Annotated in this window: 51 protein-coding genes and 1 tRNA gene (2 of these 52 only partly in view); 39 read left to right on the plus strand and 13 right to left on the minus strand. The window is 57.6% G+C overall.

All coding sequences use genetic code 11. The annotated features are described in order from the left end of the window. Positions 1-209: the 5' end (the start) of an amino acid deaminase gene (locus tag ACYVIT_RS26020; protein WP_415807059.1), read on the minus strand. It extends 1,060 nt beyond the left edge of the window; 209 of the gene's 1,269 nt are visible here — the first part of the coding sequence; it begins with the start codon at positions 207-209; its stop codon lies beyond the left edge, outside the window. A gap of 183 nt (positions 210-392) precedes the next feature. Between ACYVIT_RS26020 and ACYVIT_RS26025 the strand changes: the two genes are divergently transcribed. The 4 genes from ACYVIT_RS26025 to ACYVIT_RS26040 all read left to right on the plus strand — a co-directional run bounded on the left by ACYVIT_RS26025 (position 393) and on the right by ACYVIT_RS26040 (position 5,016). Then, positions 393-1,730 carry a replication-associated recombination protein A gene (locus tag ACYVIT_RS26025; RefSeq protein WP_415807060.1) on the plus strand — a complete coding sequence of 446 codons (1,338 nt, stop codon included), beginning with the start codon at positions 393-395 and terminating at the stop codon, positions 1,728-1,730. A gap of 140 nt (positions 1,731-1,870) precedes the next feature. Then, positions 1,871-3,220, plus strand: coding sequence for a serine--tRNA ligase (serS, locus tag ACYVIT_RS26030; protein ID WP_415807061.1), 1,350 nt, complete (start codon positions 1,871-1,873; stop codon positions 3,218-3,220). A 195-nt stretch (positions 3,221-3,415) separates the two neighbouring features. Beyond that, positions 3,416-4,567 (plus strand): HPP family protein, encoded by a 1,152-nt coding sequence (locus ACYVIT_RS26035; protein WP_460478309.1) that lies wholly within the window; start codon positions 3,416-3,418, stop codon positions 4,565-4,567. 200 nt (positions 4,568-4,767) lie between these two features. Next, positions 4,768-5,016, plus strand: a complete 249-nt coding sequence (locus ACYVIT_RS26040; RefSeq protein WP_415807063.1) for a hypothetical protein — start codon at positions 4,768-4,770, stop codon at positions 5,014-5,016. Positions 5,017-5,230: 214 nt separating this feature from the next. On the opposite strand, the gene ACYVIT_RS26045 is transcribed toward ACYVIT_RS26040, so the two are convergent. Further along, on the minus strand, positions 5,231-5,554 hold the full coding sequence (locus ACYVIT_RS26045) for a virulence factor (protein ID WP_415807064.1): 324 nt from the start codon (positions 5,552-5,554) through the stop codon (positions 5,231-5,233). Between the two features lie 278 nt (positions 5,555-5,832). On the opposite strand from ACYVIT_RS26045, the gene ACYVIT_RS26050 reads away from it, so the two are divergent. After that, positions 5,833-6,030, plus strand: a complete 198-nt coding sequence (locus ACYVIT_RS26050) for a hypothetical protein (RefSeq protein WP_415807065.1) — start codon at positions 5,833-5,835, stop codon at positions 6,028-6,030. A 22-nt stretch (positions 6,031-6,052) separates the two neighbouring features. Here the strand turns inward: ACYVIT_RS26050 and ACYVIT_RS26055 are convergent, their stop codons facing one another. Genes ACYVIT_RS26055 through ACYVIT_RS26065 form a run of 3 tightly spaced genes read right to left on the minus strand, consistent with a single transcriptional unit; the run spans position 6,053 to position 8,897 of the window. Then, entirely contained in the window at positions 6,053-6,757 is a 705-nt protein-coding gene (locus ACYVIT_RS26055) for a MarC family NAAT transporter (protein ID WP_415807066.1), read from the minus strand. Next, positions 6,754-8,184 (minus strand): sensor histidine kinase, encoded by a 1,431-nt coding sequence (locus ACYVIT_RS26060; protein ID WP_415807067.1) that lies wholly within the window; start codon positions 8,182-8,184, stop codon positions 6,754-6,756. Before ACYVIT_RS26060 ends, ACYVIT_RS26055 begins: the two co-directional genes overlap by 4 nt. Then, positions 8,181-8,897: a response regulator transcription factor gene (locus ACYVIT_RS26065; protein ID WP_415807068.1), complete on the minus strand. Its 717-nt coding sequence runs from the start codon at positions 8,895-8,897 to the stop codon at positions 8,181-8,183. Before ACYVIT_RS26065 ends, ACYVIT_RS26060 begins: the two co-directional genes overlap by 4 nt. Positions 8,898-9,119: 222 nt before the next feature. Between ACYVIT_RS26065 and ACYVIT_RS26070 the strand changes: the two genes are divergently transcribed. Beyond that, positions 9,120-9,491: a MarR family winged helix-turn-helix transcriptional regulator gene (locus ACYVIT_RS26070; RefSeq protein ID WP_415807069.1), complete on the plus strand. Its 372-nt coding sequence runs from the start codon at positions 9,120-9,122 to the stop codon at positions 9,489-9,491. A 31-nt stretch (positions 9,492-9,522) separates the two neighbouring features. On the opposite strand, the gene ACYVIT_RS26075 is transcribed toward ACYVIT_RS26070, so the two are convergent. Further along, on the minus strand, positions 9,523-10,176 hold the full coding sequence (locus ACYVIT_RS26075; protein WP_415807070.1) for a YiiX/YebB-like N1pC/P60 family cysteine hydrolase: 654 nt from the start codon (positions 10,174-10,176) through the stop codon (positions 9,523-9,525). A 336-nt stretch (positions 10,177-10,512) separates the two neighbouring features. After that, positions 10,513-10,602: transfer RNA gene (locus ACYVIT_RS26080), tRNA-Ser, on the minus strand. 223 nt (positions 10,603-10,825) lie between these two features. On the opposite strand from ACYVIT_RS26080, the gene ACYVIT_RS26085 reads away from it, so the two are divergent. From ACYVIT_RS26085 to ACYVIT_RS26095, 3 genes are read left to right on the plus strand one after another with little or no spacing between them, the layout of a single operon-like run. Continuing rightward, the gene (locus ACYVIT_RS26085; protein ID WP_415807071.1) at positions 10,826-11,608 is read left to right on the plus strand and encodes a 3-hydroxybutyrate dehydrogenase; all 783 of its coding nucleotides are present in this window, start codon (positions 10,826-10,828) and stop codon (positions 11,606-11,608) included. 31 nt (positions 11,609-11,639) lie between these two features. Further along, positions 11,640-12,410, plus strand: a complete 771-nt coding sequence (gene yaaA, locus ACYVIT_RS26090) for a peroxide stress protein YaaA (RefSeq protein ID WP_415807072.1) — start codon at positions 11,640-11,642, stop codon at positions 12,408-12,410. Between the two features lie 14 nt (positions 12,411-12,424). After that, entirely contained in the window at positions 12,425-13,648 is a 1,224-nt protein-coding gene (locus ACYVIT_RS26095; RefSeq protein ID WP_415807073.1) for an MFS transporter, read from the plus strand. A gap of 123 nt (positions 13,649-13,771) precedes the next feature. On the opposite strand, the gene ACYVIT_RS26100 is transcribed toward ACYVIT_RS26095, so the two are convergent. Then, positions 13,772-15,997 (minus strand): FUSC family protein, encoded by a 2,226-nt coding sequence (locus tag ACYVIT_RS26100; protein ID WP_415807074.1) that lies wholly within the window; start codon positions 15,995-15,997, stop codon positions 13,772-13,774. 782 nt (positions 15,998-16,779) lie between these two features. On the opposite strand from ACYVIT_RS26100, the gene ACYVIT_RS26105 reads away from it, so the two are divergent. The 4 genes from ACYVIT_RS26105 (at position 16,780) to pssA (ending at position 21,084) form a co-directional block, all read left to right on the plus strand. Further along, positions 16,780-18,495 (plus strand): acetolactate synthase 3 catalytic subunit, encoded by a 1,716-nt coding sequence (locus ACYVIT_RS26105; RefSeq protein ID WP_415807075.1) that lies wholly within the window; start codon positions 16,780-16,782, stop codon positions 18,493-18,495. Between the two features lie 10 nt (positions 18,496-18,505). Continuing rightward, complete coding sequence (gene ilvN / locus ACYVIT_RS26110; protein ID WP_094820104.1) at positions 18,506-18,997, plus strand: acetolactate synthase small subunit; 492 nt, start codon at positions 18,506-18,508, stop codon at positions 18,995-18,997. 63 nt (positions 18,998-19,060) lie between these two features. Continuing rightward, entirely contained in the window at positions 19,061-20,077 is a 1,017-nt protein-coding gene (ilvC, locus tag ACYVIT_RS26115; protein WP_415807076.1) for a ketol-acid reductoisomerase, read from the plus strand. Positions 20,078-20,310: 233 nt separating this feature from the next. Beyond that, positions 20,311-21,084: a CDP-diacylglycerol--serine O-phosphatidyltransferase gene (gene pssA, locus ACYVIT_RS26120; RefSeq protein ID WP_415807077.1), complete on the plus strand. Its 774-nt coding sequence runs from the start codon at positions 20,311-20,313 to the stop codon at positions 21,082-21,084. An 86-nt stretch (positions 21,085-21,170) separates the two neighbouring features. On the opposite strand, the gene ACYVIT_RS26125 is transcribed toward pssA, so the two are convergent. Then, entirely contained in the window at positions 21,171-21,692 is a 522-nt protein-coding gene (locus tag ACYVIT_RS26125) for a hypothetical protein (protein ID WP_415807078.1), read from the minus strand. Between the two features lie 283 nt (positions 21,693-21,975). On the opposite strand from ACYVIT_RS26125, the gene rpsO reads away from it, so the two are divergent. The 4 genes from rpsO to ACYVIT_RS26145 all read left to right on the plus strand — a co-directional run bounded on the left by rpsO (position 21,976) and on the right by ACYVIT_RS26145 (position 26,708). Then, the gene (rpsO, locus tag ACYVIT_RS26130) at positions 21,976-22,245 is read left to right on the plus strand and encodes a 30S ribosomal protein S15 (protein ID WP_012248532.1); all 270 of its coding nucleotides are present in this window, start codon (positions 21,976-21,978) and stop codon (positions 22,243-22,245) included. Between the two features lie 90 nt (positions 22,246-22,335). After that, positions 22,336-24,495, plus strand: coding sequence for a polyribonucleotide nucleotidyltransferase (gene pnp, locus ACYVIT_RS26135; protein ID WP_415807079.1), 2,160 nt, complete (start codon positions 22,336-22,338; stop codon positions 24,493-24,495). A gap of 149 nt (positions 24,496-24,644) precedes the next feature. Then, positions 24,645-25,370 carry a hypothetical protein gene (locus ACYVIT_RS26140; protein ID WP_415807080.1) on the plus strand — a complete coding sequence of 242 codons (726 nt, stop codon included), beginning with the start codon at positions 24,645-24,647 and terminating at the stop codon, positions 25,368-25,370. 120 nt (positions 25,371-25,490) lie between these two features. Further along, entirely contained in the window at positions 25,491-26,708 is a 1,218-nt protein-coding gene (locus tag ACYVIT_RS26145) for a threonine ammonia-lyase (protein WP_415807081.1), read from the plus strand. A gap of 16 nt (positions 26,709-26,724) precedes the next feature. Here ACYVIT_RS26145 and ACYVIT_RS26150 read toward each other — a convergent pair whose 3' ends face one another. Next, positions 26,725-27,273 (minus strand): PIN domain-containing protein, encoded by a 549-nt coding sequence (locus ACYVIT_RS26150; RefSeq protein ID WP_415807185.1) that lies wholly within the window; start codon positions 27,271-27,273, stop codon positions 26,725-26,727. 378 nt (positions 27,274-27,651) lie between these two features. Here ACYVIT_RS26150 and ACYVIT_RS26155 point away from each other — a divergent pair, with 378 nt between their 5' ends. The 15 genes from ACYVIT_RS26155 (at position 27,652) to ACYVIT_RS26225 (ending at position 46,482) form a co-directional block, all read left to right on the plus strand. After that, positions 27,652-29,535: a type VI secretion system Vgr family protein gene (locus ACYVIT_RS26155; protein WP_415807082.1), complete on the plus strand. Its 1,884-nt coding sequence runs from the start codon at positions 27,652-27,654 to the stop codon at positions 29,533-29,535. A 19-nt stretch (positions 29,536-29,554) separates the two neighbouring features. Next, positions 29,555-30,397 (plus strand): hypothetical protein, encoded by an 843-nt coding sequence (locus ACYVIT_RS26160; RefSeq protein ID WP_415807083.1) that lies wholly within the window; start codon positions 29,555-29,557, stop codon positions 30,395-30,397. After that, positions 30,397-31,176, plus strand: coding sequence for a hypothetical protein (locus tag ACYVIT_RS26165; protein ID WP_415807085.1), 780 nt, complete (start codon positions 30,397-30,399; stop codon positions 31,174-31,176). The genes ACYVIT_RS26160 and ACYVIT_RS26165 overlap by 1 nt, the downstream gene beginning before the upstream one ends. A 107-nt stretch (positions 31,177-31,283) precedes the next feature. Next, positions 31,284-32,285, plus strand: a complete 1,002-nt coding sequence (locus ACYVIT_RS26170; protein ID WP_415807086.1) for a hypothetical protein — start codon at positions 31,284-31,286, stop codon at positions 32,283-32,285. 68 nt (positions 32,286-32,353) lie between these two features. Further along, positions 32,354-34,993 carry a DUF2169 family type VI secretion system accessory protein gene (locus ACYVIT_RS26175; protein ID WP_415807087.1) on the plus strand — a complete coding sequence of 880 codons (2,640 nt, stop codon included), beginning with the start codon at positions 32,354-32,356 and terminating at the stop codon, positions 34,991-34,993. Continuing rightward, entirely contained in the window at positions 34,990-36,033 is a 1,044-nt protein-coding gene (locus ACYVIT_RS26180; protein ID WP_415807088.1) for a pentapeptide repeat-containing protein, read from the plus strand. Before ACYVIT_RS26175 ends, ACYVIT_RS26180 begins: the two co-directional genes overlap by 4 nt. 17 nt (positions 36,034-36,050) lie before the next feature. Then, complete coding sequence (locus ACYVIT_RS26185) at positions 36,051-36,428, plus strand: PAAR domain-containing protein (protein WP_415807089.1); 378 nt, start codon at positions 36,051-36,053, stop codon at positions 36,426-36,428. Between the two features lie 16 nt (positions 36,429-36,444). After that, a complete protein-coding gene (locus tag ACYVIT_RS26190; protein ID WP_415807090.1) occupies positions 36,445-36,990 on the plus strand; it encodes a hypothetical protein in 546 nt (181 codons plus the stop codon). A gap of 497 nt (positions 36,991-37,487) precedes the next feature. Next, complete coding sequence (locus tag ACYVIT_RS26195; protein WP_415807091.1) at positions 37,488-38,270, plus strand: SDR family oxidoreductase; 783 nt, start codon at positions 37,488-37,490, stop codon at positions 38,268-38,270. Positions 38,271-38,296: 26 nt separating this feature from the next. Further along, complete coding sequence (locus ACYVIT_RS26200; RefSeq protein ID WP_415807092.1) at positions 38,297-39,430, plus strand: pyridoxal phosphate-dependent aminotransferase; 1,134 nt, start codon at positions 38,297-38,299, stop codon at positions 39,428-39,430. Between the two features lie 11 nt (positions 39,431-39,441). After that, a complete protein-coding gene (locus ACYVIT_RS26205; protein WP_415807093.1) occupies positions 39,442-40,323 on the plus strand; it encodes an alpha/beta fold hydrolase in 882 nt (293 codons plus the stop codon). Then, entirely contained in the window at positions 40,320-41,564 is a 1,245-nt protein-coding gene (locus tag ACYVIT_RS26210) for a M20 family metallo-hydrolase (protein ID WP_415807094.1), read from the plus strand. The genes ACYVIT_RS26205 and ACYVIT_RS26210 overlap by 4 nt, the downstream gene beginning before the upstream one ends. Positions 41,565-41,633: 69 nt before the next feature. Beyond that, positions 41,634-42,908, plus strand: a complete 1,275-nt coding sequence (locus ACYVIT_RS26215; protein ID WP_415807186.1) for an MFS transporter — start codon at positions 41,634-41,636, stop codon at positions 42,906-42,908. A gap of 250 nt (positions 42,909-43,158) precedes the next feature. After that, positions 43,159-45,372 carry a TonB-dependent receptor gene (locus ACYVIT_RS26220; RefSeq protein ID WP_415807095.1) on the plus strand — a complete coding sequence of 738 codons (2,214 nt, stop codon included), beginning with the start codon at positions 43,159-43,161 and terminating at the stop codon, positions 45,370-45,372. Next, entirely contained in the window at positions 45,373-46,482 is a 1,110-nt protein-coding gene (locus tag ACYVIT_RS26225; RefSeq protein ID WP_415807096.1) for a PepSY-associated TM helix domain-containing protein, read from the plus strand. It abuts the gene before it with no gap. An 81-nt stretch (positions 46,483-46,563) separates the two neighbouring features. Here the strand turns inward: ACYVIT_RS26225 and ACYVIT_RS26230 are convergent, their stop codons facing one another. Continuing rightward, positions 46,564-47,661, minus strand: coding sequence for a hypothetical protein (locus tag ACYVIT_RS26230; protein WP_415807097.1), 1,098 nt, complete (start codon positions 47,659-47,661; stop codon positions 46,564-46,566). A 209-nt stretch (positions 47,662-47,870) separates the two neighbouring features. On the opposite strand from ACYVIT_RS26230, the gene ACYVIT_RS26235 reads away from it, so the two are divergent. Then, complete coding sequence (locus ACYVIT_RS26235; protein WP_415807098.1) at positions 47,871-48,776, plus strand: MurR/RpiR family transcriptional regulator; 906 nt, start codon at positions 47,871-47,873, stop codon at positions 48,774-48,776. Here the strand turns inward: ACYVIT_RS26235 and ACYVIT_RS26240 are convergent. Further along, positions 48,770-49,618: an HAD-IIA family hydrolase gene (locus tag ACYVIT_RS26240; RefSeq protein ID WP_415807099.1), complete on the minus strand. Its 849-nt coding sequence runs from the start codon at positions 49,616-49,618 to the stop codon at positions 48,770-48,772. The genes ACYVIT_RS26235 and ACYVIT_RS26240 overlap by 7 nt on opposite strands. A gap of 245 nt (positions 49,619-49,863) precedes the next feature. On the opposite strand from ACYVIT_RS26240, the gene ACYVIT_RS26245 reads away from it, so the two are divergent. From ACYVIT_RS26245 to ACYVIT_RS26270, 6 genes are all read left to right on the plus strand, one after another. After that, positions 49,864-50,031: a hypothetical protein gene (locus ACYVIT_RS26245; RefSeq protein WP_415807100.1), complete on the plus strand. Its 168-nt coding sequence runs from the start codon at positions 49,864-49,866 to the stop codon at positions 50,029-50,031. A gap of 36 nt (positions 50,032-50,067) precedes the next feature. After that, on the plus strand, positions 50,068-52,323 hold the full coding sequence (locus ACYVIT_RS26250; protein ID WP_415807101.1) for a phosphocholine-specific phospholipase C: 2,256 nt from the start codon (positions 50,068-50,070) through the stop codon (positions 52,321-52,323). 107 nt (positions 52,324-52,430) lie between these two features. Continuing rightward, the gene (locus ACYVIT_RS26255; RefSeq protein ID WP_415807102.1) at positions 52,431-53,354 is read left to right on the plus strand and encodes a LysR family transcriptional regulator; all 924 of its coding nucleotides are present in this window, start codon (positions 52,431-52,433) and stop codon (positions 53,352-53,354) included. A 181-nt stretch (positions 53,355-53,535) separates the two neighbouring features. Next, complete coding sequence (locus ACYVIT_RS26260; RefSeq protein ID WP_415807103.1) at positions 53,536-54,744, plus strand: CaiB/BaiF CoA transferase family protein; 1,209 nt, start codon at positions 53,536-53,538, stop codon at positions 54,742-54,744. 131 nt (positions 54,745-54,875) lie between these two features. Next, on the plus strand, positions 54,876-55,832 hold the full coding sequence (locus ACYVIT_RS26265; protein ID WP_415807104.1) for a Bug family tripartite tricarboxylate transporter substrate binding protein: 957 nt from the start codon (positions 54,876-54,878) through the stop codon (positions 55,830-55,832). A gap of 10 nt (positions 55,833-55,842) precedes the next feature. Then, a complete protein-coding gene (locus ACYVIT_RS26270; protein WP_415807105.1) occupies positions 55,843-56,775 on the plus strand; it encodes a hydroxymethylglutaryl-CoA lyase in 933 nt (310 codons plus the stop codon). Between the two features lie 87 nt (positions 56,776-56,862). Here ACYVIT_RS26270 and ACYVIT_RS26275 read toward each other — a convergent pair whose 3' ends face one another. After that, positions 56,863-57,322, minus strand: partial view of a DedA family protein gene (locus tag ACYVIT_RS26275; RefSeq protein WP_415807106.1) — the 3' portion only. 179 nt of this gene lie beyond the right edge of the window; the window shows 460 of its 639 coding nt (coding positions 180-639); its start codon lies beyond the right edge, outside the window; the stop codon is at positions 56,863-56,865.

The raw sequence follows: 57,322 nt of genomic DNA on the forward strand, positions 1-57,322 counted from the left end.
TTGACCTGGTAGGCCTTCATGAAGCGTTGCATCCACGCCAGATTGTGCTGCATGCGTGCCTCGTACAGCACCGCCACCGGCAGGCTCACGTCCTCGCGCAACAAGTTCCAGTCCAGCGCTTTGACGCGATTGGCTGGCCAGTCAGGCGAAAAAGCGCCGAGGCCTTTGCCGTCGTTATCCAAGGATACGAGAGGGAGAGAAGAGGACATGGCGAGGAGTTATGAAAAAAATTACCAAAAAATGTTCTGTGAGAACATTATTATGAAAATAATTTACATAGGGCAGTTGGGAGTTTCCCGTAGCCATGGGCGAAACTGGCACTATCCGGCCTCAGGCGGCAGGCGTGGTGTAATGCTCGTTTTGGCCGCGTAGCGGCCTGTCGTGATTTCGTCATGAGCACCGATCTGTTCGCCACCGATCCCGCCCACAGACCCTATGTTCCGCTGGCCGAGCGGTTGCGGCCGCGTACGCTGTCCGACGTTGTCGGGCAGTCGCACCTGTTGGGGCCAGACAAGCCGCTGCGCGTGGCTTTCGAGTCCGGCCGCCCGCATTCCATGATTTTTTGGGGGCCGCCTGGAGTCGGCAAGACCACACTGGCGCGTTTGATGGCGGACGGCTTCGATGCCCAGTTCATCGCGATCTCCGCCGTATTGGGGGGCGTGAAAGACATCCGTGATGCAGTCGTCACCGCGCAGATTGCTCAAGGGCAGGGCCGCCGTACGATCTTGTTTGTCGATGAGGTCCACCGGTTTAACAAAGCTCAGCAGGATGCGTTTTTGCCCTATGTGGAAAGCGGTCTATTCACGTTCATCGGCGCGACAACGGAAAATCCTTCTTTCGAGGTGAACTCGGCCCTGTTATCGCGGGCACGTGTCTATGTGCTGCAATCGCTCAATGCCGAGGAGCTACAGCAGCTCATCGATCGCGCCATCGACGCCTTGAACGAGGGGCGCGATGACGCTGCCCGGATTCATATTCAGCCCGATGCCCGCGAGCAGCTCGCGGCGTGGGCCGATGGCGACGCGCGGCGGCTGATCAGCGCCGTAGAAGTGGTGGCGGAGTCCGCCCAGGCTGCGGGCCGCGACGAGATCGATGCGGCTTGGCTGGAAATTTCCCTATCGCAGAACTTGCGCCGCTTTGACAAGGGCGGCGATGCGTTCTACGACCAGATCAGCGCGCTGCATAAATCGGTGCGAGGATCAGACCCCGATGCAGCCCTGTACTGGTTGTCGCGCATGCTCGATGGCGGGGGCGATCCGCGCTATCTGTCCCGCCGGCTCGTGCGCATGGCGTGGGAGGACATCGGCCTGGCAGACCCGCGTGCGATGCAGATCGCCAATGACGCCGCATTGACCTACGAACGGCTGGGCAGCCCCGAGGGTGAACTGGCGCTCGGCCAGGCAGTGATTTATCTGGCCGTCGCGGCCAAGAGCAACGCGGGCTATAACGCCTACAACCAGGCCAGGGCCTTTGTAAAACAGGACAAGAGCCGCGAGGTGCCCGTGCATTTACGCAACGCACCGACCAAGCTCATGAAAGAACTCGGCTATGGCCACGCCTATCGCTACGCCCATGACGAGCCCAACGCCTATGCCGCCGGGGAAACGTATTTCCCCGAAGGGATCGGCGAGCCGCGCTGGTATCGGCCGGTGCCCCGAGGCCTGGAAATCAAAATTGCCGAAAAGCTGGCTTTCCTGAGAAAGCTGGATGAAGAAGCCGGCAAGAAATAAAAGGCTAAAATCCAGGGGTTTGCCGCGAATCGGCTTTAGCGCTTCGCCGCGAAATTGATATTTCTCATTCCAAAGCGCCTTTGGAACCGTATCGGTGGCCTTCATGCCACCGTATTTCATTAACCTGACTCCTGCCTCCCATGCTAGACCCGATCCTGCTGCGTAAAGACCTGCAAACCGTCGTAGACCGCCTCAAAACCCGTGGCGTCGAATTCGACACGCAACGGTTCAATGAGCTGGAGTCTCGCCGCAAGGCCGTCCAGACGGAAACGGAATCCTTGCAGGCACGCCGCAACGCCTTGGCCAAACAGATCGGTCAGCTCAAATCGCAAGGCCAGGATGCCTCGGCCGTGCTGGCAGAGTCGCAAGCGATTCCCGGTCAGTTAAAGCAACTCGAAGACGACCTCGCCACCGTGCAGCAGTCGCTCAACGAGTTGCTGATGTCGATTCCCAACTTGCCGCACGCGAGCGTGCCCACTGGGGCCTCGTCCGACGATAACGTCGAAGTGCGCCGTTGGCTGCCTGATCAGCCCGCTGCCGATGGTAATCCTCAGCCCCTGGCGTTCGAGCCTAAGGATCACGTTGCACTGGGCGAGCCGCTCGGCCTGGATTTCGATCTGGCGGCGAAACTTTCCGGCGCCCGTTTTTCGTTCATGCGTGGCCCGATCGCACGCCTGCATCGTGCCTTGGCCCAGTTCATGCTGGACCTCCAGACCGAGCAGCATGGCTACACCGAGTGCTATACCCCGTACATCGTGAATAGCTCCACGCTGTTTGGCACCGGCCAATTGCCCAAATTCAAGGATGACATGTTCTTTGTCTCCAAAGGCGGCGAAGACGATGATCCCAAGGTCCTGGACGATCGCGGCAATGAGGTCACCCGCGAAGACCAATACCTGATCTCTACCTCGGAAATCACGCTGACCAGCTCGGTGCGCGATACCATTGTCGCGGGCGCCGACCTGCCCATTCGCCTGACAGCCCATACGCCGTGTTTCCGTTCCGAGGCCGGCAGCGGCGGTCGCGATACACGCGGCATGATCCGCCAGCATCAGTTCGACAAAGTCGAAATGGTGCAGATCACGCATCCCGATATGTCTTACGAGGCCCTGGACGAGATGGTGGGGCATGCCGAGCATGTGCTGCAATTGCTCGAGCTGCCGTATCGCGTCGTGCTGTTGTGCACCGGTGACATGGGCTTTGGTGCGGCAAAGACCTTTGACCTCGAAGTCTGGCTGCCCGCTCAAAATACCTGGCGTGAAATTTCCTCGGTCTCGAATTGCGAAACCTTCCAGGCGCGTCGCATGCAAGCGCGTTTCCGCGTCGGCCAAGGCAAGCCCGAGTATCTGCACACGCTCAACGGCTCTGGGTTGGCGGTGGGCCGCGCCCTGGTGGCAGTACTGGAAAATCACCAGCAGGCCGATGGCAGCATCGTCGTGCCGAAAGTCCTGCAACCCTACATGGGTGGTTTGACGATTTTGCAACCTTGATATCGCCGATAGGGCCAGGGCTGCCATGGCGCGCAGCACCGGCCCTGTCACGCAGGTCCGGTCTGCATCCCAAATGAAAGTCGCGTCGTCCGGGCCCTCATGGCGTTCCTCGCGGCCGGCGCGCGCGAGCGTTCTTGTTCCTGTCTTCTCCCCGCCGTCATGGTCGCGATAAAAACTTCGCTTTATTCCTGGTTGATGCGTTTCTGGCCTCAACCATTACACGTCCATGGGCGAGAGCGTATCCGGGCCTGCGCAGGAGCTTTGTTGGGGCTGACCGTCACCGGCGTGCTGTCGAGTGCCTTCGGCCATTCAGGGCAGCATTTTCTCTTGATCGCGCCCATGGGGGCCTCGGCCGTCCTGTTGTTTGCCGTGCCATCCAGCCCCTTGGCGCAGCCTTGGTCTTTGATCGGCGGCAATCTGGTGGCGGCTCTGGTGGGTGTCACCGCCGCGAAATGGTTGCCAGATCCACTGATGGCGGCATCGGTGGCTGTCGCCGTGTCTATCGCATTCATGTTCTTGTTGCGTTGTGTGCATCCGCCGTCGGGCGCGGTCGCATTGACGGCGGTGCTGGGCGATAGTGCGGTGCATTCGGCCGGGTACGCCTTTGTGCTCGAACCAGTGCTGCTGAATTCGTGCATCATCCTGATCTGCGCGTTGTTCTATCACGGGATCACTCGCCATCATTACCCGCACGTGTTGTCTCGCAAGGACGATGAGGCTGCCGTAGAGGACGAGTGGGCGGGTTTCATGCGCCAGGATATCGAGGAAATCCTGGACGAGCGGGACGAGTTGCTCTCGGTCGATTCCGAGGACATCTACCTGGTGCTGCGCGAGGCAGTCGCTCGCGCTCACGAACGCCGTACCAAAAGCGTACGTTGCAGTGATGTGATGGTGCCTGCCGTGGCGACCTTGCGGCCAACCACCACTATGCGTCAAGCCTGGAAGGTACTGAAGCGTCTCGACGTTCCAGGACTGCCGGTGACCGACGGAGCAGGGCGTTATCAGGGAATGGTGACGCTAGTCGATCTGTTATTGAGGGCACGTTCGTCGGGCCGGGGTGGCTGGGCGCTTTGGCCTGGGGCTGCCGGACTGGGAACGCCGCTGCGTGAGGTGTTGTCCACCGACGCGCCGACGGTTACGCCCCAGACCCTTTTGTCTGTTGCCGCGCCGAAAGTCCTGGGCTCCTCTGCGCACTGCGTGCCAGTGATTGATGGCCTGGGCACGCTGCGCGGCGTGGTAACGCCAGCGCAGTTGGTTCATGATAGCTATCTGGACAACCTGGGCTTGCCGCTGAGCTCGCCCTCAGCGGAGTCTTCGGTCATCCGGCCCACTCACATCGCAATCTAGCTGCCAGCGTGTCGGCTGCACGAATTTCCCGGCCGGTTGCCATATTTCTGTCGTGTTGCCTCAGTATCCTTCCACTCATTCTCTGATCTTTGATGTCAGCAAATGTGTGTGCGTAAAATAGGGCCGCATCTTTGAGGCACAATATGCACCGCCCGTCCAAACGGGAAATTGCTGTCAACGATTGAAGGGGGTAAATAGAGATGAGTTCGAGGATGATCGGTGATTTTCGGGTGCGTTGTGATGTCGTCGAAGACGATGAACTAGGCTTCAAAGTGCGAGTCTGGACTCGCCGCGTTGGAGGCACTGCTCCCGAAAAAAGCTGGCCTGTACCGGGTCAGTCGCCGTTCTCAACCCGCACCGAAGCCGAGCAGGGCAGCCTGCAGGTCTTCGAGGGCATCAATGGAGTGAGATTCAATGGTGAACCAGAGTTCGCGCACGCGTCCGCATAACGGCTGGTGGCGTGCGCCCAGCACCCCGCGGCGCATGCCCAGCAAGCCTGTGCCCGTCAGTGATCAAGCGGCCAGCTGAGCAAATAATTCGTCCGCGCGGCGACGCGCAGCAGATCAATAACCGTTTGATTTGTGGGCAACCCGCTTGCCAGCCAATAAAAAAGGGCGGCATTGACATGCCGCCCTATGTACTGCAGAGGTTGTAGCCGAGAAATCAATCGTCGTAATGACGATGACGGTGGTGGTGGCGACCGTGGCCCTTCCATTTGTGCCCATGCTTGCCGCGCCAGTGGCGGTGGCCGTCTCCGTAGTAATAAACCGGTGCCGGGCGAACATAACGCGGCGCCCGATAGACCACTGGCGGGTCGTAATACACGGGCCGGGGTTCGACGTAGACCGGTTGCGGCGCCACATACACCGGCGCAGGGTAAATGATGCCCGGCAAACCGATAGAGACGCCAATATCGACGCGTGCCATGGCGGCGCTCGACATCAGCAGCCCCGCAGCGCTGATACCGGCAATAAACCACTTCTTCATATGCACCTGCCTTGCTGCTGGAAGCAGCCGAGTTGATAGGACGGCCCTATTTTCGGGTTTTTCCTCATCCAGAACGTGAACGAACGTGCTGCAATAGCGACAATCCGCTACAGGCCGGTTCTGCTCAACAGCAAAATTGATGCGTTGCAGCGCGAAGACTTGAGTCATCTCAGCAGGGCGGGGCAGCCCGCTGTAATTGACTGAAATTTCCTTGGTAAACTGGCGCTCAGACGCTGTCGTTACATTTAAACACCAAGGTTTGTCGATATACTGGACTCATGGAAACGAAAACCCACGATCTCAAGCCCGGCTACTACTGGTACACCATGGAGAGCGATCCCCTTGCCGTCATTCATATCCATGACGACGGAGGCGCAACCCTGATGGGAACGGACTATAGACTGCAAGCTCAGGGCGTTGCCGACATGATCCAGCAAGGCGAGCGGTTTTTCTGGATTGAGCCCCCAGTCTTGTAATGGGACCAGGGCGGCCATCTGCCTAAGCCGGCACGGGCTTTCCGATTAATTCAAAAACGCCATTGATGCCGAACTGCACCCCCATGCAGATCAACAAAAAGCCCATCACGCGCGATATGGCGTCGATGCCTGACTGACCCAGCACGTGATTGATACGCTCTGCGCTGCGTAGGCAAATCCAGAAAATCGCGGCCACCAGCGCTGCGACCACAATGACCGCCAAGTGCTCGCTGATTCTCAAGCCGCCTTCGCTGTGCATGGTGGAGGCGCTGCTGATGATCAGGGCAATCGTGCCGGGCCCTGCTGTACCTGGCAGCGCCAGAGGGATAAACGAAATATCGCGCGGGGGCGGCCGATGCGGTCCGTGGGGCGTGTCGATATGGACGGCGGGTTCGTTTGGCGCCATATCTATCTGCACGGCTGCCTCAGTTTGGTTGATATCGGGGAACAGCATGCCGAAACCGATATAGGCCACAATCAAGCCGCCTGCGATGCGCAGGCCGGGAATTGAGATTCCAAACCCCGTCATGATCGCGTTACCGGCATAGAAACACACCAAAATAATGCCCGCTACGTAAAACGTGGCCCGATCGACCTGACGGTTGCGCTCCTCGCGGGTATACCCCCGGCTCAACGCCAGCAAAAGGGTGACGCTAGTCAAAGGGTTGGCGACGGGCAGCAAGGTGAACAGCCCCAGTCCCACCAGTTTCAGAAAATCCAGTATCAAGCGACGTCTCCGGAAATGGGCTGGTGTTTGGGCGGAGCCGATTTGGCGTCCGTCCCCTGGGGAAACTGCAACCGCACACATAGCCCTGGTTCGGCATTGTGGAGCGTCATCTGGCCAGCATGCAAGCGGGCAATCGCCATGACGGTCGCCAGCCCTAGTCCGTATCCCGGCACATGTTGATGCGCGCGGTAAAAGCGCTCGCCAATCCGGTGGATCTTGTCGGCGGGAATGCCGGGGCCGTTGTCCGTCACCGTCAGTGTCGTGTGGTGTGCGGTCTGCGCGACCTCGATGTGGATGCGTGCGCCGTGGCCCGCGTATTTCAGGGCATTGTCCACCAGCGTCACCAGTGCACCCGCGAGCAAGTCCGGATCGCCGCGCAGAGGGGCGGGCCCACTGGTTTGCAGGGTGAGCCGAGCGTCTTGTTCCTCGGCCACCGCTTCGTACAAATCGGCGACGTCTGCCGCGATGACATCCAGGTGTACCGGTTCGAAATGTTTGCGTCGCGCGCCCGACTCCAGCTCCGCGATCTGGAGCAATTTCTCCGAGATTTTGACCAGGTCATCGAGTTCGGCCGACAGGCGGTCAACGTTTGCCCGAATATCTTGCCGCGTCGCCGTGTTCCAGTCTATGGTGCGCAACCGCACCTGCATACGTGTCAATGGCGTGCGCAACTGGTGCGCCACCGCATCCGAGACATTGCGTACCCCATGCATGAGCCGTTCGATGCGATCCAGCATGCCGTTGATGTCGCTGGACAGCAGCGCAAATTCATCTTGTTTGGGGTGTTCGGGAATGCGCTGTCCCCATTGGCCTGCGCCAAACTGAGCGGCCGTGTGGCGGATTACCTCGACACGGCGCTGCAAGACCCGGCGAAACAACGCAGCGCCCAGCAAGACGAGCAGCGCGATCACTCCCGTTGCTGCCAGACTGACCTTCTGAATCACGTCAGTCAGGTCATAGAGATCGCGTAGATCGTGGCCGATGATCAGGATCGAACCATCGCGCAGCCTGCGTGCCACCAGATAGCCGTGCGCAGGTTCTCCTCGTAGCAGCACTGAACGCATCACTCCGCTGCCATTGAGCGGAGCATCGCTGGGGTCCCACGCAATATTGCCCACCAGCATACGGCCGACCGGATCCAGCAGCATGAACATCTCTGTGTCGCTGTTGACGTGATCGGCCATTTCCAGCGATATCTCGCGCGCCAGGCCGGGCAGCCCGCCTTGCTCGAAATGCGCGTTCAAGCGCTGGGCTGTGATCTGGACTTGGCGCGAGAACTGCGCTTCCAGGATTTTCACGCTCTGGTAATACACAAACATCAGGGACAGCAATGACGTCAACAACGCCAGAATGCTGTAGTTCAGCGTCAGGCGAAATGCGACCGAGCTCCAGATGGCGCCCAGCATCTGTCCCAGGCGGCGAATCACGCGGGGCCCTGTTTGCCGTCGCCTTCAATGTGGGGCTGCGCAGACAATCGATAACCCACGCCGCGCACCGTATGAATCAATGGCCTATCCGTGTCGCCATCGATTTTTTGCCGTAACCGGCTGATGTGCACGTCAATGACGTTGGTTTGGGGGTCGTAGCGATAGCCCCAGACCGTAGCCAGCAGCATGGTGCGTGTCAGCACCTGATCGGCGTTATTCATCATGTAGGCCAGCAGTTTGTATTCGCGTGGCTGCAGGGCGATCTGGCGGCCGCCTCGCGTCACGCGTCCGCTGACCAGATCGACAGACAAGTCCGCGACGGTCAACTGGCGCTTTTCGTATTGGGGTGAAGAACGGCGTATCAGCGCCTCAACCCGTGCCGCCAACTCTGGAAAGGCAAAAGGTTTGGTCAGATAGTCGTCGCCGCCCGCTTTCAGCCCCCGGACTCGTTCGTCCAACGCCGTCAGCGCGCTGAGTACCAGCACCGGCGTTTTCTTGCCCAATGCTCGCAGAGACCACAAAATCGACAGCCCATCGACGTCATTGGGCAACATACGGTCCAGAATGATGGCATCCCAATTTTCCGCGGTGGCACGTTGCAACGCGGTGGGACCGTCCATGCTGATGACCGGGTCATAGCCCAGTTCCTTCAGTCCATTAGCGATATAGCGGGCATTATCGGCGTCGTCTTCGACGATCAGGCAGCGCCACATGGTTCCCCCCTTTAATCATGGAAAGAGCTGTAGCGGCGCATTCTAACGTACGTGCCGGCATGCTCTGGGGCAGCATAGAGCCTGGCCGGCAACATTGCCAATCCTTAATGATTCCGTAATGACCATCACTGTCATAGCATGCGTAACATCGTCGGTGCTATGGATACTCTTGCCTCTCACGCATTTGAACAGCGCACTGCGCTACAGTCGTCGGATTTCGCCATGTTGGCCGATTTCCGATACGAATTGCGCCGTTTCGCGCTGTTCAGCGAGTCAGAAGCTCAGGCACACGGCCTGGCGCCTCAGCAGCATCAGGCACTACTGGCGATCAAAGGCCTGGCGGTGGCTCCTACCGTGACCGAGCTATCTCAGCGTCTTTGCATCAAGTCGCACACCGCTGCCGAACTCGTCAGCCGGTTGGCGCACATGGGAATGATCACACGCCAGGCCGACCCCAGAGACGGACGCCGTGCGTTGCTGCACCTGACTCCCTTGGCCGAGCGTACCCTGGAATCCCTGTCGGCAGTGCACCAAGAACAACTGCAGAACATTCGTCCCTTGCTATTGGGGTTGCTCGAGAAATTCAGTCAATAGGACTTGAGGTGGTTGTCCTCTTTACCGAGGATTATTCTTGCCGGAAATTGCTGAATATCCGCGTGACTTGAGGGTCGGCCGCGATACTGGCTGGCGTGACCAGCAGCTGCGCTTGTATTCGCCGCCAGCATCCGGCCTGGTCAGTAGCCTGGCAATCAGGATGTTTTTCCCAGCGTGCCAAGAACAATGTCCGGACTGCTGGATTGTCTATGGCCAGCGTGCCGAAACGCTCTGTTTTGCCGAGCGTAATTCCTGCCGCCTTGAACGCATAATAGGGCAACTCGCTGCAATAGATCGCATCCGGTTCGAGACGAAAAAAAATATCGTAGGGACGGCCCGTATAACGTGATGCCTCGGCAAGCGCTGTCTGGATGCCCTCAGGCGTAGCGGTGTTCAACCGATAGACCGCATACTGACCCTGCTGGCCGCGCGCCAGGAACTTGGTCAGAGGGGTCTCGCTGACCGTGCGCGCCGCCTCGATGACCACGGGGCCGGAGGGTGTCAGCCGAACAATGCCCATGTGGGTGTAGTGGCTCTTTGTGGCAGTGCGGATCGCAGTAGACTGCGGCCCGGCGGAGTCCTGGAAAACCAGGTCGCCCGTGCGCCACTCGGTAAAGTCATGGGCGTGCGCTGGCAGAGTGGTTAATGCGAGCGGCAGGAAGATAGTGGCAAAACGGGTGGGCATAGTGAGGATGAGCGATATGCGCTAGCGCCGCAATCTCGGTCGAGCGTGATGACCAGGTTATCTTTATCGGGATTTTTGTCGTGCAACGCCCGCGGCTATGTGCGGACGCCGAGCATTGCCATGCATACCAGAGGTCAGTTCGCGCTGGCATCCCACGCATAGTAGTCGAAGGCTCGTTCAATGATACCGGCTACCCACTTGACCTTGTATCCCGCGCGCAGTCTGGAATGCTGAAGATTGTCAATCACAGGCTGGGGGGCGTTGTTGCCTAGATTAAGTGCGCAAAACAAAAGGCCCCTTGCGGGGCCTGATCGTATTCCAAGTAATTGATTTACCTGGCGGAGAGGGTGGGATTCGAACCCACGATACGCCTAAACGTATACCGGATTTCGAGTCCGGCGCATTCGACCACTCTGCCACCTCTCCGGCGGTGCTGTACGGGTTATTTATCGATCGGCACCATGGTCTCGCACCGATGAACGTAGAGCAGCAAAGCCAAGCATTATACCTGAATTTTTCGCAAAGCAACAAGCCCTGTTATGTCCCCGCTGCGGGTGGGGCCTAGGGCGGTTGTCATGCTGAGGCCAGTTACACTTGGACTCAGCGTTGGCCAGCAGGCCGCGGCCCGATCTCACACAGGAGAACTTGCATGCTCAAAGGAAAAGTTGCGGTTGTTACCGGCTCCACCAGCGGTATCGGTTTGGGTATTGCCACGGCTTTCGCGCAACAGGGCGCGGATATTGTGCTCAATGGTTTTGGCGATGCTGCTGAGATTGAAAAATTGCGGGCCGACCTCGCCAGCCAGTGTGGCGTGAACGTTCTTTATGACGGCGCCGATCTGTCCAAGGGCGAAGCCGTGCGTCAACTCGTGGCCAATACCGTGCAATCGTTGGGACGCATCGATATTCTGGTGAACAACGCCGGCATCCAGCACACCGCGCTCATCGAGGACTTCCCCGTCGAAAAATGGGATGCCATTCTGGCGCTGAATCTGTCGGCGGTCTTCCACGGCAGCGCCGCGGCGCTGCCCCATATGAAAAAGCAAGGCTGGGGGCGCATCATCAATATTGCCTCTGCACACGGGTTGGTTGGTTCGCCGAATAAATCGGCCTATGTGGCTGCTAAACACGGCGTGGTGGGATTGACCAAAGTGACTGCGTTGGAAACTGCGGGCAGCGGCGTGACGGCGAATGCGATTTGCCCTGGGTGGGTGCGTACACCGTTGGTCGAAAAACAGATCACGGCCTTGGCGGAACAGCATCATGTAGATCAGGATGAAGCCGCTCGCGACCTGCTGAGCGAAAAGCAGCCATCGCTGCAGTTCGTCACGCCCGAGCAGCTCGGTGGGACGGCCGTATTTCTGGCGTCCGACGCTGCTGCGCAGATCACGGGTACGACCGTTTCGGTAGACGGCGGCTGGACCGCGCGCTAACTATTTCTAATCGATCAAGGAACTCTGGCACATGCTGTTCTTGCTTTCCCCCGCCAAAAAATTGGATTACGACACGCCGGTTCACATCGAACAGCACACGCAACCCCTGTTCGTGGATCAGGCAGCCGGATTGATCAAGGTCTTGAAAAAGCTGTCGGCGTCGCAGGTGTCAGATCTGATGAGTTTGAGCCCTGCTTTGGCAGAGCTGAACGTCAATCGCTATGGCGCATGGACGACGAAGTTCACGCAGCACAATTCGCGTCAGGCCGTGCTGGCCTTTAATGGCGATGTCTACGAGGGCCTGCAGGCCGAAAGCCTGTCGGCGGCCCGCCTGGAATGGGCGCAAGAACATGTCGCCATCCTCAGTGGGTTGTACGGTGTGCTGCGCCCATTGGATTTGATGCAGCCGTACCGGCTGGAAATGGGTACGCGCTTGGTCACGCCCAAAGGCAAAAACCTGTACGAATATTGGGGTTCCACCATTGCGGACTATCTGAATGAGCGCCTCGCCACCCAGAAAACCCCGATCATCGTGAATCTGGCGTCCGAGGAATATTTCAAATCGGTCGACCAAAAAGTCCTCAAGGCGCGCGTGGTGCAGTGCGTTTTTCAGGATTGGAAAAACGGCGCCTGGAAAGTCATCAGCTTTCATGCCAAACGTGCGCGCGGATTGATGGCGCGATACGCCATTGAGCACAAGGTCTCCAAACCGGAAGGCCTGCAGAAGTTCAACGTCGAGGGTTACGCCTATGATGGCGCTGCCTCCAGCGCGGACAAACTGGTGTTTCGACGCAAGCTTTAATACGTCGCTCAACTATGTCCGCTGGATTGCGCGTTTTTCTGTTTTTCTCGCTGGGGTACCTGGTTTCGTACCTGTTTCGTGGCGTCAATATCGGTTTCGGGCCCATTCTGGCGCAGGAACTGCATCTGACTGCCGGAGACCTGGGGACGTTGACGAGCCTGTATTTTCTGGGGTTTTCGTTGATGCAAATTCCCGCAGGCGTGTTTCTGGACACATGGGGACCTCGGCGGGTTAATGCACTGATGCTGCTCGTCGCGGCGGCGGGCACCTTGGTTTATGGCTTGTCGGAAACGTTGACGGGCCTCATGGTCGGCCGCTTGTTGATTGGCGCTGGGGTTTGTGTATGTCTGGGCGCGGCCTTTCAGGCTTTGGCGCAAACCTTTCCATTGGCGCGTCTGCCCATGATCAACGGCCTGGTCATGGCTGTTGGCGGCTTGGGCGGCGTACTTGTCGGGTCACCGCTTTCCTGGGCGTTGCACAGCAGTTCGTGGCAGGCGATCAGTATCGGATTGGCAGGTTTCACCGTGGCGGTGGCGGCGTTGATCTGGTTTGGTGCGCCGCGCGAAAGCGCGCATCATCGCAGGGCGCCCAGTTTGTCGTCACAGCTGCGTGGCACGTGGACCTTGTTGCGTGATGCGCGGTATTGGCGCCTGGTGTCCTTGCCGGTGATGACGGGCGGCGCGTTTTACGGTGTGCAGTCGTTGTGGGTGCGACCCTATCTCACCGATGTCAATGGTCTGGATGCCGCGCATGCGGCAGGTTTGGTGTCGTTGATGGGCTTTGCCATGATGGCCGGAAATGTAGGGCTGGGTGTCATGGCTCGCCGCATGGAACGCCTGGGATTGGGGTTGTATGGGTTTGGCGGGGTATGCATGGTGTTGTTCATGCTGACTCAGGCGTTGATCATGCTGCGTGCGCCCGTTCCGCTGGAAATGCTGTGGGCTGGCTATGGCGCGTTCGGCTCGGCCAACATCCTGGTTTACGCCTTCCTGGCGGGCGAGTTTCCACCCGAGTTGCTGGGCCGCGTCGCATCAACGACGAATTTGCTGATGTTCTTGACGATCTTTTTGTGCCAGGTCGGTATCGGCTGGGTGGTTGACTTATGGCCGGGACAAGGCGGTATGTATCCGCCGGCCGCACACTTGGCTGCCTGGGGGATCGTGCTGGCCCTGCAGGCAGCGGCTGCGGTTTGGTATTTCTGGCCGCAGAAGGGCGGCAACCGGCAGCCTGCTGTGTGACGCGTGCAGTGCATGGCAAGCGCGGCACCATCGATGCCGTGTGTTGTCGCGTATGGCGACTTCAGCGCTCGTGGCCACTCGGGCAATGGCGGCTGCGCCCTGGTGGCCGTGCGGCCTGTGCAATCAAGACTGAGCGGGTACGGCAGACGGGCGGCTTTGCGGCGGATCGGCGACCGCTGTCATTTCCTGGCGGATTTGCGTCGATGCGCGCAGCATTTGCTTGATGGGATAGGCCAGCGCCGCCAGTTCGCCCGTAGTGTCGAATTGAGTGGGCAAGTCTGTCGATGCCGGGCTGCTGTCGTCAAGCAAATCGACCATGCCCTTTAGCGCTTTGCGCATCGGTTCGGGGGTTTCTTTCAGCCCCGTGAGCAAGGGAATGGCCGCTGTGATCTGCGAGGCCATGATGTGGTTTTGAATGAGCAGATTGTTGAATTCCGGCACGTTCACTTGATGAGAGCGCGGCTCGCTCATCATGCGATAGAACGCCTCGGCATAATTGCTGAAGGCAATGTGCACGTTCTTGCGTGCGAGGCGCCAGGCGATATCGGCCTGGGCGGGTGAGGGCACGTCGTCTGATGGCGCCATGCCCGCGTTTGCCGCCTGCATGGCTCTGACGTAACTCATTCCCGTACGCAAGTATTCGCGATTCGCGTTGGTGGCTGCGCGTGCCAGCGGTTTCATATAGCGCGCTTCCCACCAGGGCAATACATAGCTGCATATAAGCGCAATGGCGCAGCCCATTGCGGTATCGAGCGCCCGTTCGCCGATCACGGCCATGGACACTGTGCCTGGCGCGACGAAGTGAAACACCATCACCACGAACAACGTATTAAATATCGCGCTCGCCATGTAGTTCAGTTGCAGCATGCTATTGCCCATGACGCAGGCAACGAGCAGCACGGCAAACAGGATGGTCGGGTGAGTTGTGACGCGAAATAGCGCCAGTGCCAACAGGCAGCCGATCAATGTTCCCATCAGGCGCCAGCCGTTGCGTTGCCGGGTCAACGCAAAGCCGGGCTTCATGATGATGATGATCGTGAGCAGCACCCAGTAGCTATGTGCCGAAGATACCTGCGGGGTCATCCACTGGCCGATCAATCCCATTGCCAGCGCCGCAGCCAGGGTGACCCGCACGGCATACCGGAAATACGGGGAATCCAGGCGCAAATTGCTGGTGATCATGCCGATGCGCAGCTCTTGGCGGGACATGAACTGCGTCAGCGATTTATCGATACGCAGCTCATCGGTAGGTTGTGCATCCGTGCGCGCGTCGGTATGGTCGGCCAGTTTGTTCACGATGCGCGAGGCGTTGCGCAGCCGTCGTAGTACTTGCACGATGAGGGCTAGCGTTTCGGGTTCGCGTTCGCTCATGCCCTGTTGTTTGAACTGTTCGATTTCGTATTCGATGGCGCGCAATTCAGCCTTGGGACTGCTGCGATACTGCACGGCGCGTCCGCGCGATACATCCAGCGCGATTCGGTTCAATTCCAGCGACATTTTGACCAGCGCGTCACGCATGAACAGCAGGCAATCATGGCCGGCTAGTACCCGGCGTAACGAGGCATAGTCCGTATGCGAGGCGACGAGTGTATCGAGCAACTGGAGCATGTTGACAAACATGTTCCACAGCATGACGCGCTCACTGTCGCCGTAGCCGCGTCCTCGTGGCAGTGTGCGCAGCACGATATCGCGCGCTGACTGGTGTTTTTCCGTCATCACGGATTGTGATTGGATCAACTCGCGGTAGATGTCGTCCAGATCGGTCGTTTCATCGTAAAAGCGGCTGCGTGCAGCCATATAGTCCGCCGTGGCAAATAGCGCTACGGACATGGCCTGACGCTCTTCGCGCAGCCAGAACACGCGGCTGAACGCCAAGCTGAAGGCCAGGTAAAACAGTGCGCCTCCCAAGGTCGCCAATGCATGGGGCAGTACTTGGCTCGGCGTCATCGGCGAATGCATGGTCAGCGTCATGATCAGCAGCCCGCCGAAACCGATCAGGCCGCCGCGTTTGCCGAAGACTGAAAACATCGAAAAAATAAAGCATTGGCCGATGATCGCCAGCCACAACAGCACGGGATAGGTTGAGACCGCGCCGGTGATCGCGACTGCCATCGTGGCCAATAGCGCGCCGCCGAGCATTTCATTGGTGCGGTGCCGTTGGGGGCCGCCGGGCTGATCGATGATGGCCAGGCACTGCGCGCCAAACGTCGCCACTAGGCCATAGGCATATTCGCCAAAGATGCCGCCCAGCACCAACACGGGCAGCAACATGCCCACCCCTTGCCGTACCCCGCCAAAAAAGTAGTGGCTGTAGAGAAAGCGCGGAATACTGGCAATGCGAAAGTCCATGAACGGGCCGCTCTGTAGATGCGATGATGCAAGTATAGAAACAAGTGCGGGGCGTGGGGGAGGCGTTAGCTGCATCTAGGAGCCGAGGAGGGTTCTTAAGCCGTTTGCTGCGGCCCGGCAGTGGGGGCAGGCGGGACTGGTCGGCTGACTCGTCCCCTGAACGGGGACTCGGCCTGCGTCCGTGACTCCTCGGCGGGCCGGGGGCCAAACTCGCTCCGCTGCGCTCCTCTCAAACATGGCCCCCGGACTGCCCCCGCCGAGGAGTCACGGACTGGGCAGCCTCCAACAGTCCCGCCTGCCCCCACTGCCGGGCCGCAGCAAACTCACGGTTGAAGAATCGCGTTGCGCTCCGGATGAGGCTTTCTTTTTTATGGGGTCGGATGAGTGTGGGGAATATGCTAATCGCCGATTTGCTCCTAATGCCGCAACGCGGTAAATTCGCTCTCTTGCGCCAGTCTGCCTATCCGATGCTGGTGCTCAGGCAAGCGTGCCGCCCAGACTACATTCCAGGCGGTGCGCCCTAGTTAATACTTGCTGTTGGCCGCGTCACAAGCGTGTGTTGCCAAGGCTTCCATTTCGACCTCGAACGTCCCCGTGGGGCGTTTTGCACTGCGTTCCCGACGAATGCGTGCCAGGTTGGCAAGGTGTCTGGGTGGCGAGGTTCCGTGAATCTCAAAGCGCCAGATCATGTTGTCGGCGTTGGTATTTGTTCGGTTGCTGCCGTATCAGGGCGTGCAACAGTCTGGAAAACAGGGCCGGTCCTGAAACAGGAAATGAATATCATGGAAACCATAGGCGCCGATATACTCGTGCGCTGCCTGGCCGAAGAAGGCGTCGAGCACGTTTTCGGCTATCCCGGCGGCGCCGTGCTGTACATCTACGACGCAATTTTCAAGCAAGACAAATTTCAGCATATCCTGGTGCGCCACGAGCAAGCTGCCGTGCATGCCGCCGATGCCTATTCGCGCGCGTCGCAAAAGGTCGGCGTATGTATCGTCACCAGCGGCCCCGGCGTGACGAACGCCGTCACGGGTATCGCCACTGCCTACATGGACTCGATCCCGATGGTCATCATCAGCGGACAGGTCCCCACGGCGGCCATCGGCGAGGATGCCTTCCAGGAATGCGATACCGTGGGGATCACGCGTCCTTGCGTCAAGCACAACTTCCTGGTGCGTGACGTCAAGGATCTGGCCGATACGCTGCGCAAAGCCTTTTACATCGCCCGCACCGGCCGGCCCGGCCCCGTGTTGGTGGATGTCCCTAAAGACGTCAGTCTGCAGCCATGTAAATACGTCCCGGCCAAGGGCGAGATCAGCATGCGCTCGTATGCGCCCGTCAACAAGGGCCACCAAGGGCAGATCAAAAAAGCCGTGCAGATGCTGCTGGCTGCCGAACGCCCGATGATTTACTCGGGTGGCGGCGTCATTCTGTCCGATGCTTCGGACGAACTGCGCCGTGTGGCTGAGTTGTTGGGTGCGCCTTGCACCAACACGCTGATGGGCTTAGGCGCCATGTCGGCGACCGACCGTCAGTTTGTCGGCATGCCGGGCATGCATGGCACCTACGAGGCCAACATGGCGATGCAGCATTGCGATGTGCTGTTGGCCGTGGGCGCGCGTTTTGACGACCGCGTGATCGGCAATCCCCGTCATTTTGCGCAAAACGCGCGCAAGATCATTCACATCGATATCGACCCTTCGTCGATTTCCAAGCGGGTGCGGGTCGATGTGCCGATCGTGGGCAACGTGAAAGACGTGCTGGTCGAGCTCATCGCGCAATACAACGCCGCGCGGGCCGAGGCCAAGCCGGCTTCCCAGGAAAAATGGTGGCAGCAGATCGAGGCATGGCGTGGCAAGGAATGCCTGAAATACGCTCTCTCCGACGAAGTCATCAAGCCGCAATTCGTGGTGGAAAAGCTCTGGGAAGTCACCGGCGGCGACGCTTTCGTGACCTCCGATGTGGGCCAGCACCAGATGTGGGCGGCACAGTACTACAAGTTCAACAAGCCGCGTCGCTGGATCAATTCCGGTGGCTTGGGCACCATGGGTGTGGGCTTGCCGTACGCCATGGGGGTGCAGATGGCGAATCCGGGATCGGAAATCGCCGTCATTACGGGTGAAGCATCGATTCAGATGAACATCCAGGAACTGTCCACCTGCCAGCAATACCATCTGACGCCCAAAATCATCTGCCTGAACAACCGTTTCCTCGGCATGGTCCGGCAGTGGCAGCAGATCGATTACGGCTCGCGCTATTCTGAGTCGTATATGGATTCGCTGCCCGATTTTGTGAAAGTGGCCGAGGCATATGGCCACGTGGGATTGCGTATCGAACGTCCGGCTGATGTCGAGCCTGCGCTGCGCGAAGCATTCAAGAAGCACAAGGATCGCCTGGTCTTCCTGGATTTCATTACGGATCGCACCGAAAACGTGTGGCCCATGGTGAAAGCCGGCCGCGGGCTGACCGAGATGCTGCTCGGTTCCGAAGACCTGTAAGGAGGCGGTCATGAAACATGTGATTTCCGTGTTGATGGAAAACGAACCCGGCGCGTTGTCGCGCGTCGTGGGGTTGTTTTCTGCGCGTGGCTACAACATCGAGACCCTGACCGTGGCCCCGACCGAGGACTCGACCTTGTCGCGTCTGACGGTGGTGACGGTCGGCTCGGACGAGGTGATCGAGCAGATCACCAAACACTTGAACCGTCTGGTCGACGTGGTCAAAGTCGTTGATCTGACCGAAGGGCCGCACATCGAGCGCGAGCTGATGTTGATCAAAGTCCGGGCTGTCGGCAAAGAGCGCGAAGAAATGAAGCGCATGGCCGATATTTTCCGTGGCAGCATCATTGATGTGACCGACAAGACGTACACCATTGAACTGACCGGCACGCAGGACAAGGTGCAGGCATTCATTGACGCCCTGGATCGCAGTGCCATCCTGGAAACCGTGCGCACCGGCGTGTCCGGCATCGGGCGCGGCGAACGGATCCTGAAGATCTAACAGGCATTTTTGCCTACACCCCTACTGCATTAACTGAATTCAAAATAATCCGGAGTACACAACATGAAAGTTTTCTACGACAAAGACTGCGACCTCTCCCTCGTTAAAGGCAAAACCGTTGCCATCATCGGCTACGGCTCGCAAGGCCATGCCCACGCCCTGAACCTGCATGATTCGGGTGTGAAGGTCGTTGTCGGTCTGCGCAAAGATGGCGCTTCGTGGAAAAAAGCCGCTAACGCTGGCCTGGAAGTCAAAGAAGTCGCCGAGGCCGTCAAGGCCGCCGACGTAGTCATGATGTTGCTGCCTGACGAAAACATCGCTGCGGTCTACCGCAACGAAGTCCACGCCAACATCAAGGCTGGCGCCGCGCTGGCATTCGCTCACGGTTTCAACGTGCACTACGGCCAAGTCGTGCCCCGTGACGACATCGACGTCATCATGATCGCCCCGAAGGCCCCTGGCCACACCGTGCGTTCGACCTACGCCCAAGGCGGCGGCGTGCCCCACCTGGTGGCCGTGTATCAGGACAAGTCCGGCTCGGCCCGTGACGTGGCCCTGTCGTACGCCAGCGCCAACGGCGGCGGCCGTGCCGGCATCATCGAAACCAACTTCCGCGAAGAAACCGAAACCGACCTGTTCGGCGAACAGGCCGTGCTGTGCGGTGGTACGGTCGAGCTGATCAAGGCAGGTTTCGACACCCTGGTCGAGGCTGGCTACGCCCCGGAAATGGCTTACTTCGAGTGCTTGCACGAGTTGAAGCTGATCGTTGACCTGATCTACGAAGGCGGCATCGCCAACATGAACTACTCGATCTCGAACAACGCTGAGTTTGGCGAATACGAGACCGGCCCCAAGGTTGTCACCGAGCAAACGCGCCAAGCCATGCGTCAATGCCTGACCGACATCCAGACCGGCGAGTACGCCAAGAAATTCATCCTGGAAAACGCCGCTGGCGCCCCGACCCTGACCTCGCGCCGCCGCATCAACGCGGAATCGCAGATCGAACAAGTCGGCAGCAAACTGCGCGCCATGATGCCTTGGATCGCTGCCAACAAGCTGGTCGACAAGTCCAAGAACTAAGATCGCGTTAGTCACGCTTTGCCCCGCGAAGGGGTAGGGCAAGAAAGGCATCCTTTCCCAAGGATGCCTTTTTTTTGCCGCAGTGCGGCCTCGGCGCGTCGTTGGGTGCCCGCAGCAAATCCGGCCGGCACGCCAATTGCGGTGGGCCGGCAAGCCGCTAGCACCGCGTTAGAGGCCTTTTTTCCTTACGAATGAGTTAACCTTTCAGCTATTCGCCGCCACTTTTTGTAAATATGCCCAATTTTTCAATGCGAGATTCTGAAAATCGTCATCGCAGTATCTATTTGCTGCCTAACGCCTTTACCACCGCGGCGCTGTTTGCCGGCTTTTACGCTGTGGTGCAGGCGATGAACGATCGTTTTGAGACCGCCGCTATTGCGATTTTCGTCGCCTTGGTGCTGGATGGGATGGACGGCCGAGTGGCGCGGCTGACCAATACCCAATCGGCGTTCGGCGAACAATACGACTCCCTGTCGGACATGACCTCGTTCGGCGTCGCGCCGGCGCTGGTGATGTACGAGTGGGCCCTGCATGATCTGGGCCGCTGGGGATGGCTGGCCGCATTTGTGTATGTGGCGGGGGCGGCGTTGCGCCTGGCCCGCTTCAATACCAATATCGGCGTCGTCGATAAACGCTATTTCCAGGGGTTGCCCAGCCCGGCAGCCGCTGCGCTGGTGGCGGGTTTTGTCTGGCTGGCGATCGATAACAAGCTGCCTCTTCAGGATGGTGTGCTGAGCTGGGTGGCGTTCGCCCTGACCATGTATGCGGGCGTCACCATGGTGTCGAATGCCTCGTTCTTCAGCGGCAAGAGCTTTGCCCTGGGCCGCAGCGTGCCGTTCTGGGGCATTTTGCTGGTGGTCGCCGTCTTCGTATTTGTATCCAGCGATCCCCCGGTAGTCCTGTTCGGCCTATTTGTGCTCTATGGCCTGTCCGGATGGGTAGTGATGTTCTGGCGCTGGAACCGCGCCAGAAAGTTTCAGCAAGAGCGCCGCTCGCACTCGGACTGAACCGGCCCGCATTGACGCAAAATCGCGCATCGCCACAGTCCTGTGGCGTGCGCGTCCTCAAGCCTGGATCAGCGCCTCAACCCCTCTCAGCGCCAACGCCTGTCCTCGTCGTACAACGGGTCAGGCCCGGGATGAAAGCGGGTCACGCTATTGCCGTCTCGTCCCATATACACGTACATGAGCGAGTTCCACACGCCCGACTGCTTGTAACGGTACGCCCAGACGGTTTCGCGCACGCTGGGCAGGCCTACCCCCGAGATATCGGCCGGCGGGCCGAACTCGCACTGGACTTGCTCCGCCGTCATGCCCTGCGCCAAATGCTGCTTGAAATAGGGATCGGTCAGAATAGGAACGATCTGCTCGGTGCGTCCATCGCTCGTGAGATCCGTGCCCCAGGCGTACTGGCCGGACGGCTGGGTGGTCCAGATGACGCGATGTGTGCCGTCGGCTCGGGTGCATTCAAAATTGGGCCGGCCAAACTGGCTCGTGACCTCGCCCATCGGGGCGCCGGGCGGCACCTGGGCCAGATTGGCGCAGGCCGACAGGGCACCCAGCGCGGCGGTCAGCGCCACGGCGCGGCTTGCCAAGCGGTAAATATGGCGGGGCATGGCGATTCTCCGGCGGGCGGCGGCCATGGGGCCAGCACCCGAAAAGGGCGGCCAGACAACGGGTATTCCGGCCTAGTAGGGTAATTCTAGCGAATCGGCTATAATTCCATCCTTGATTTGCCCGGCTATTGTGTATGGCCGGGCAAATTAATATTGAACGCACGTCAAAAAGTTGTACAACAAGTCGTATTTCGCGCATGCCAGCGCCTGCGCAACTGTTTGCCGTTTTTTAAAACCACGGTAGGGCACCTCGGCCCTGCCGCCAGTCCGAAGAGGTCATTCCATGTCCGTAGCTGACATCAAAAAAGCCGACATCGTCGCTCAGTTTCAACGCGCCCAAGGCGATACCGGTTCCCCCGAAGTCCAAGTAGCCCTGCTGACCGCTCGTATCAACGAGTTGACCGGTCACTTCAAAGAACACATGAAGGACCACCATTCGCGCCGCGGTCTGCTGCGCATGGTCAGCCGTCGTCGCAAACTGCTCGACTACCTCAAGGGTCGCAATCCCGATTCGTACCGCGCACTGATCGAAAAACTCGGTCTGCGCAAGTGATCGACGGGGCAGGCTCCCCATGACACAACCGTGGTCGGTGCGGCGTTTGTCGCAGCGGCCACGGTTTTTCATTTGTAAGGAATTCTCGTCATGTTCAATAAAGTGACTAAATCGTTCCAATACGGCCAGCATACGGTCGTGCTGGAAACCGGCGAGATCGCCCGCCAGGCCTCCGGCGCTGTGCTGGTGTCGGTGGACGATACGGTTGTATTGGCCACCGTCGTGGCTGCCAAAAAGGCAAAACCCGGTCAGACGTTCTTTCCGCTGACGGTCGACTACATCGAAAAAACCTACGCCGCTGGCCGTATCCCCGGTGGCTTCTTCAAGCGCGAAGGCAAACCCTCCGAAAAGGAAACCCTGACCTCGCGCCTGATCGATCGTCCGTTGCGTCCGTTGTTCCCCGAAGGCTTCTACAACGAAGTCCAAGTGGTGCTGCACACCCTGTCGGTCAACCCCGACATCGATCCCGATATCCCGGCCATGATCGGCGCCTCCGCTGCTTTGGCGATCTCGGGCATTCCGTTCAATGGTCCGATCGGCGCCGCTCGCGTGGCCTACATCGATGACCAATACGTGCTGAACCCCACCGCTTCGCAATTGAAGTCGTCCAAGATGGACCTGGTGGTCGCCGGTACCGAAAATGCCGTGCTGATGGTCGAGTCCGAGGCTCAGCAACTGTCCGAAGAAGTCATGCTCGGCGGCGTGGTGTATGGCCACGAACAAATGCAGGCAGCCATCAACGCCATCCACGAGTTGGTGCGCGAGGCTGGCAAGCCCGATTGGGAATGGCAAGCCGCTCCCAAAAACGAAACCCTGATCTCTGCAGTCACCACGGCAGCCCAAGCCAACCTGGTGGCGGCTTACCAGATTCGTGAAAAACAGGCGCGTACGACGCAACTGCGCGAGGCCTATGCCGACGTGCATGCCAAGCTGGCTGAACAGGCCGCAGCCGCTGGCCAGGACGCTCCCGACGCTGTCGAAGTCGACAACATCCTGTTCGACCTCGAAGCTCGCATCGTGCGCGGCCAGATCCTGAACGGCGAACCCCGTATCGACGGCCGCGACACTCGCACCGTGCGCCCCATCAGCGTGCGCCTGGGCGTGTTGCCGCGTGCACACGGCAGCGCCTTGTTCACCCGCGGTGAGACGCAGGCTCTGGTTGTCGCCACGCTGGGCACCAAGCAAGACGAGCAGATCATCGACGCGCTCATGGGCGAATACCGTGACCGTTTCATGCTGCACTACAACATGCCTCCGTTTGCGACCGGCGAAACCGGCCGTATCGGCGTGCCCAAGCGCCGCGAAATCGGCCACGGCCGTCTGGCCAAGCGCGCCTTGGTCTCGCTGCTGCCTGCCCACGAGGATTTCCAATACACCATCCGTCTGGTGTCGGAAATCACCGAATCCAACGGCTCTTCGTCGATGGCGTCGGTGTGCGGTGGCTCGTTGGCGATGATGGACGCAGGTGTGCCGCTCAAGGATCACGTGGCCGGTGTGGCCATGGGCTTGATCCTGGACGATGGCAAATTCGCCGTCCTGACCGACATCCTGGGTGACGAAGATCACCTGGGCGACATGGACTTCAAGGTGGCCGGCACGCAAAACGGTATTACCGCGCTGCAGATGGACATCAAGATCCAGGGCATCACCAAGGAAATCATGCAGGTAGCGCTGGCCCAGGCCCGCGAAGGCCGCCTGCACATCCTGGGCAAGATGACCGAAGCCCTCGAAGGCTCGCGTGGTGAACTGTCGGCCTTTGCGCCGCGCATGCTGACCATCAAGATCAATCCCGAGAAGATCCGTGACGTGATCGGCAAGGGCGGCGCTACCATTCGCTCCCTCACCGAAGAAACCGGCACCCAGATCGACATCTCCGATGATGGCACGATCGTGATCTCCAGCGTGGACGAGGCTCAGGCCAAAGAAGCCCAACGCCGCATCGTCGAACTGACCGCGGACGTCGAAGTCGGCCAGGTCTATGACGGTTCCGTCCTGCGCCTGCTGGATTTCGGCGCCATCGTGCAAGTGCTGCCGGGCCGTGACGGCTTGCTGCACATCTCGGAAATCGCCAACTATCGCATCGCCAACATCAACGATGTGCTCAAGGTCGGCCAACAGGTCCGTGTCAAGGTCATCGAGGCTGATGACAAGGGCCGTCTGCGTCTGTCCATCAAAGCCATCGGCGGGATCGAGCAACAGCAGCAACCTGGTGCTGAAGCCGCCCCTCAATCGGCGCCGCAAGCTGAATAAGCTTTGCGTTTCTTGAGCAAAAAACGGCACCGCAAGGTGCCGTTTTTGTTTTGTTTACGGTAAATTCCTGGACGCGAGGATGCAGGAACATGGGGTGCCTGCCGCGACACAACGGAGCACTCATTGGTCAGTACAGGAATCATACGGGCATGAGGTGCCCACGGTGGGTAGCCTGGATGTGTGCGAGCGGCATCCTGTTGTGGGCGGCCGGCTGTTCGCTAGGTCAGCCCGAGGCAGTCGGGCCGGAAAGCGAAGGCATGTCCATGGATCAGTTTGCGCAGACTGACTTCAACCGGACCGTCACCCTGGAAATTCGCGACAACCTCGACAGCCTGTACAGCCTGCTGGACAAACTGTATCGCCGCAATCCTCGCGAATGGCGCAAATCCGGCGTTCCCACGCAAGAGGCGGCGGTGGCCCGGGTGCGAAAAATGATCGAAAACCGCACACCGCCTGCTGACTTAAGTGGTTTGCGCGATATTCAGATCCTGGCGGTCTCGCTGGATCCTGCTTATACCCGCGACCGGGTGGCTGCCTTTATTTATGGTCTGGCAGATACGTTGATCGCTGCCCACAACGATAAAACGCGTATTTACGTGTCCGATGTGCTGCATGGGCAGCGGATCTACAACGCCGCTCGCAACGTCGAGGCAGCTGCCTGGTTGCTGGCATCTCGCCGCAATGTGGCAGGCGAGCCTTTGTTATTGGCCAACGAAATATCTCCCACCGTGACCAACCTCAGTTTCGAGCGCGAATTCGGTGCCATCATTGGCCGATTGGATTTGATTGCCAACCTGTTGGGCGAGAACGACCGGCGCATCGGGATCAATTATGCGCAGGGACTGCTGTTCTTTAATTTCCTGCCCGTGCGCTGAGGATTTACACTCATGGTCCCGGCCATATGCGTGGCTGGTGATGAACCTGCTGGCCGTATTTGATGGCGATCCTCTGTCGCTACAGCCAAGCAGTGTCGACGATTTTTACTGGATTCGACCGTGATCGATCTCGCCGCCATACAAGCCGCCCGCGCCCGTCTACAAGGGCAAGTGCATAAAACGCCATTTACGCACTCGCGCACGCTCTCCGACATCCTGGGCGCCGAGATCTGGCTGAAATTCGAAAACCTGCAGTTCACTGCCTCGTTCAAAGAGCGAGGTGCGTTAAATCGAATGCTGGCGCTGACACCGCAGGAACGCAGCAAGGGCGTCATCGCAGTGTCTGCCGGCAACCATGCCCAGGGCGTGGCCTATCACGCGCAATGCATGGGCGTGCCTGCGGTGATCGTCATGCCTCGATTCACCCCTACGGTCAAAGTCGCCAATACGCGGCGCTTCGGTGCAGAAGTCGTCCTGCATGGCGATACCTTTGACGATGCGCAGGCGCATGGTTACGAACTCGTACGTGAGCGTGGCCTGATCATGATCCATCCCTACGACGACGAGGCCGTCATCGCAGGGCAGGGCACTCTGGCGCTGGAAATGCTGGAGGACCAGCCGGACCTCGACGCCATGGTCATCGCCATCGGTGGCGGTGGCTTGATCAGCGGCATTGCGACCGCGGCGAAAGCGATCAAACCGGGTATCGAAATCGTCGGCGTACAAACCGAGCGCTTTCCCTCCATGTACGCTGCCGTGAAGGGGGCGTCGATGGCTTCCGGTCACTACACGATCGCCGAAGGTATCGCGGTGAAATCCCCTGGCGTCATCACCCAAGAAATTGTTCGTCGCGCGGTCGATCGTATCGAACTGGTCAGCGAGAGCGATATCGAGCACGCTATCGTCGTGCTCCTGGAAATCGAGAAAACCGTGGTCGAGGGCGCGGGAGCAGCCGGCCTGGCTGCACTGCTACGCGATCAAGCCGAAGGCGGGCAACGTTTTCGCGGCAAACGTGTTGCGCTGGTGCTGACTGGCGGCAACATCGATCCTTTGATGCTGGGCGAATTGATCGAACGCGGCATGGTACGCGCGGGCCGCTTGGCCCGTATCCGCGTGGATTTGCGCGACTTGCCCGGCGCCTTGGCGCACGCCACCAAACTGATTGCCGATGCCCAGGCCAACATTACCGAGGTGCATCACCAACGCGCCTTTACCGCATTGCCTGTACGGAACGTCGAAGTCGATTTCGTATTACAGACTCGCGGCCCCGAGCATATTCAGGAAGTGATCGATATATTGAACGCCGCAGGGTTTGCGGCGAGCAATCACGATCATTGAGCCTCTCGGCGGCGCGTCACAGCCCGTCGCGCGCGACCAGCGCCTTTAGCCTATACAGCCGCTCGCGATGCAGCGTTGCGTCCAGCGGCTCCGGATCCCGGCCCAGCGCAACATAGTCCGCCGGTATCGCCCGGATCGATTCGCGCAGCTGGTTCGCATCGTCTTGCCACCATTGCGACAATAATTTATCCGGGTTAAATACGTCCAGCCCCTGGCGCCGCAGCTCGGAACGGCGAAAGTCCTTTAGATTCCAGGTGGTCACCAATACCTGGGGCGGTTGCTGCAGCCCGCAGCGGGCTCGTAGGGCAAGTCCTGCCGCGATGACATGAAAATCCTTGGGATCGCTGTAACGTAACCCGGCTTCGTATACCTGCAGATCGCCTTGCGTCGCTTGCGGAAACCGTTCGTTCATTTCCGCCCATTGTGTCTCCAACACATCCAGGGGGATATCCCAGAGCCGCGCGGCATTCCGGCGCCATTCCTCGCCGATGCGTTCGCTCCATACAGGCTGATAGACGCCATGGGCAGCCAGACTCAGCATCAAGCGGCGCATGATCCCGGACATCAGCACACAGGCGTCCAGCACGACAAAGGGGGACGAAGCAGGGGGAAGGGCAGGCACGGCAGTTGGCGCCAGGCAGCGCCTCAAAAATAAGTGACGGCCGTCACTGTAACAGGAACGCCCTCAGGCTTTGTGGTAACAAGAGGTAGCTATGGGGCCAGACATCCTATTGGGCAGATTCTTCTGGCGTTTCAGATAGTTATAGATTCGTTGCATCTATTAGGGAAAACCGCCTTGAGTCCCTATTTTTCTTCCAGTAGCTTGCTCTGATTAGTCTATAACGGCCCATTGTGCGTGGTTCACATGACACTGGGATGAACATCCTGGATGGTCTGTCGTGTGGTCGCGGCAACGGCCGGAGATAGTCTCTGGAGAAAGTTTGTGGATATTCCTAGCGTCCTTCAGTCTCGCCCCATCATTGCCCATACGGCAGTAGACGGCCTGACATTCCGGCAAATGGCAGGATATGAGGGGTTGTCGCAACTGTTCGAATTCGAAGTCGAGCTGCTTGCAGACAATTTCAACCTGGATTTGAAACAACTGCTGGGCAAGCCCTTGACCCTCGAATTGGCGACCTCATCCGCAAAGCGTTATCTCGGCGGGCAAGTGGTGCGTTGCGTCATGGTGGGCCGCGAAAACAGCGTCTCGCGCAATTACATCTATAAAGCCACGGTGAAACCCTGGCTCTGGTATCTGACGCAGACCTCGGATAACAAGATATTCCAGCAGAAAAACGTCCCCGACATTATCAAAGAGGTGCTCGGGGAATACGGGTATCCATTCGAAATGAAGCTCACGGGCAGCTATCGCTCGTGGGAATATTGCGTTCAATATCAGGAAACGGATTTTGCCTTCATCAGCCGCCTGATGGAGCACGAAGGGATTTACTACTACTTCAAGCACGATAAAGACCAGCACACGCTGGTCATGACCGACGATATTGCCTCGCATAGCCCGGCGCCTGGTTACGAGACGATTCCCTACTACGGCCCCGACCGGGTAGCGACGCCGCAGGAAGAATGCATCTCGATGTGGGAAGTCTCCGCGCAGGTGACGCCTGACGGCTACGCCACGGTGGACTATGACTTTACGAAACCCGGGGCGAGCCTGGATGCGATGTCCAAGCGCAAGGGCGGCTCAGAGCCGGGCAACCTCGAAATGTTCGAATGGCAGGGCGGTTTCCAAGAGGCGCAGCATGGCGAGCAATATGCCCGGATTCGCCTGGAGGAATTACAAAGTATTCAGGAACAGAACCTGGGGCTGAGCAACGCTCGGGGCTTGGCGCCGGGGCATTTGTTTACGCTGCGCAATCACCCGCGCAAAGCGGAAAACCGCGAGTATCTGGTGGTGATGGTGAACTACCGGATGAGTGTCGGCGGCTATTCCAGTGGGAGCGGGACGGAGGAGTTTTACGAGGAGTCATTCTCGGCTCTGCCGTCGAACGTGCAATATCGCGCCCCTCGCACGACACCGATTCCGCGCACCCACGGCCCGCAGACGGCGCGTGTGGTGGGACCGGCGGGCAAGGAACTCTGGACCGACAAGTACGGCCGGATCAAAATCCAATTCCATTGGGACCGCTACGGCCAGAAAAACGAAAGCAGCTCGTGCTGGGTGCGGGTGTCTAGCCCGTGGGCCGGCGGCGGATTTGGCGGGTTGCAATTGCCGCGGATCAATGACGAAGTGGTTGTCGATTTTATCGGCGGCTGCCCGGATCGGCCGATCGTGTTGGGGCGTGTCTATAACGCCAACAATATGCCGCCGGTGGAGTTGCCGGGCGGGGCAAATCAGAGTGGTTTCCGCAGCCAGTCGGTCTATGGCGATCCGACGATGTGCAACAAGATGATCTTTGATGACACGCTGGGCTCGGAGCTGGTGCATCAGCGGGCGCAGAAGGACCATTGCCATGAGGTGGTGAATAACCATAACCATACGGTTGGTTGCAACTATATCTTGGATGTTTGCGGGCTATACAGCCTGCATGCCGGTCAAATGAGAGTTGAAGTTTGCGGTACGACGAGCTTTACGTTGCACGACACAACTACGACGCACATCGAAGGCACCTACACAAAAACAGTCGACCAGCTTTATACGAAAATTAGTAACGCTGGCATTACCGAGGTCACGACTGGAGTATTGGACCGCACTCAGGACGGAGAGCAAAAGCTCACCGAGACTGGCAACGTGACGCACACGTTGGAGGGCGATTACGGCTCCACACATACGGGCAGCTTCAAAAAAATCATCATCGGCGACGTTGGTTAATCAATTGTAGGGGAAGGGAATGGCAAGCCTAGACGAACTGACCGAAGAGTTAAAGGGCTACCAAGGCAATACGGGTGATTATCCAAGCCAGGCTGACATCAATCAGCTGATGCAAGCGCACGGCGTGACGGACGTTTCGCAGCAACAGCAGGACGTGTTAAGCAACATGACGGATAAGCTGTCCAAACAGTCTGAGGGAAACTTTGGAAGCCTCGGTGGACTGATGGATGGCGCGGAAAACGTGACGGACTTCCTCGTCTCAGGGGAAAAACCTCGCGAAGACAGCAAGAACATGGAGGCGCCCGTTGATCCTGAGTTGGCCGCTCAGGCTGAAGTGGCAGCCATTAGTGCGCTGAGTAATCCCAGCCTGATCGCTCCGGGGTTTCACGTGCAGGGTAATCTCAACGCCACGGTCTATGACAAAGTTGACCTGACGTTCCAGAGTTCACACCTGAAAAATAACCTGGACATAACAACCTACACGCATAACGCTAACGTCACAATCAACGCTAAGCACGTGCGGCTAACTGCTCCCAGTTTGATCATCAAAACCAGTAATGAGGAGCGTAATAAGGTCACCGTCTCCAAAGTCGCGAAACGGATTTTCAATGTCGGATTTGGACTGTATTCGACGCAGTCCACTCCCATCAGTACCACTGCCTTGACGGCAGTGAATTTTGAGCCAAGCGGGATTTCCAATAGTGCTGTTGTGTTTCGGTTGGCGTTGGTTGGAATGCACCATAACCGGGCCACGTTACGTGTTGGGGTCAAGGGGGTGAACGTGGCCTTTAAGGAATCGGTGAGTGTGGACTTCGCCTCATCAAAGCGCACCCATCGTGTTGGGATAAGGATCATACTGTAATGCCTCCGGATTTCACTGCTACCGATCTGGCTGAGTTGCTTTCTAGCCTGAGAAAAAATATCGATAGAGAGCTGACGGAGCAAGGAGGTACCGCAGCACTTAGTCCTGCCGATCAGCAAACCATCGCGATCGCCCAAACGCAGCAAGCGTTTGAGCGTGCAGGGATAACCGATTCCAAATTGCGAGGGGATACCGAGGCTCGTATTCAGGAGTACATGAGTTTGGGCGTCAGCCCTAGGACTGCCGCGTCCGCTGCGGCCTCTTCGGTGCTGAGTCCCGCGGCTCCCTCCGCCGGCGAGTTTGCCGTCGAGGGTAAGGTAATCAAGGAAGTAAAGGACAAATCGGTCTATCACTTTAATAGCACAGAGCATCTGCATGTTCTGAATAGCGCTATTCATAATCACTTTGGCAAGATCACCTATGAGGTCGGCACACATGATGTGGAGATCAATTGCGAGACGATCACCACAGCCTCCACGTTAGATTGGGGGCGTTCGCATTGGGGTACCGCCATAGGTGAGTATCCGGGTAGCTATGAGTCCACGACAGGCATGTCCGCAACGGCATACTTGGCGGTCACAAAGTGGGGAGGGACAAATTTGGCATTCTCTGTTGCAACTGGAATGCTTGCGGCGTTTCGCACGCAATCTACGGTGATAGAAGCCGAAGGTATCGGTTTTAGTAAAACCAGAGCCAAAAGCTTGGTCGAGGCAACCTTAATTAATGTGGCTGTTGCCCAAACCGTTAAAGTGAATGCCCCGTTCTGGAGTATCAAGTGACGTTCGATCTCGCCACAAATCCAGAGGCGGCGAGCGCGATGAGTGCGATCGAGGCATTGGAGTTGACTCCGGATCCGACCCAAATAGGGTCGCAAATCGCGCCGATCATGGATCGTTATGGCGTAAACCCATCCGCTCAGGTAGACGTTATTCAGAGGATTAGAGGTCGACTGAAGCCCGGCATGACGGGGGATGACCTGAACCCCTTTGTTCGAGAGGCGGTGGGACGTGCTGTCGCGGACCCGCGCGTAGCGGGGGAGCAGGCGAGAGAGGCGGTGACTGAGGCAGGACAGACTCTGAAAGGGGATGACCTCAGACAGCATGCGGTTCAAGTCGCTGGTCAAAAGGCAGCCATGACGGGGGCCAGTAGCCAGGATGCAGAGGTGCGGACCCAAAAATATCTCGATCAGGGTATGTCTCCGTCGGCCGCCGCCCAGGCCGGCGCCATGGTCGCCGTGGCACGTCATATGGGTTTTCCCGAGGGCTTCGAGATATTCGGCCGTCTCACAGCGCGGGTCAGTGGCCTCGTGATCGAGACCAATCGGGGACGCGAAGAAAAAACCGTCACGAACGAAACGGTTTGGGATATCGATCAAAGTCTGGTGCAGACCGCAATCGAGTCGTACGCCATCAACTGCCATAACTACAAGGCGACCGCCGACCACGACGTCAGTTCGGGTAATTTATCTATGGGTTTTCACTGGGGTGGCTATCAAATGTTCTCGCCCCAACCTATATCACTGACAGGTTTAAGCGTCGGTGCGGCGGCGACGCTAAACACTGCTTATGTGACCAGCATGCAGGGCACGCCTTATCGACTTGCGATTCCCATGGCGGGTGACTTTTATGCGACGTTGGTTGCCGTGTCCGCGACGGGAAAAGCCAAGGGCGCTGAAACCAGAGAGGTCAGCAAGCAATTGCTCGATATCTGTATCGGTAAATATGTAGTTTACGATTCGTTAAGCAGCACCGTATCCGATGAGGCAGTTAGTGCAATGGAGGCTGTACAAACCGCAAAGAAAGCGGGCAAATGGCTGGCCGCCGCGTTATTGGTTTCGGGCGGTGCTGTGGCGGCGTCTGCGGTAGATGTTTCGAATCATTCTGAGTGAGGTGTAGGGTTGACTAAGGTGCCTGTTGGACGCTTATCGCCGCCGCAGTGGCATTCAGGCTCATCACGATGAAGATCATTAAGCCCTTACGTTTGATGATCATGCCGAGGCCGTATCGATGGCGCAACGGAAAATATCTCGCCGTTACCGTCGCTGTACTGATCAAGGACGAGGCGGGCTCCGTATCGTTACTCCCTGAACATACGTTGCTGCATGAAGTCTTGCCCGCTCTGGACTCGGATGAGGTGCTGGACTTCGCTATGCCAAAACCCAATCCGGAATTTCTGGTCAGCGGCTACGCCTATACAAACCATCAAGAGGATAAAACCAAATGCATGGTGAGTGTGCGAGTGGGCGATAAGAAAAAAGAAGGACTGGTATTTGGCGACCGTCACTGGATAGACGGCCGCATATCGTCGCCGCAGCCTTTCGAATCCATGCCGTTGAATTGGAGCCATTCGTTTGGCGGACCGGAGTATCCGTACAACCCCCTGGGCACGGGGATGATCGAACGTGAGATAGACGGCGTTCGTGCTGTATGGCTGCCAAATCTGGAGTCCCCCGCAGAGCGTATTCGCTCTCGTGGTCAGCACGTCGGTCCATTCAACTTCGGCCAGATCCGCATTGATTGGTTGCATCGTTTCAGTAAGATGGGGTCCTACGATGAAGAATGGGCCACTCAGGTCGGAACCGGTTTTTTCGACGATATGGACCCCACATTATTCAACTCCGCCGCTGATGATCAGATCTGGCAGGAGCGATCGTCTTTGTCCATGGATGAGCCGTTCGAATTATGGAACATGCATCCCGAATATCATTGCTGGTCGGGAGCTTTGCCCGGCTTGAAGGCACGCAGTTTCATCCGTCGCAGAGGTAGTGATACTGACTGCCTCGATGAGATTCCGATGCGAGCGACAACGGTCTGGTTTATTCCACATCAATGTCGCTACGTTGCGTTATTCCATGGACACATTCCCATTGAAGAGGATGACGCTTTCGACGTGAGCGCCGTCATGTCGGCGTTGGAGCGCATTAATGAGCCTCGGCCGCTGAAGCATTACATCGATGTCTTCAATGCCCGGAGCAATATTCAGGAGGCGGCCTTTCACGCGTTGCGAGACGAAGAACTCATGCCAGGTGACATGCTTGCGCCTTGGTTCGAAAATGACTCGCTAGACCAACATCCCATGCTGTCCAGGCTGGGTGATCGTCTTGGCCGCCATAGCGACGCGTACGCTGATAAACAGTTGGTTGGTCCGATCAAACCGCTGGCCTTGAGCGATCTCCCCGAGCTTGCCGCGCGCAACCAAAGTCTGCATGAGAAATTGATCGGCGAACAACAGAAAGCTGTAGGCAAGCGCCTCAACGAGATCGAGCGTCGAGCCGAGCTTGACTCGGATGCATGGCAGAAAGAGTTGATCCGAACGCTAAAGAACAGTTTGCAAAATCCTCGGGAAGGAGAGGTATCCATTCCCATCAGCGGCCCTCCGGACGTGGCTCCTCTGATCAAGCCGTTTAAGAAACTCGATACACGGCGAGGAGTGCGTAGAGCTTTGGTTGGCGCTTCGGGCGATACGTCGCCAGCCAAGGAAATGTATCAGCTTACTAAAGCGTCTTTGCACAACACGTACTTGTACACGGCTCATTATCAGCAGAGCGTGGATAGCGCGGGTCCACAACAGGCAGCCAAGCTGCGCGAAAGAGTGCTCTGGAAACACCGGCTCAATAAAGACTTGAGAAACATGAATCTGACCGGGGCGAACCTCTCCGGCATGGATCTGGCTGGGGCTGATTTCTCTGGGAGCTGGCTTGAGAAAGTTGATTTTTCGAATACGAATCTGGCTGACGCTACCTTTACCGAAACCGTGCTGGCTCGTGGTGTTTTTGTTCGAACCAATCTGAACGGCGCAAGCTTTAACGGCACCAACATCAGTGAAGCGACATTCGAGCAAGCCTCGTTTACCGCTGCGCGTTTAGACGATTTAGTATGCGAGAAAGGAACAGTCTTCAGGAGCTGCACGTTTGAGAGCAGTGTTTTAATCGGCTTTTCTATCGACAAGGCCGAATTGAGCCATTGCTCTTTTCCCAAGGCAAAACTCGATAACGTCACTTTTGGCCAAAGCCACATAGCATCGTGTCGCTTTGACAACGCGCAGCTGGACAAAATCAACTTTGTCGAGTCGTGCGTTGAGGGCGTCGTCATCGCTGACTCCACTGTCATTGGCTCAATGTTCACGAACCTTGAGCTGAGTGACTTTCAGATCATCGACTCGGTTTTCATACAGAATATCTTGACCGACGATGTCAAAATTTCAGGCGCTGTTTTCACAAACAGCATCTTTAAACGCAGCCTTTTCAGCAATCTGGATTTTGGACGGTCCAGTTTTGAAGGGTCCGTGTTTGAGCAGTGCAATTTTTCGCTTTCCAGTCTCCAGCAGTGCAATCTCCGCAAAGTGCTGACACCGCAGTCCAACTTCACCCGGGCTAATTTTGACAGGTCAGATTTGTCCGGTGCCAATTTGATGCACGGCAATTTTTCCAAAGCGAGTTTCGTGGGTTCGAATCTATCCGCTTGTAATCTATTTCAGGCCGACATGTCGGAAGTCATGCTGGACCAGTCTACGTTGATAGTAGGCGCAAATATCAAACGCACCAAGGTGGCCCCTTTTAGAGCTGAGGCGTCACGGCTGCCTGGAGCTGAACGATGAGCAAAGCCGAGATTCTTCGCCAAGCTGATGGATTAACGCCATTGGAGAGAATAGATTTATCCGGTGCAGCATTGACTGGGGAAGCCCTGACGGGGCTTACTTTTATCAGAGTCAATTTTGCCAAAGTAGTGCTGTCTTCGTGCAACTTCAAGGGGTGCTACTTCGTTGAGTGCTCTTTTAGAGAGGCGAACGCGGTTGACACGGATTTTTCCGGTTCGCAGTTTTCCTCATGTGACATGACTGCTGCCGGCTTCGCCGGCTGTAGCTTGAATGACGGCTGCATCAGCGGGTCCAACCTCACCCGTGCGGCTTTTCAAGACTGCCAATGGTCCAATGTCGATGTAATGGATTCCGATCTAACACAGGTGACTTTCCATCGGCAAAATTTGAGTGGCACCGACTTCATGGGTGGAACGCTGACCGGAGCAGATTTCTCCGAGGCGTCGCTTGTCAAGGCGAGCTTTCACCAGCTCGATTTGAGAGATGTGATATTCGATGCGGCGGTGCTGAATGACGCAATGTTTTCGGGGTGCGATTTATCCGGGAAAATCTTTGCGTCCCAGGATTTGTCTGGTTGCCAGTTTAACGAGGCTATCATGACTCAATCCGATTTCTCAGATTGCCGATTGGTGATGTGTAATTTCACTTCGGCAAAAATTACGCGATCGGTGTTTGCCAACGCGGATATCCGCAACGCGGTGTTCGTCAGTAGTACGATTGAAGATTCCACCTTTACGGGCGCAATGACGACGCAATCGTTATGGAACGAATCGCTCATTACCTCGTGCCGATTTGGTCTGGCAAAAATGGATATGAGCAGCTTTGGTAGAGCAGTGTTGATCAATTGCGATTTTTACGGAGCCGATTTTCAGTTCTCCGACTTTTCGTATGCGCGCTTGAGTCAGTGTAACTTTGACGATGTGACCTTGAATAAAACAAAATTTCATCGGGCAATCACCGATTCCGACACCATCAAGACGCGCCCTGGTGCTGTCGAAATGGATAAGGAGTTGTTCGACGCCGAGTTATGGTCCGCTTAATTTCTTGGGAGATTATCATGCCTTTTTGGGGATGCGCAGGAACAGGACGAGCGTTGGCGATTGGGCCGTATATGGCTCCTTTCCCTACGATCTCGAAGAACGAGATGTTCAGCTTTATGAAGATCCCTACGACCAACATCTTTTTAGACGGAAAGCTAGCTCAGAACGTCTATTCGATCGCACCGATCACCATTGAGATGCCTAACAATTTGATGGGACTGTTGACTGGCACGATATACATGATGGGTGCGGTTGTCGCGTTGTTCGCAACCACCGTCGTTGCCTGCGGCGGGTTTGTCATTCGATGGTTGGGAATAACATTGCAAAACCTATGGAACTGCATAGGCATCTACCTGAAAATGGACCAGAAGAAAGTCTTGATTTTGTCAGCTTGACGGGGCTGAGGGCGTAGTGTTCACCTACTACAAGATTGTTTCCCTATGCTGCTTGCTGCTGGTAATCAGCGCGGTCGTATTTGTCGGCATGTATGTCTCGTCGATGCTAGGTATGGATATCCTCTTCAACAGCTATCAGCTTAATGAGGCATTTGTCCCCTTGATAGTATCCCTGGCGATCGGTTTTTTTTTACGATGGAAAATCAAGGCCAGACTGATCATTGATGTCCTTCGTCATGGGCGACACGCAATCGCGACCATATTGGAAGCAAAAAAAATAGAGTCTGTGTACTCTTCGCCCTCACCGGGCGACGGTTTTGATGATATATATCGCCTGCGTCTACGAGTCGACACTGGTGGCCAGGAGTGGGGCATGTTTGTCACCTCTGTCGTTCAGCCCTTTCATCCGAGAGCAAAATCGTTATTGGTTCCTGGTAATACGGTGCCAGTCAACTATACGCCGAAGATCGGGCTGACAATTGTTATGAGTCCCGAGTCGGTACCTTGGCTTGCCAACAAATCATTTCCCATTTTTCGGCCATTAATCGCGTTGGCCAATTAGCTGATCGATATCGAGTCCGGATTTCAACGCACTGAAATCCGAGTTGGACGGCGCTTGGATATGTGACTCCGCTTACTGCCTCATCAACCACGCTGCTACCCGATTCAATGGGTTGTGATGATAGGTCTCCTTGAACGATAGCTTCGGCAAAAAGGGAAGTCTTCCTCTTGGACGGCTTTCCTTTTTTGTGCCTGCAGGTATTCGCTTTATCCAGAGCTGTGAGGACGTGCCAACTTGGCTGGCACAGCCATGGCTGCATGTTCATGTGATTGGTCGGTTTTCTTGTATACACAAGACATCCATATAAATACAACATAAAAAACGAATGATTGGCTATAAATATAGCCAGGGTCTGCCCAAAATTTGCTCAAATTTGCCCAGCTTTCATTCGTGTTTGTTCCTTGTAAGTAGTAACCCCAGCTTTTTATGTATACAAGACTTCCATATTATGCATACGTATGTGGCATATACGTGCTTAAGAAAGGAAATCAGACAACATGGATTTGCAGCTGGCGGGAAAGAAAATTCTGATCACCGGGGCCTCGCAAGGGATAGGGGAAGGGCTGGCATTCGCGTTTGCCGAAGAAGGATGCGACTTGCACCTGACGGCGCGTTCGGCCGACAAGCTGGACCAATTGCGCCGGGACATCGAGGAGCGTAACCAGGTCAACGTCACCGTGACCGCTGTAGATATGACGGCACCGGGCGCCTGCGAGCAAATCGTGGCCGAGGCGGGCGATGTCGATGTCCTGATCAATAACGCGGGCGTGATTCCCAGCGGGACGTTGTTCGACATCGACGGCAAGAAATGGCGCGACGGCTGGGCGCTGAAAGGCTTTGGCTACGCCGACATGATCCGCCTTGTTTATCCCCGGATGAAGCAACGCGGTGGCGGCGTCATTCTCAACAATATCGGCAATGGCGGCGAGGTCTGCGACCCGAACTACATCGAGGGCGCGGCCGGTAATGCATCGCTGATGGCGCTCACGCGTGCCCTGGGCGGCACCAGCCTGGATGACAACATCCGCGTCATCGGCGTCAACCCCGGTCCTGTCGATACGAGCCGTATCTACAACATGCTCAAAAAATTCGCGGAAAACCGGCTCGGCGACGCAGATCGCTACGAAGAGCTGCTGGAACGCTATCCGCTCGGGCGGCCCGCCAAGGTGCACGAAATCACGGATCTATTCCTGTTCCTGGCCTCTTTCCGTTCCGGCTACACGTCGGGAACTGTGTTCACGGTCGACGGCGGCATCGCTTCGCGTCGCGCCGTGGTGTGACGACAGCTCATCCTCTATAGAACGCCATGAAAAATTTCCAAGTCCGCAATCAATATTTTGACAAGCTGTGCAATACCCCTGGATTGATGTGGTTGGGGCAGAACACCAACCACTATGCGCCTCATGATTCCGTCCGCGAGGCCGTGATTCAGGCGCTCGACAGTGGTGAATACCATGCCTATGCGCCGCCGGCCGGTTTCGAGGAACTGCGCCAGCTCATCCGCGAAGACATGGGCGTCCCGGACGCTTCAGTGCTGGTGACTGACGGCGCCGTCGAAGCACTCTATAACGTCTGCAGCAATATCTGCGAACCCGGGACGGATTTCGTCACGACGGATCCTAGTTGGGCGTGGCCGATCCATTTCGCCAAGAAGGCCGGCGCGAATGTGATCGAGCTGCCTATCTACAACGCAGAGCAGCACTACAAACTGACGGTCGAGCAGTTGCGCGCGGCTGTCACGGAAAAGACTCGGGTCATCTATCTGGTTGATCCGAATAATCCTCTGGGCACCTGCCACACCGAGGACGAAATCAAGGCTTTTACCGAGATTGCGCGATCGGTGGGCGCGTACTTGATTCACGATGCGACGTACAGCAGTTTTGCCGAGCATTTCACACCCGCATTCCGTTTCTATCCAGAAAAATCCATCCAGATTTACAGCTTTTCCAAATGGTTGGGTTTGGCGGGAATGCGCCTGGGCGCGGTGCTGGCGCATGAAGATCTGGTAGAGCGTTTCGCATCGGCGCCTCCCAACAATCTCGGCAGCAATGTGCTTTCGCAGCGCGCAGCCATCGCAGGATTGAAGACCAAAGCGCAATGGTTTCCCGAGATCTGGCGGCGTCAGCGCCGCAATCAGGAGGTCGTCGCCCGTGCGGTGTCGGCGATTCCTGGATTCACGTTGCCTGTGTATCCGTCGCACGCAAACCTGCTGGTGATCGAAACGATAGACGCAGGCATCAAGCCCGAAGCGCTCGTTGCTGCGTACCAGACGCGCGGCGTCATGATCCGCCAGGGGGCTTATCACACCAAGCGCTTCGGCCACCGTTTCGTCAAGGTGAGCTTGACGGTGCCAGAGGCCTGGGCAGATCGCTTTTGCGAGTTGCTGCCTGAGATGGTGGCCTTGGCTCGCACCATCGACGTCCCTGAAAACCTGTTCTGAGCGGAGCGCACATGCCGACCATCACGACTACTGACAATATCCAGCTCTATTACGAAGAGGCAGGCGAGGGCGAGCCGATTATTTTCGTCCATGAGTTCGGTGGCGATATGCGCAGCTGGGAACCGCAGATGCGCTATTTTTCGCGGCGTCATCGGTGCATTGCATTCAATGCCCGTGGCTATCCGCCGTCCGACGTGCCCGAGGATCTGGAACTGTATTCGCAACGCCGCGCAGCGTTGGATATTGTCGATGTGCTCGATGCGTTGCAGATCCCCAAAGCCCACGTGGTGGGACTGTCGATGGGCGGCTTTGCCACGGTTCATCTGGGCCTCATCGCTCCCGAGCGTGCATTGTCACTGGTGGTGGCCGGTGCAGGTTATGGCGCGGAAAAAGAGCACGAGGAATACTTCCGCAATGTGTCGCTTGAGGTCGCCGCTCAGTTCGAAAAACAAGGATCGAAGGAGTTCTCCAAAACCTACGCGATGGCGGCGTCGCGCATTGCCTATCTGCTCAAGGATCCACGCGGGTGGGCAGAGTTTTCCGAGCAGCTGTCGCAACATTCCGCGACCGGTTCGGCAATGACGATGCGAGGGGTCCAGGCGCGCAGGCCTTCTTTATATGATCTGGAGGATGAGCTGAAAGCCATGTCGGTGCCCACATTGATCGTGGTAGGAGACGAAGACGATCATTGCTTGCAACCTGGCATCTTTCTCAAAAAGACGATTCCTGCATCGGGTCTGGCAGTGCTGCCCAAAGCCGGCCACACGCTGAATATCGAAGAGCCCGCGTTGTTCAATCAGCTGGTCGCCGAGTTTCTGGCCACGGTATCGCAGAACCGCTGGCTGCCTCGTGATCCCCGTGCGATGCCGTCGGAAATCATGAAAACATCATGAGCAAGCGGGCATCTTCCTATGTATCGCAACAGCGTTTGTGGGATCGCCACGAATCGCTGGCACGCATTGGCGCTACCGCGGCAGGTGGCGTCAACCGGCAAGCCTTGTCGCAAGAGGACATCGCCGCATGCCGCCAGCTGATCGAATGGGGAAAATCCTTCGGCCTGCAGCCTTCGCGTGACGAAGCGGGAAATATTTTTCTGCGCTTGGCTGGCAGGGATGCGTTGGCGACGCCTGTCATCTCCGGCTCACATCTGGATAGCCAACCTACGGGCGGCAAATACGACGGTGCATATGGTGTGTTGTCGGCGTTGGAGGCGTGTCAGTCGATTGTCGAGTCGGGTCTTCACCCGCAGCGGCCGATCGATGTGGTGGCCTGGATGAACGAAGAAGGGTCGCGCTTTGCGCCCGGGATGATGGGGGCAGCGGTGTTTGCGGGGGCGCGCAGCCTGGCTGACATCGAGGCCGTCCGAGATCAACAGGGCGTGTCCGTGGGCCAGGCGCTGAGCCATGCAAAGCAAGCCTTGGCTGATATCCCGCAGCGAGACGTTGGAGGCCCGGTCCACGCGTATGTGGAGGCGCACATCGAGCAGGGCCCCCTGCTGGAACGGCTGCAAAAAACCATCGGTGTAGTCAGCGGGATTCAGGGCAAGCGCACTTTTGTCGTGAGCATCGATGGCGAAGCGTCTCATGCGGGAACGTCATTGCGCAGCGAACGCAAGGATGCGCTGCTGGCGGCGGTGCGCATGATCCAGGCGCTGACCGCGCGTATGCATGACGAGCAGGACATCGTGAAGTTCACGATAGGGCGGCTCAACGTGACACCGAATGCGCCGTCGGTGGTCCCCAGCAGCGTGCGCTTTTCTATCGATCTGCGTCATCCGGACTCGGCGGTGCTCACTGCATTAGGCGATGCCATCGCAGGAATCTGTGAAGCTCATGCGGCGCCCTGCAAGGTCCGCGTCGAAGAACTCTCCAGCGCGATGTCGCTGGAGTTCCCGCAGTCCATGCGGCAACGCATCCGCGATGCGGCCGACACGCTGGACATTTCTCGGATGGAGATCCTGTCGGCGGCGGGGCACGATGCGAGATACCTGCATCCGATCTGTCCATCGGCGATGCTTTTCATCCCTTGTCACGAGGGCATTACCCATAACGAGGCCGAATCGATCACCGCGTCAGACGCGGCCGATGGGGCCAGAGTGTTGACTGAGGTGTTGGTGAGTTTGGCGGGTTCGTAGTCCAACAAATTGATAAAGCGAGGGGAAACCGTGAATAACGCTGTGCTTTCGTCACCTGCTACGTTGCCGATGGATATGGAAAAGCGCTTGTATCGCAAGATCACTTGGCGGCTGATTCCATTTCTGATGTTTTGCTACGTGGCGGCGTACATTGATAGAGTGAATGTTGGGTTCGCAAAATTGCAGATGCTGGACGAGCTGGGCTTCAGCGAAACCGTCTATGGGCTAGGAGCGGGAATATTCTTTATCGGCTATTTCCTGTTCGAGGTACCTAGCAATCTGATCCTGCGTAAAGTCGGTGCGCGAGTCTGGATCGCGCGGATCATGCTCACCTGGGGGCTGATTTCTGCGGCCTTTGTGTGGGTCTCGACGCCGACGCAATACTACGTCCTGCGGTTTCTGCTCGGTGCTGCCGAGGCGGGGTTCTATCCCGGCGTGATTTACTACCTGATGTCTTGGTATCCGCCGAAGCGCCGCTCACAGATCATTGCGCTGTTCATGGTGGCGATCCCTGTGGCAGGCATCCTGGGCGGGCCGATTTCTGGTTGGATCATCTCGGCATTCCATCAAACCCATGGGTACTCGGGATGGCAGTGGATGTTCTTTCTCGAGGCGCTGCCGTCTATTGTGTTGGGAGTCGCGACGCTGTTTGTTCTGGATAGCAGTCCCGAGAAAGCGAAGTGGCTGACAACGTCAGAAAAGGCCCATATTGCCAAGGATCTGGAGGTGCCCAGCAATCTCCATGGACACGTGCTGTCGTCCGTGGCGCATATCTTTAAAGATCCCCGCATGCTGCTGCTGTCGTTGATTTATTTCTGCGTCATCATGGGCCAGTATGGGTTGACGTTCTGGATGCCGACGCTGATCAAGGCCTCGGGCGTTACTGGGGTCTTGAATATCGGCTTGCTTTCGGCGGTGCCTTATATGGTGGCGATCGTCGCCATGTTGAGTTTCGGACGCAGTTCCGACCGCACGGGTGAGCGTCGATGGCACGTCATTATTCCCATGCTCATGGGGGCAGTGGGGTATCTCATCGTTGCGATGTCCGGCAATCACGTGCCCATGGCGTTGATCGGGCTGTCGTTGGCCGCGGCAGGGGTTATCACACCGGGGCCATTATTCTGGGCATTACCTTCCGCGTTCCTGGTGGGCAGCGCTGCTGCCGCAGGGGTGGCGGCAATCAATGCATTCGCAGGATTGGCCGGCTTTGTCAGTCCCTATTTCATCGGATGGCTGCGCGATTTGACCCAGAGTTCCACGATCGCAATGTACATCTCTGCGGCCGTGCTATTGGTCGGCGCGATGTTGGTTTTGATGATTCCGGCAAAGCTCGTGAATCGCTGAATCAGGCGCACACAAAAAAAGGATGGGATTTTTCCTGCGGGTAAATCCCTGTCCGGCCTCCCACACGAAGCCCGGCGCTATCTGCAACAGCGGCTGGCCGGCTTCCACACCCCACCGGCGACAGCGCAAAACACCCGGGCGTAAATAATTTATGTAAAAATAATAACAATTCTTATTTTTATTCAATAAAATGCCGGCGTTGGCTGAGTCAGCCTGTCTTTGTTCTCGTATCGGGAAGCATAAGAACGTCATGCATTCATTTTTCCATCACGCGCATGGACGAGATGTTGGTCAGTCCAGGCGTTTCTGCACGCTTGCCGTGGCAATCCATTCGTCGTTTGTCCTTATGTCGCTTTCGGCGCAGGCCTACGCTCAGCAATCCACGACTGATGCCGCCACTTTACCTACAGTGACCGTGACGGGCGCGATCGATTCGGACCCGGCGAACACCCCGTTTGCGGGCGGGCAAGTCAATGTCGGCAGTGATCTCGGGCTGCTCGGCAGCACCGGCTTCATGGACACGCCGTTCAACCAGATCAGCTATACGTCGGAGTTGATCGAGCAACAACAGGCGCGCTCGCTTGCCGACCTGGTGGAAAATGATCCTTCTGTCCGCTTGGGCTCTGCGCGCACCAATATCCAGGAACAGTTCACGATCCGGGGGCTGAATTTCAACAGCCAGGACGTGGCCTTCAACGGTATGTACGGTTTGTCGCCATATTGGCGCGTGCCGCTGGAAATCGCCGAGAGCGTAGAGGTGTTGAAGGGGCCTTCCGCATTGCTGAGCGGCATGGCGCCGGGCGGCAACGTGGCTGGCGCCATCAATATCGTCCCGAAACGCGCCTATGACGATCCTCTGACACGCGTTACCGTCAATTATGTGTCCGACTCGCAGGTCGGCACGCATCTGGATATGGGACGGCGTTTCGGCGAAAACAAGGAATGGGGTATCCGGCTCAACGCCATGTATAGCGATGGCAGTACGACGATAGACAAGCAGAGCGAGAGAGACCACTTGATCTCGCTGGGCCTGGATTATCGGGGCGAGCGCTTGCGGGCGTCGTTCGATGTATTGAATCAAAAGCAGAAGATCGACAACGTGGTGCGTCAATTTGCGATCTCTCCGGGCCTCACCTCGATTCCCTCTGCACCGGATACGGATCTGAACTATCCCGGATATGGCCGCAGTATCGTCGAGGACACGATGGTGGCGGGACGGGTCGAGTATGACATCAACGACAATCTCTCGGTGCATGGCGCTATCGGCCGCCGCTACGACAAGATGGACGCCATTGCGGGCAATATCACCTTGCTGAACGAGCAGGGGGATTTCGTCTCCTCGCCTGCCTGGCAGATCATGAAGCCTGCGACCACCAGTATGGAATTCGGCGTGAACGGTCAATTCGAAACCGGCCCCGTCAAGCACAGGGTTGCGGCCAGTTTCTCGCGCCTGAACGACAGCGCGGATATAGGCTTTGTGTTTCCCTGGAGCGACGTGTACCTGAGCAATCTGTATTCGCCGACGTCTGCCAGCACTCCCAGCACTGATGGCATCAGTAATCCTACCGGTGCGTACCAGCGGGCTACCCTCACCAGCTACGCGTTGGCCGACACACTATCCATTCTGGATGATAGCGTTCAACTGACCGTCGGCGCACGTCGGCAATCGGTGGAAAACCAGACCTACGATGTTTTCACTCACGAGCCTTCTGGCGAGAAATACAAGGAGTTCGCGGTAACGCCGGTGGTGGGATTGTTGGTCAAACCCGTATCCAATCTGTCGCTCTACGCCAATTACATTGAGGGCTTGTCCTTGGGCGCATCGGCATTGCCACCCACCGTGACCACAGCCACGGCCTTGCCGCCGATGAAGACCAAGCAAATGGAGATCGGCGCCAAGTATGACTGGGGCACATTCGCGACGACGGTCAGCCTGTTTCAGATCAAGCGGCCCAGCGCAACGACCATGAACGGCTCGCTGTCCGAGAACGGCAAGCAGATCAACCGCGGTATCGAGTTCAACGCTTTCGGCGAAGTCGTGCGTGATGTGCGCGTGCTCGGGGGATTGACCTTGATGCGTGGAAAACTGGACAAAATGGCCGATGGTGTTTACGAAGGCAATGACGCGATTGGCGTGCCGCGTGTGCAGGCGTCGCTGGGCGTCGACTGGGACAATGTCCTGACCCCCGGATTTGGCGTGAACGCGCGCATGGTCTACACGGGTTCGCAATATGTCGATCAGGCCAACGATCTCAAGATCCCTTCCGCGACGCGCGTAGACGTGGGCGCGCGGTACAGGACCAAGATCGCTGGCAATGGCTTGACGTTGCGGTTGAACGTCGAGAATCTGTTCGACGAGTCGTACTGGGCGACCTCGAGTTCGACGAGCAACCTGGACACCGGCGGCTACCTGTACCTGGGTACCGGCCGTACGGTCTTGCTGTCGGCCACGATGGATTTCTAAATGCGCCTGAGTTCCTGGATCTTTATCCACAAGTGGACGAGTCTCGTCTGCACTCTGTTCTTGCTGATGCTTTGCCTGACTGGGCTGCCCTTGGTATTCACCGAGGAAATCGAGCATCTTTCAGGCGTGGCCGAGGCTCCGGAAATGCCTGAAGGAACTCCCAAGGCCAGCATGGACAGGATCGTCGAGAGCGCACTGGCGGCACAGCCGGGCAAGGTCGTGCGGTACATGTTCTGGGACGAGGACGAGCATCCCAATATGACCTTGGTATCCATGGCGAGCCGCATCGATGCGCCACCGGAGGAGTACTGGCTGGTCTCGCTGGACTCGCGCACGGCGCAGGTGCTGGATCAGCCGAATGACCGCGGGTTCATGCATGTCATGCTGCAATTGCACAAGGATATGTACGCCGGCTTGCCGGGCCAGTTGTTTCTAGGACTCATGGGGCTGATGTTCGTGGTGGCCATCGTGTCGGGCGTGGTGCTGTACAAGCATTTCATGCGAAAGCTCGACTTTGGCACGGTACGGCGGCTGAAAAGCAGCACCAAATGGCTCGATCTGCATAATCTGCTGGGCATCGTTACGGTCGTCTGGTTGACGGTGGTAGGAGTGACCGGCGTCATCAATACGCTGGATCCCATCGTGCTCGCGCTGTGGCAACGCGATCAGTTGACCGAGATGGTCGGACCCTACATGAATGAGCCGCCTCTGGAATCCAACGGCTCCGCACAGGCGGCGCTCGACACGGCGGGTAGAGCGGTCCCGGATATGAAAATCACATTGCTGGCTTTTCCCGGCACGGTGTTCGCGAGCCCGCACCACTACACCATTTTCATGAAAGGCAATACGCCGTTGACGTCCAAGCTATTGCGGCCGGTGCTGGTCGATGCCCAGACTGCCGTTCTGACTGACACCCGGGAAATGCCCTGGTACGTGAAAACGCTGTTCATATCACAGCCCTTGCATTTCGGCGATTATGGTGGTCTGCCGTTGAAGATCATCTGGGCGCTGCTCGATATTGTGGCCATCATTGTGCTGGGCAGCGGGGTGTACCTGTGGATCAGGAAGTACGCTCGCCGCAAGGAGGCCTCAGTTATTGTCCGGTCGTGAAATCATTCTCTCTATTGTGTCTCCCCCCAGCGTTGAATTAGGGGTAGGGAGGATCTCTTAAAGAAACAAGTTGTGGGGTGCCTATAGCAGGGTCAGTATCGACTCAGGGATGCCAATGATGTTCAACGCTCGCGTCTCTGATTCAGTCAACTCTCTGTGGCTTGTCACCTTCGTTACTGCAAGTGGCGGGATAGGTTCAGCTGAGTCTCTATCGGGGAGCGGGCGGTAATCGGATTGCGCGTCAGAAAACGGCGCATGCTTTATTTCTGAGTCGGGCTTCGGGGTACATATCGTTATTATTTCAGTTAAACGTGCATATAGATCGGGCGGTATGTTGCTGAAGTTGGATTGGGTGAGGCCATTCACCATCAGCATCGGCGGGATGTTGCTATCTTGATTGGGACCGTCCGGTGTTTTTACGTCTGCCCGCTGGCTTGCTTTATCTAGAACTGCACCGCCGAAATTCAGAATACCGCGAATGCGGTTCCCAAAGCCTGACGTACCCTTGGAAAACAACATGGCCTTGGTGTCATCAGGCAGAGCGTTGAAAATTTCACGCATTCTTTCGTATAAAAATTCTTGCTTGTCATCTGCACTTATGTGATTGGTACCGAATTGAGCGGTACGCTGCTCGTTTATGAACGCATGGATGCCGTTCAGCGTTTTTAGAAATGCGACAGGATCTTCGTTTCTGGCGGAATCTTCGATATCCATCCTGAGTTTCTGAACCAAAAAATCGGGCAATTTTTGCAGATCGTTGAAATCAGAAATGTCATTATTTCTGTAAATTTCCACGTTTCCGATGCTTAATTGGCATCCAAAGTGGCCGTTCATGTTTTCGTGTATATCGAACTTGAATTGATCTCTATACTCGGGAAGCGCCAACTCTCGGAGTTGCAGGAATTTTTCCAGGCGTTCATGCTCATTGATGCCGAATCCGATTTGAATGCTCGGCTCGTCATCGTCCATCTCGACTCCGTATTTATTGGCGTCGAAGATTCCGCTGCTCTTTAGCACGGCAATATCATCGAAGAGAGCTTTGATAGCATCTCGCTTTACGTTGCCTTTGAAGTAATCAATGATTCTGTCGATGAACCCCATCTGGGTTGCTTGTTCGATTTTCTCGGATCGAGCTATCAAGGCAATACGAGAGGCATTCAGAATGGAAATATCAGCCATGAGTACAGCTCCGCGACGCTCAGGATCAATCGAAAGGTGGTCAGGTAGGCATGCGTGCCGCCGGGACCCTGTGCGGTGTTAGTAACAGGTAGCTACTCATGGTTCCCTATGTTCTGATGCCTGACGACAACCCCATTCCGCCGTCATTTCAGTGACAGCAGCTTGGAGTATCGTTGCGCTCATATCCTTTTTTTGCCCATCGATTTTCCATGGCCACATCCAAGCGACTTTCCCAAACGCCGTCCGCCACCGCAGAATTTTCGCGGAGTTCGCCACAGGCCATGCTGGCGCGTATCCAGAGCCTGTTGCCGTCGATGGGCGCGGCGTCGCAGCGCATCGGCGAATTCGTCATCCGCCATCCTGCGGAAGTGGTTCACATGTCGGTCAGCGAAGTCGCTGAGCGCACGCAGTGCAGCGAAGGTAGCGTAGTGGGCTTTTGCAAGCTGCTGGGAGCCACCGGCTTTCAACAGCTGAAAATCGCACTGGCGCAGCAAATCGTGCAGCCTGTGCAATACATCCACGAGGATCTGGCCGCACAGGACACCCCCGCCCAGGTTGTCAGCAAGATTTTCCACAGCAATATCCAGACCTTGCAGGAAACCGAATCGGTGCTGGACGTGGAGGCACTGTCTGCCGCCGTGGAATTGATTCGCGGCGCCCGCCGTGTCGAGATCTATGGCATCGGCAGCTCGGCGGTCATCGCCCATGATGCCCACTACCGCATGTTGCGTATCGGCCTGCACGCGACGGCGATCACCGATTCGCATGTGCAGGCCATCAGCGCGTCGCTGACCGGGCCGGATGTGGCAGTGCTGACCATTTCCCATTCGGGCAGCACGCACGAGACGGTATTGGCGACACGGCTTGCCAAAGAGGCTGGGGCACGTACCGTGTGCATCACTAATTTCGGGAAATCGCCGATTCAGGAATATGCGGATGTGGTGCTGCACACGATATCGCGCGAGACCCGGTTTCGTACGGAGGCGATGACCAGCCGCCTGGCTCAGTTGGCCATCATTGACACGTTGATTGCCTGCCTGGCCTTGTCCGACTATGACAAGGCGGTTTCGACCTTGCGCAGTACCTTCGACGTGCTTTCGAACAAGCGTTACTGATAGTCGTTGCCGCTCGCAACATCGTCAGGCAGCACATGCCTGCGCGAGCATGCGGCCTCGAGCAGCCGCGCCACGTCCGGCGCATCGGCATGCGGCGCGTTGCCGACTAGCAGATAGCTGAGTCCCAAACGGGTCGCGCCTAGCGCGTCGGTACGCATGTTATCCCCGATGACGGTGATATCCGCCGGCGGCACATTGAGGCGGCGCAGCCCTTCTTGGAACAGCATTGCGGCAGGCTTGCCGAGGATGTTCGCACGCGTGCCGGGCACACAGGCCAGTAACGCCTGCAGCAATGCTCCAGTCTCGGGTATGACTGACCCATGAGGCCCAGGATGGGTGAGGTCGCCATTACTGACTATCAGGATGGCGCCGCATGTCAGCTCACGGGTCAGGGTCTGCAGGGTGGCGTAGTTAAAGCCGATGTCACGCGCCAGCAGCACGATGTCCGCATCCCGTGACACCACTGTCAGGCCCAGTTCCAATGCGCATGCTTGCAGACGCTCTGATCCGCACAGCATCAGCTTGCTGTGCGGATAGTGATGGGAGATATGGTGGACGGCCTGCTCTCCGGCCAGAACGAGGGCGCTTGGCTCGACCGGCAGGCCTAATGCCTGCAAGCGCGGCGCCAGGGTGGCGGCTGTGTCGGTCGAGTTATTGGAGACGATCACATAGCGCTCCGACCAGCGGGCCAGTAATTCCTGGGCGCCGGGAATGACTTCGTGCCCCCGGATCAGCGTGCCGTCCAGATCCAGGATCAGGCCTCGCGAGCGCTGCGTCCATGGGGGGGCGGTGCGTGGGCAATCCGGGAGAGTTGGCAGGGATGTGCTTGCAATGCAGATCATGGGCACAGATGGCGCACCTAGGCGCGAGTCGGGTTCGAGGATAGAGCACGAGGGCAGTCTTGGCTGCCCGAGGCCTGAAATTCTATATGAATAAAACTCAAAATTTAAATTTTTTAAATTGAGTATTTTTCATTTGTCTGTCATGTGATGCGCCTAATCTGCGTTTCGGAATCAGGACAGCTCTCACGGCACCCCATTGCGTTGCGGCTATCCAGGTCCGCAACGTTCCATAACCAGGAGTATTCATGACCCCGTACTTTGCACCGGGCCGCGCCCTTGTTGCGGCCATCGCTCTGAGCCTGACTCTGGCCGCCTGCGGCAGCGGCAATGACGATTCGGACGATGACACGGCATCGCCGCCTGATGTTGAGCAGCCCCAGCAGCCCGCACCGAAGCTGCGCTGCGCACCTTGACCTGACGTCCCGACCAACTCCACGCAAGAGCACCCCATGACCAAGATCTCCAACCCGCATTCCGCCGGCGTTTCCCCTGATCAGCCGGGACGCAGGCAGTTCTTTCGCACGTCGGCCAAGGCTGCCGGTGCGCTGTCCGCCATGGCATTGCTGCCGGCCTCGATCCAGCGCGCGCTCGCGATACCTGCTGCGGTCGACACAGGTACCATCAAAGACATCAAGCACGTTGTGATCCTGATGCAGGAGAACCGCTCATTCGACCACTACTTCGGCACGATGCGTGGTGTGCGGGGCTTTGGTGATCGCTTTCCGATTCCGTTGACCAACGGCAAGTCGGTATTTTTCCAGCCCAATCCCAGCGGTGGCCAGGAGATCCAGCCGTTTCATCGGGACTCCAGGACCGGCAATGCGCTGATCGGATCGGGTACACCGCACAACTTCCCTGACCAGCAAGCCGCGTGGAATCAAGGAAAGATGGATCGTTGGATTCAATTCAAGAATCAGGCGACGATGGGCTTTTTCATGCGCGAGGACATTCCGTTCCAGTTCGCGCTGGCCGACGCCTTTACGATTTGCGATGGCTATCACTGTTCCATCCTCACCGGCACGGATCCGAATCGGATTGTCTTCTGGTCGGGCGCCAATGCAAATCCCGCATTGCTGAAGCAGGGGATCAACAGTACGGACACGGACTCCGAACCCGTCAATTCACGCTGCTGGCCGAATCCGTCCAACTGGGTAGCAGGCCGGGCGCAGCAGGCGGACGGCTCTGGCCAGATCGACCCTGAGACGGGGGCCTACAACTACAAATACACGAACAGTGCTTTCAAGTGGGACACGTTGCCAGATCTGTTGGAGCGCGCCGGTGTGAGCTGGCACATCTATCAGAACATGAACAACAACTGGACCGGAGCGATGCATGGCTGCCTGGCATTCCAAAGTTTCCGCAGTGCACAGCCCGGCTCGCCAATCTATGAGCATGGTCTGACGGGAGGTCCCGACAAGGAGGACGGCGCGGTCAACTTCCTCGCCCAACTCAAGCAAGACGTATTGAATGGCACGCTGCCTGAGGTGTCCTGGGTGCTGCCTACACAAGATCTGGCCGAGCATCCCGGCAGCAAGGAAGGCGTTGCCGGTGCGGCCGATTTCGTCGCAGAAGTGCTGGACGCGCTGACGTCCAATCCCGATGTGTGGAGCAAGACCGCTGTCTTCGTCACCTTTGACGAGAATGACGGTTTCTTTGACCACCTGCCGATGCCCGCGGTGCCATCCTATGACGCTAACGGCAGCTTGATGGGCAAATCCACGGTGCCGCTGGAGGGGGAGTATTTCGACGCGTCTGTGGGCAATTATCTGTTGGCCGACGACACGACCAGTGGAAAGATTCGCCCATGGGGCCTGAGCTCGCGCGTACCGATGTATGTGCTGTCGCCATGGAGCAAAGGCGGGTGGGTCAACTCGGAAGTGTTCGACCATACCTCTGTGGGCCGGTTTCTGGAACAGCGTTTCGACATAACGGTAGACGCTATCAGTCCTTGGCACCGTGCGGTCTGCGGCGACCTGACTACGTGCTTTGATTTTGTCAGCCCGAACGACCCCGTTATGCCCAAGTTGCCCGACACGAGCAACTATCCTGCGATCAATGCAGCACAGCGGCTGCTGCCTACGACTACGGTGACGCAAGCCCCCGCTGTGCCGCAGCCGCTGTATCAGGAGACCGGCACTCGACTGTCACGAGCGCTGCCTTATGAACTGCACACCAGCGCGAGGGTCGGGCAGGATGGCGCCGTCGAGCTGCTGTTCAGCAATACCGGCAAGGTCGGGGCGGTGTTCCACGTCTATGACAAACGCAACCTGGACCTGATTCCCCGACGCTACACCGTCGAAGCAGGCAAGTCGCTGTCGGACACGTGGAACGGCGGCGATTACGATCTATGGGTCTATAGCACCAACGGTTTCGTGCGGACGTTCTCCGGCAATACGCGGCAAGGTGCTGCCCTGGAAGTACAAGTTTGCTATGAGCCCGCCGGCAGCGCGCTGTACGTGAAGGTGAGCAACCATGGTACGGCCGCGATGCAGGCCTCGCTGCGGGCCAATGCGTATCGCACGGACGGCCCGTGGAGCTTGTCCATTGAGCCAGGTGCGGTAGCCGAACATCACTGGTCCATCGCAGACAGTGGTAATTGGTATGACTTCAGCGTGGCCGCTGAGGGCTTTGAGCGGCGCTTCGCTGGCCGCATGGAGACCGGCAGCCATGGCGTGAGCGATCCCGCCATGGCGCTGCATCTCTGATCGTTGAACGTACGAACTGCCGGGCGCGTTTCAGGGGCGGGCCCGGCGGGTAGTTTGGCGCCTATTATTACCTTCTTTCCTACGAACGTAAGACTATCGCGCCGGCCATGAAATCCGTCCCTGTTGCCCCATCGCCCTCGCGCGATATCGATCTCGTTACGCTGCGTCTCTTCGTTGCCGCTCTGGAAGAGGGCAGTCTGGCGCGAGCCGCTGCGCGGGAGAACATTGTCCCGTCCGCCGTCAGCAAACGCATGTCCGAGTTGGAGGAAATCCTCGGTGTGCCTTTGCTCGAACGCGGTGTCAAAGGTGTCCAGGCCACCGTCGCTGGCGCGGCATTGGCGGTGCAGGCCAGGCTGCTTTTGCAGGGTATGGGCCGGATGCGAGCAGAGATGGCCGGTTTTGCCACAGGTGTGCGCGGCCAGATCCGCCTTGCTGTCAGCGTTGCTGCGTTATCCGGTGAACTGCCTGCGTATATTCAGTCCTTTCGCCGCACGCATCCGCAGATTGATCTCTCCTTATTGGAAGACACGACACAGGAAGCCTTTCGTGCCGTGCTGGAGGGTGCCGCCGACATCGCCGTTGGTTCGGATTTCGGGCACGAAGGCTTGCAGGTTTTTCCCTGGGAGCATTGCGTACTGGCCGCCGTCGTACCCGGCCAGCATCTGCTGGCTGACTATGACATTCTGGACTATGCGCAACTGTTGCCCTTCGAACAGATCGAGTTGAATCGCGAAAACGGCATCAGCGGTGTACTGGAACAAACGGCTCGCGAGGCTGGCGTCACTCGCCGGATCAGTGCCCGGGTCAGCGCGCATGAGACGATTTGCATGCTGGTGGCGCGAGGCCTGGGCGTGGCTGTGGTGCCACTCTATCTGCAGGCCCGGCATACCCACCTGGATATTCGATTTATTCCCCTGTCAGGCCCTTGGGCGAGCACGCCGGTCTGTATCGCCGTCAAGGACGCGAGCGCCTTGTCGCCCGCCGCCTGGGTGCTGTTGAACCATTTAGGCGTTCCTCACCCGGACTCGTAGCATGGGTGCCATTCAGGGCTATCCCGGATGTTCCGAAACGAGAATGCCCCCGTGCTGAAAGATTGCTACCCACGATGCGCCTGTCGCCATGATCATTAAAAAAATGATTCGTTGGCGGCGGCATGTTGATGGTTTCAGTTTGCCGCCTTGTGGTTGTTCAGCAGGCAAGCAGGAGACATCGATGACCGCAGCACCGGGGTCCGCTTTTATGGATCACGCCGAACTGCCGCTACGTGGCATTAAGGTATTGGAACTTTCTCACATGATCATGGGACCGGCCACGGGCTTGTCATTGGCTGATCTGGGCGCCGAGGTCATCAAGGTGGAGCCGATTGATGGCGATCGTACGCGCCGCTTGAAAGGATCCGGCATCGGGTATTTTCCGGTTTTCAATCGCAATAAGAAGAGCCTTTCGATCGACCTGAAACATCCCGAGGGTCAAGCCGTCGTTCGCCAACTGGCGCTACAGACCGACATGCTGGTGGAAAATTTTCGTGATGGCAGCCTGGCGCAATATGGGCTGGACTACGAGTCGCTGTCTGCCGAGAATCCGGGGCTGATTTACGTGTCGCTAAAGGGGTTTTTATCGGGCCCCTACAAGCATCGTACCGCGCTGGACGAGGTGGTGCAGATGATGGGCGGTCTGGCGTATATCAATGGCAGCACAGACTCGCCTCAGCGTGTGGCGCCCTCGGCCAATGACATTTTGGGCGGGACCTTTGGCGTCGTCGGCGCGCTGGCAGCGCTGCACGATCGCCATCGCACGGGACGTGGCAGACATGTGCGCTCGGGCCTGTTTGAGAACAATTTGCTGTTGGTTGCGCAGTTCATCGCGCAGTATCAACTGACAGGTCAGGCGCCGAAACCTTTCGGGTCGGAGCGCAAGCCGCCATGGGGGGTGTACGACATCTTTGACACGGCAGATGGCCGCGTGTTTGTAGCCGTCGTCAGCGATGCGCAATGGCGCAGTTTTTCGCAGAACTTCCTGCCTCCCGAATGGGCGGCCGATCCGCGGTTGGCCACTGCAGTGGATCGCGAGGCTGCGCGTTCCTGGTTGGTGCCAGGTGTTGCCGAGGTCCTGAAAAAATGGAAGACCGACGAGCTGTGCGAAGCATTGGAGGCCGCTCATTTGTCTTACGGACCTATACGGCAACCGCACGATCTGTTGGACGATGCACACTTGAAGGCCGGGGGGGCGCTGCTCAAAACGCAATTGCCAAATGGGGCAGAGGTGTCGACGGCCGCGTTGCCTATTGAGTTCGATGGACTGAAGGTAGGTAAACGTTCCGACCCGCCAGCGCAAGGTGGGGATACACAATCGATTCTGCAAGGGCTGGGGCTGGACGCCACGCGTATCGAGGCACTGCGCGCGGAGGGCGTGATTACTTGAGCGTGTTCTAGGGTTCGCGGGTGATAGAGGCGGATATATACCGCCGGGCAACCTGAGTTGTGCCATCCCTGGGGCTTTTTTCCTTTGGGTGGCTCGGCATCAAGAAAATCCACAACAAGGAGACATAGAAAATGATACGCAAACTGTTCGCTGCGGTAGCGATGGCGGCTGCTTGTATGGCGCATGCACAAGACTATCCCACCAAGCCGATACGCATCATCATCCCGTCCACGCCAGGCGGAGGCACTGACTATATCGGCCGTTTGATGGGGAACAAACTACACGAGCTGAATGGTTGGGATGTGGTGCCGGAAAACAAACCCGGTGCAGGGACGGCGTTGGGGTTGGCCGAGGCCGCACGCGCGCCGGCAGAGGGTTACGACCTCGTCATTGGTCAGTCGGACAACGTGACATTGATCCCCTTGTTGATGAAAGTCGCTTATGACCCGGTCAAAGATCTGGCGCCGGTTGCGTTGGTGGCCACGACGCCGATGGTTTTGTTGGTGTCGGATAAGTCTCAGTACAAGACCTTGCCGGAAGTGATTGCTGCGGCCAAGAAGAATCCTGGTTCGATTGCGTACGGCACGTCGGGCACCGGTGGTGGCGTGCATATCGCCATGGAGATGTTGCAGCATGAGGCTGGCTTCAAGATGCAACATGTGCCGTACAAGGGTTCGGCGCCGGCGTTGGCGGATTTGATGGGCGGGCATTTGCAGTTTGCCGGGTCGTCGATTTCATCGGCTGCGACCTTGATTCAATCGGGAAAAATACGGGCGTTGGCGGTGACGTCGCTAAAGCGCAATCCGGCCTTGCCCGATGTGCCGACAGTGGCCGAGTTGGGGTATCCGAATTTCAGCGTGGTAACGTTCTATGGCGTGCTGGCTCCTGCGAAAACGCCAACTTCCGTGGTGTCGCGATTGAACGAAGATTTCAACAAGCTCCTGGCGCGCAAAGATGTGAAGGATGCACTCGCGTCGCAAGGCCTGGAAACGAATCCCATGTCCAGCGCCGCGTTTGCCGAGTTGATTCAGGCGGACATCAGCAAAGCGCGCAAGACCATCGAGGATGCCGCGATCTCGGTGCAATAGGAGACAATACATGAACCAAGAAGTCAGACTCTGTGAGGTCGGACCGCGCGATGGCTTGCAGATGGCCAACGGCATGATGTCTGCAGACGATAAATTGCGCTGGATCAGGCAATTAGCCGATGCCGGACTGCGCGAGATCGAGGTGGGCAGTTTTGTGTCGCCCAAACTCGTGCCGCAGATGGCCGATACCGGTGTCGTGTTGCCAGAGGCGCTGGCTATTCAGGGACTGATGGTTTGTGCCTTGGCGTGCAATATGCGAGGAGCCATGGCGGCTTACGAGGCGGGGGCGCATGTGCTGGCGTTTCCTATCTCTGTGAGCGATACCCACAGTCATGCCAATGTGGGCAAGGGCACTGACGCGCAGGTAGACGTGATGGCTTCCATTGTCGAGTGGGTACGGAAACAAGCGCGGCCCATGCGTATCGATGCGGCGGTCGCAACGGCCTTTGGCTGTTCGTTGGAGGGCGTAGTGCCTGTAGCGCGCGTCGCAGCAGTGGCCGAGGCTGTCGCGCGTACCGGTGTAGACGAAATTGCGTTGGCAGATACCGTGGGCTATGCGCATCCTGCTCTGGTGCGCGATGCCGTGCGTGCCACGCAGGATGCGATAGGCACGAAGCTGAGCAAATTACATCTGCACGACACGATGGGGCTAGGCCTCGCGAATGTATTGGCCGGTCTGAACGAAGGCATCCGTGGTTTTGATTCCTGCCTGGGCGGATTGGGGGGATGCCCATTTGCGCCCGGGGCATCAGGCAATATCGTGACCGAGGACCTGGTGTTCATGCTGGAGAGCATGGGGTATCACACGGGAGTGGATTTACCTCGCTTGCTGGAGGCCAGAGCCATCCTGGCGCAGTCACTGCCGCAGGAGTCGTTACGCAGCGGAGTCGCCGCTGCGGGGATTCCTAAAACGTTTCAGGCGATACAACAGGATGCGCTGTAGCGGGCGGCGAAATTTGATCTGGGGTTCTGCAGAGCCGTCGATTTGGCAACCCCGGCTCTCGATTCGTTCAGCCGTGGCGTGCACTGTTCAACTGCGGCGGGTGCGAGTGCGTTCCGGTTGTTGGCGTTTGCGCATAAATCCAATCAGCAGTCCGACACCCAGCAGGACGGACGCTGCAGTACCGATGATCAGCCCCATTTGGGAGTCCTGCATCGCGCCGACGCTACGCGCCGTAATGAACCCGGGGGCCAGCATCAAAGGCAGCCAGACCACTGCGGACAAGACATTTGCCAGCTGAAAACGGGCGTGTTTCATGCCCATGATGCCCGCGACAGTCGGAATGGTCGAACGTATCGGCCCCAGGAAACGGCCGATCAGCACCGAGGCAAAACCGTAGCGCGAGAAAAACAGACGCGCGCGTGCCACGGCCGTGCGCTGCGTATTGAACGGCCAGCGACGCAACATGCTCGGGCCCAACCAGCGGCCCAAACCATACGATAGGGCGTCGCCCACGATCGCCCCTGCAATTCCCCAGGCCAATACATTC

The sequence above is a fragment of the Bordetella muralis genome, assembly GCF_054781015.1.

What these genes read in the sequence shown, in the direction of transcription:
- ACYVIT_RS26025 (WP_415807060.1), top strand. Translation starts at nt 393, where the DNA reads ATGAGCACCGATCTGTTCGCCACCGATCCCGCCCACAGACCCTATGTT.
- serS (WP_415807061.1), top strand. Translation starts at nt 1,871, where the DNA reads ATGCTAGACCCGATCCTGCTGCGTAAAGACCTGCAAACCGTCGTAGAC.
- ACYVIT_RS26035 (WP_460478309.1), top strand. Translation starts at nt 3,416, where the DNA reads ATGCGTTTCTGGCCTCAACCATTACACGTCCATGGGCGAGAGCGTATC.
- ACYVIT_RS26040 (WP_415807063.1), top strand. Translation starts at nt 4,768, where the DNA reads ATGAGTTCGAGGATGATCGGTGATTTTCGGGTGCGTTGTGATGTCGTC.
- ACYVIT_RS26045 (WP_415807064.1), bottom strand. Translation starts at nt 5,554, where the DNA reads ATGAAGAAGTGGTTTATTGCCGGTATCAGCGCTGCGGGGCTGCTGATG.
- ACYVIT_RS26050 (WP_415807065.1), top strand. Translation starts at nt 5,833, where the DNA reads ATGGAAACGAAAACCCACGATCTCAAGCCCGGCTACTACTGGTACACC.
- ACYVIT_RS26065 (WP_415807068.1), bottom strand. Translation starts at nt 8,897, where the DNA reads ATGTGGCGCTGCCTGATCGTCGAAGACGACGCCGATAATGCCCGCTAT.
- ACYVIT_RS26070 (WP_415807069.1), top strand. Translation starts at nt 9,120, where the DNA reads ATGTTGGCCGATTTCCGATACGAATTGCGCCGTTTCGCGCTGTTCAGC.
- ACYVIT_RS26075 (WP_415807070.1), bottom strand. Translation starts at nt 10,176, where the DNA reads ATGCCCACCCGTTTTGCCACTATCTTCCTGCCGCTCGCATTAACCACT.
- ACYVIT_RS26085 (WP_415807071.1), top strand. Translation starts at nt 10,826, where the DNA reads ATGCTCAAAGGAAAAGTTGCGGTTGTTACCGGCTCCACCAGCGGTATC.
- yaaA (WP_415807072.1), top strand. Translation starts at nt 11,640, where the DNA reads ATGCTGTTCTTGCTTTCCCCCGCCAAAAAATTGGATTACGACACGCCG.
- ACYVIT_RS26095 (WP_415807073.1), top strand. Translation starts at nt 12,425, where the DNA reads ATGTCCGCTGGATTGCGCGTTTTTCTGTTTTTCTCGCTGGGGTACCTG.
- ACYVIT_RS26100 (WP_415807074.1), bottom strand. Translation starts at nt 15,997, where the DNA reads ATGGACTTTCGCATTGCCAGTATTCCGCGCTTTCTCTACAGCCACTAC.
- ACYVIT_RS26105 (WP_415807075.1), top strand. Translation starts at nt 16,780, where the DNA reads ATGGAAACCATAGGCGCCGATATACTCGTGCGCTGCCTGGCCGAAGAA.
- ilvN (WP_094820104.1), top strand. Translation starts at nt 18,506, where the DNA reads ATGAAACATGTGATTTCCGTGTTGATGGAAAACGAACCCGGCGCGTTG.
- ilvC (WP_415807076.1), top strand. Translation starts at nt 19,061, where the DNA reads ATGAAAGTTTTCTACGACAAAGACTGCGACCTCTCCCTCGTTAAAGGC.
- pssA (WP_415807077.1), top strand. Translation starts at nt 20,311, where the DNA reads ATGCCCAATTTTTCAATGCGAGATTCTGAAAATCGTCATCGCAGTATC.
- ACYVIT_RS26125 (WP_415807078.1), bottom strand. Translation starts at nt 21,692, where the DNA reads ATGCCCCGCCATATTTACCGCTTGGCAAGCCGCGCCGTGGCGCTGACC.
- rpsO (WP_012248532.1), top strand. Translation starts at nt 21,976, where the DNA reads ATGTCCGTAGCTGACATCAAAAAAGCCGACATCGTCGCTCAGTTTCAA.
- pnp (WP_415807079.1), top strand. Translation starts at nt 22,336, where the DNA reads ATGTTCAATAAAGTGACTAAATCGTTCCAATACGGCCAGCATACGGTC.
- ACYVIT_RS26140 (WP_415807080.1), top strand. Translation starts at nt 24,645, where the DNA reads ATGAGGTGCCCACGGTGGGTAGCCTGGATGTGTGCGAGCGGCATCCTG.
- ACYVIT_RS26150 (WP_415807185.1), bottom strand. Translation starts at nt 27,273, where the DNA reads ATGTCCGGGATCATGCGCCGCTTGATGCTGAGTCTGGCTGCCCATGGC.
- ACYVIT_RS26160 (WP_415807083.1), top strand. Translation starts at nt 29,555, where the DNA reads ATGGCAAGCCTAGACGAACTGACCGAAGAGTTAAAGGGCTACCAAGGC.
- ACYVIT_RS26165 (WP_415807085.1), top strand. Translation starts at nt 30,397, where the DNA reads ATGCCTCCGGATTTCACTGCTACCGATCTGGCTGAGTTGCTTTCTAGC.
- ACYVIT_RS26170 (WP_415807086.1), top strand. Translation starts at nt 31,284, where the DNA reads ATGGATCGTTATGGCGTAAACCCATCCGCTCAGGTAGACGTTATTCAG.
- ACYVIT_RS26175 (WP_415807087.1), top strand. Translation starts at nt 32,354, where the DNA reads ATGAAGATCATTAAGCCCTTACGTTTGATGATCATGCCGAGGCCGTAT.
- ACYVIT_RS26180 (WP_415807088.1), top strand. Translation starts at nt 34,990, where the DNA reads ATGAGCAAAGCCGAGATTCTTCGCCAAGCTGATGGATTAACGCCATTG.
- ACYVIT_RS26185 (WP_415807089.1), top strand. Translation starts at nt 36,051, where the DNA reads ATGCCTTTTTGGGGATGCGCAGGAACAGGACGAGCGTTGGCGATTGGG.
- ACYVIT_RS26195 (WP_415807091.1), top strand. Translation starts at nt 37,488, where the DNA reads ATGGATTTGCAGCTGGCGGGAAAGAAAATTCTGATCACCGGGGCCTCG.
- ACYVIT_RS26200 (WP_415807092.1), top strand. Translation starts at nt 38,297, where the DNA reads ATGAAAAATTTCCAAGTCCGCAATCAATATTTTGACAAGCTGTGCAAT.
- ACYVIT_RS26205 (WP_415807093.1), top strand. Translation starts at nt 39,442, where the DNA reads ATGCCGACCATCACGACTACTGACAATATCCAGCTCTATTACGAAGAG.
- ACYVIT_RS26210 (WP_415807094.1), top strand. Translation starts at nt 40,320, where the DNA reads ATGAGCAAGCGGGCATCTTCCTATGTATCGCAACAGCGTTTGTGGGAT.
- ACYVIT_RS26215 (WP_415807186.1), top strand. Translation starts at nt 41,634, where the DNA reads ATGGATATGGAAAAGCGCTTGTATCGCAAGATCACTTGGCGGCTGATT.
- ACYVIT_RS26220 (WP_415807095.1), top strand. Translation starts at nt 43,159, where the DNA reads ATGCATTCATTTTTCCATCACGCGCATGGACGAGATGTTGGTCAGTCC.
- ACYVIT_RS26225 (WP_415807096.1), top strand. Translation starts at nt 45,373, where the DNA reads ATGCGCCTGAGTTCCTGGATCTTTATCCACAAGTGGACGAGTCTCGTC.
- ACYVIT_RS26230 (WP_415807097.1), bottom strand. Translation starts at nt 47,661, where the DNA reads ATGGCTGATATTTCCATTCTGAATGCCTCTCGTATTGCCTTGATAGCT.
- ACYVIT_RS26235 (WP_415807098.1), top strand. Translation starts at nt 47,871, where the DNA reads ATGGCCACATCCAAGCGACTTTCCCAAACGCCGTCCGCCACCGCAGAA.
- ACYVIT_RS26240 (WP_415807099.1), bottom strand. Translation starts at nt 49,618, where the DNA reads ATGATCTGCATTGCAAGCACATCCCTGCCAACTCTCCCGGATTGCCCA.
- ACYVIT_RS26245 (WP_415807100.1), top strand. Translation starts at nt 49,864, where the DNA reads ATGACCCCGTACTTTGCACCGGGCCGCGCCCTTGTTGCGGCCATCGCT.
- ACYVIT_RS26250 (WP_415807101.1), top strand. Translation starts at nt 50,068, where the DNA reads ATGACCAAGATCTCCAACCCGCATTCCGCCGGCGTTTCCCCTGATCAG.
- ACYVIT_RS26255 (WP_415807102.1), top strand. Translation starts at nt 52,431, where the DNA reads ATGAAATCCGTCCCTGTTGCCCCATCGCCCTCGCGCGATATCGATCTC.
- ACYVIT_RS26260 (WP_415807103.1), top strand. Translation starts at nt 53,536, where the DNA reads ATGACCGCAGCACCGGGGTCCGCTTTTATGGATCACGCCGAACTGCCG.
- ACYVIT_RS26265 (WP_415807104.1), top strand. Translation starts at nt 54,876, where the DNA reads ATGATACGCAAACTGTTCGCTGCGGTAGCGATGGCGGCTGCTTGTATG.
- ACYVIT_RS26270 (WP_415807105.1), top strand. Translation starts at nt 55,843, where the DNA reads ATGAACCAAGAAGTCAGACTCTGTGAGGTCGGACCGCGCGATGGCTTG.